This is a genomic window from Streptomyces chiangmaiensis, assembly GCF_036281785.1.
GTDB classification, from domain to species: Bacteria; Actinomycetota; Actinomycetes; order Streptomycetales; family Streptomycetaceae; genus Streptomyces; species Streptomyces chiangmaiensis.
The window spans coordinates 57672-109265 of sequence record NZ_JAYWVC010000006.1 but is presented as its reverse complement, the minus strand read 5'-3'; the positions used below and the strand labels follow the sequence as shown (position 1 = coordinate 109265).

The window sequence follows — 51594 nt, the reverse complement described above, 5'->3', positions numbered from 1 at the left end:
GTCATCCGATGCTCCCTGGGGGGCTCGATGTCGGCGAGTGGCTCACGGAATCCCGGTACGGTTCCGGCACCTGAGGACGGAGCGAGGGATCGGCCGCGACGGCGCTACGGAACGCATCCTTGGCCTCGCTGTCACGGCCCTTCGCCGCCAGGATCTGCCCGATTTGCATATGGATCGTGGCCGCCTTCGGTTGGGCGGCTACGGCACGCTTCAGGAGTCCCACGGCCCGGTCGGGATCGCTCGACTTCAGCATCATCGCCTCGCTGAAGAGAGCCGACATGAATGACGGATCGATCTTCAGAGCCTTGTCGTAGGCGGCACGGGCCTCGAATGTGTTGCCGCTCGTCTGCGCGATGATGCCCAGGCCGTACCACGCGAACTTGTTGTCGGGGTCCAGGTCCAGTACGCGCCTGTAGGTTCGGGCGGCGCCTTGGGAATCCCTTCCTTGCTGCTGCTTAAGGGCGGTCTGCAGGAGCACGCCCGTTTCCCGGGTCTTCTGGGTCACCGACATGGCCTTGGATTCCGGGGGTGCGGCCGAGTCGGACTGAATCGTCCAGATGGTCACGCCGGTGACAACCGCCGCAGCTCCCGTGAGCCCTGTCCACAATCTCGTACGTTTCACTTTGTCACTTTTCGTGGAATAGTGAGGGACGGATGGGTGTGGCTGATCTCGGATCGCCGACACCGAACAGACCGTGGCGGTGCCAGCGATACCGGAGTCCGAACCACCGTCATTTCCGCCGACGTTACGAGGCCGTGCTGAAGACGCCGCCATTCGGCAGGCACTTGGGGCACGCAGACCACCCGAATGTACGCACCAAGCATGTCTTCGCCGAAACGCTCGGTCGGTACCTGCGCTTGCTCGGCGCGCGGTGGAGTCGGAGCCGGGCAGACCCAAGATCGGGGAACTTTCTGTGGTCGGGACGTCAGATCGCATGCATCCGCTGAGGGGCCGGGGCTGACAAGTGCCTCGAGTACGGTCGCTCAGATCGATGGAAAGGGCTGCTTCCGTCCCGCCTCTTTGCGTCGCTTTGAGTTGCTGGATACCGTCACGTATCGGTCATTTGTCACCGTTGAGTTGGATGGGACCCGTGAAGCCAACGATCTGCCTGAACATGATCGTCAAGGACGAAGCCCCGGTGATCCGACGCTGTCTTGAATCCGTAAGGCCCTTGATCGATATCTGGGTCATCGTGGACACGGGCTCGACCGACGGTACTCAGGACGTCATTCGCGACGTCTACCGCGATCTGCCCGGTGAACTGTACGAACGGCCCTGGAAAGGGTTTGACAGGAGTCGCAGTGAAGCGATCGAACTCGCCCGCACCAGTGCGGATTACCTGCTCTTTATCGACGCCGACGACATCATGGAGGTGCAACCCGGCTTTCGCGTACCGGAGTTGACCCTCGACGCCTACCGGATCGCAATTCACCATGGCTCCCTCACCCACTGGCGCACCACACTGGTTTCGACACGGCTGCCCTGGCGCTACGTGGGTGTCCTGCACGAGTACCTTGACTGCGGCTCGCGGCAGTTCATCCAAGGGACCCTCGAAGGTTTCAATATGCTCATCGTGGGCGGCGGGGGCCGCCTCAGGGGTGAGGGACTGCGGGAAAAGTACCTGCGCGATGCGGAGACCCTTCAGCAAGGTCTGGCCCAAGAGCCCGGCAACGCACGTTACGTTTTCTACCTTGCCCAGAGCTGGCGCGACGCCGATGAGCCGGAGAAGGCCCTCGAAACCTATGACCGTCGGGCCGCCATGGGCGGCTGGGGCGAGGAGGTCTTCTGTTCCCACCTCTATGCCGCACGGCTCGCCGAGCAGCTCCAGCGGCCGCTGGGCGAGGTGATGAACCGCTATCTTCGCGCGCACGAGAGCCGTCCCACACGCGCCGAAGCCCTCGGCGATCTCGCGCGCCTGGCCCGCATCAATGGGCCGCGATGGGAGGTTGCGTACAAGTCTGCGCAGCGTGCGGTGGTGATCCCGCGTCCCGACGACATCCTGTTCGTCGAGTTCGCCTGGTACGACTGGCGCGCGCTCGACGAACTCGCGATCTCCGCCTACTGGGTCGGAGAGTACGAGAAGTCGAAGAGATGCTGCGAACGCCTGCTCCAGGGCGGGAAGTTGCCTGCTGAGCAGCGCGAGCGTGTGGCGGAGAACCTTGAGTTCGCTCGGAGCAAGCTGCGCTCGAAGGTGCTCACGCCGTAGTGCTGTGGCGCCCGGTCCGCGCGTCACTGCGGGTGCGCGCGGACCGGGGCCGAACGAGGGAGCCGTGCCGAGCGGTGCGGCGGGGTCAGCCGGCGGCGATCGGTTCCCGCGGCCCGCCCGGCGCGGCGGTGTGCGCGTCCATGCGTTCCGCCGACAGGATCGCCGCGGCCGTGTCCGCGCGGGACGCCGCCACCACCAGGGCACGGCCCGCCAGCATGTGGGCGCGCCGGTGGAGTGCCGCGACGTGTCGCTCGCCCCCGTGTGCACTCCGCGCCGCACGGACCGGCGACCCCCCGCGCAGCCGTGCCACCTGTTCGGTGAGCCGCTCGGCGGCCGTGTCCAGGTCCGCGGAGGGTTCCAGCGTGCGCAGCTCGTCCGTCACGGTGAGCAGGGCCGCCAGATGTCCCGCGAGCTGGATGTCCAGCTCCTCCTCGCGCGAACGGTGCGGGAAGTCGGGGGTGGTGTCGGCCATCGTGTGGACCGACTTGGTGCGGATCGGTTCGTACATGGGACGGCCTTCCTGTGCTTCGACAGGAAGCCATCCTAGCTTAGATTTCGTCTAAAGTTGAGCGGGATCGCAAAAACCGCCCGACGATCACGCAAGGTCGGCATCAGGGCTGGCTGTATCCGTCCAGGAAGTCGCCGATCCGGGTGATCGCCGACGTCAGATCTCCCAGGGCCGGCAGCGTCACCACACGGAAGTGGTCGGGCTCGGGCCAGTTGAAGCCCGTTCCCTGGACGACCATGATCTTCTCGCGGCGCAGCAGGTCCAGGACCATCTGCCGGTCGTCCTTGATCTTGAAGACCTTGGGGTCGAGGCGGGGGAAGAGATACAGCGCGCCCTTCGGCTTCACACACGTCACACCGGGGATCTGCGTCAGCAGGTCGAAGGCCGCGTCCCGCTGCTCCTTCAGCCGCCCGCCCGGGAGTACCAGATCGTCGATCGTCTGGCGGCCGCTGAGCGCCGCCACCACGCCGTGCTGGCCCGGCATGTTGGCGCACAGCCGCATGTTCGCGAGGATCGTCAGTCCCTCGATGTACGACGCCGCGTGCGCCCGGGGACCCGAGATCGACATCCAGCCCACCCGGTACCCCGCCACCCGGTACGCCTTCGACATGCCGTTGAAGGTGAGGGTCAGCAGGTCCGGGGCCACCGCCGCCGTCGGGACGTGCCGCGCGCCGTCGTAAAGGATCTTGTCGTAGATCTCGTCGGAGCAGACGAGGAGGTTGTGCCGGCGTGCGATGTCCGTCAGTCCGCGGAGCGTCGCCTCGTCGTAGACGGCGCCCGTGGGGTTGTTGGGGTTGATGATGGCGATCGCCTTGGTGCGGTCCGTGATCTTGCGCTCCACGTCCGCCAGGTCGGGCATCCAGTCGGACTGCTCGTCGCAGCGGTAGTGCACGGCCGTGCCGCCCGACAGGGACACCGCCGCCGTCCACAGCGGGTAGTCGGGTGCGGGCACGAGCACCTCGTCGCCGTCGTCCAGCAGGCCCTGCATCGCCATCACGATCAGTTCGGAGACGCCGTTGCCGATGAAGACGTGCTCGACGTCCGTCTCGATGCCGAGGGTCTGGTTGTGCATCACGACCGCCCGGCGGGCCGCGAGCAGTCCCTTGGCGTCGCCGTAGCCGTGCGCCGTCGACACATTGCGGAGGATGTCCTCGAGGATCTCGGGCGGGCACTCGAAGCCGAAGGCGGCCGGGTTGCCGGTGTTCAGCTTGAGGATGCGGTGCCCCGCCGCCTCGAGCCGCATCGCCTCCTCGAGAACCGGGCCCCGGATCTCGTAGCAGACGTTGGCGAGCTTCGTGGACTGGATCACCTGCATGTCCGTGAGCTTACGGCCGAAGAACGCCACGCGCCGCGTGTTGTCCGCCACGTGGGACGCGGGGATTTGATCTGTTATCGGCGGTAACTGCATCGTGCGCCCCTCGCGCCCCTAGAATTCGCACCCATGGCATGGCAGCAGAAGCCCGGCGACGGGGCGTACGGCGCGAATGCCGCGGACAACGCGACGAGCGCCGATTCCGCCATTGGAGTGCAGCAGGGGAACGGCGAGGCCCAGGGTCCCCCGAACGTGTACCACCCGTACGTTGACACGACACCGGAGTACGAGGCGTACGCCGACCCCGCGGCCGCCCACGGCTGGCAGAACGCCTACGACGAGACACGTGAACTGCCCACGATCCCCGACGCCCCCGACCCCGTGGTGCCGCGTTCGGGGACCGGTTCGCGGCGCCGGGGGCGGCCCGCGGCGCGCCGCCCCCGGCTGCCTCGCCGTGCGGCCGTCGCGCTCGGCGCCATCGGTGCGCTCGGCGCCGTAGGTGTCGCTGCGGCGCTCGCCGGGAGCTTCGGATCCGGCTCGTCCGGGGCGCCGGGGGACACCGGGCAGCCGGCGCGGCCGAAGGACGCGCCCTCCGCGTCGACCACGGACGGTCCCGCCTCCGGCGCCGAGCCGTCCGGCTCCGACGGCTCGGCCACCGGCCCGAAGGCGTCTCCCGCACGTAGCGCCCGGGCGAGCACCGCCCCCACGGAGAGCCGGGCCGGGACGCCGTCCTCCCCTGCCTCGAGCACACAGGCTCCGTCCGTGTCGCCCTCTGCCACCGTGACCGCGCCGGGCGACTCCGGCAGCGGGCCCGGCCATGGGCGCGGGGCCACCAAACACCCCAGGTAGGCGAGCCGCGACGAGTTCCAGAGGCCGGACGGCTTCGGCCCGGCCGAAAACCGCTCCTTGTCCGGGCATGCCCCTCCATTGAAGATGCGCATGACAAATGGGGTCGGTCGGAGGACCTCCGGCCGGCCCCGTCACCGCAATCTCCTCAAGAGGGGACCCCCACATGAGAAAGCCTCTCGTTGCCGCGTTCTTCGCTCTGGTGATCGCCGGAGCCGGTGCGGCACCGGCGGTCGCGGAACCCCGGCCCGGGACGACGGCCACGGCCTCCGGGACGGCCACGATCCGGGCCGTCGACTTCGCCGGCACCGTCTCGCTCAGCAACTGCTCCGGCTCCGTCGTCCGCTTCCCGCGCTCCGCGGACGGCGACCCGGCGCTCGTGCTCACCAACGGCCACTGCCTGGAGACGGGCTTCCCGGAGCCCGGTGAGGTGATCGTCGACCAGTCCTCCCGCCGCTCCTTCGGCCTGCTCGACTCGGCCGGCACCCGGGTCGCGACGCTCCGCGCGAGCAAGGTCGCCTACTCGACCATGACCGACACGGACGTCACGATCTACCAGCTCACCCGCACGTATGCGCAGATCCGGAGCTCGTACGGGATCAGCGCGCTCACCCTCGCCGACGCGCATCCGGTCGCCGGCACCGCCATCAAGGTCGTCTCCGGCTACTGGAAGCGGATCTACAGCTGCGCCATCGACGGGTTCGTGTACCGGCTGAAGGAGGGCGACTGGACCTGGAAGGACTCGGTCCGCTACACCTCCGCCTGCAACACCATCGGCGGCACATCGGGGTCCCCCGTGATCGACAACGCCACCGGAAAGGTCGTCGCCGTCAACAACACGGGCAACGAGGACGGCGAGACCTGCACCGTGAACAACCCCTGCGAGGTCGACCCGAACGGCGATGTGACCGTTCGTCAGGGCATCAACTACGCCGAGGAGACGTACCAGATCCCGGCGTGCTTCGGGACCGGCAACAAGCTCGATCTGAGCGCGAGCGGGTGCACCCTGCCCAGACCGTAGGACGCGCCGGGCGAGCGGTCATACGGCAGTCCGGCGGACCGCTCGCCCGGCGAGCACATCCGTCCTGCGTCCGTCCTCGATCACGAAACGGCCGTCGACCAGGACGTACGGGATGCCTGTGGGAAACGTGCGCGGCCGCTCGAACGTGGCGCCCGCGGCGACCGTGGCCGGGTCGAAGAGAACCAGGTCGGCACGGTAACCCTCGCGGACCAGACCGCGGTCCGGCAGCCGCAGCCGGGCCGCGGGGCGCGAGGTGAGGTGCGCGACGCACTCCTCCAGCGACAGCACCCCCAACTCCCTCACGTACCGGCCGAGATAGTGCGGGAAGGTGCCGTACGCGCGCGGGTGCGGTTTCGTGCCCTGCAGGATGCCGTCGGAGCCGCCGGTGTGGACCGGGTGCCGCATGATCGCCCGCACGTTCTCCTCGTGGCCCACGTGCTGCAGGATCGTGGAGCCCAGCCGGTCCTCGACCAGCAGGCGGCGGGCCGTCGTCCACGGGGCCTCCCGGCGCAGGTCCGCCGACTCCTGAACGGTCCTGCCGACGTACGACGCGAGCCCCGGGTCGCTCGCCCCCGAGATCTCGATCGTGTCCCACTCGATGGGCACGCCGTGGCAGCCGTCGGAGCCGACGACCTCCATGCCGTGCCGGATCCGCTCGGCCACCGCACCGTCGGCGAGCCGGCGGAGGATCTCCTCGGGACCACCCTCGCTCGCCCAGCTCGGCAGCATCGCCGCCAGCGTTGTCGAGCCCGGTGTGTAGGGGTAGGTGTCCAGCGTGATGTCCGCGCCCGCCGCCAGCGCCGCGTCGAGCAGGGCCAGCAGCTCGGGGGCGCGGTCCTTGTTCACACCGAAGTTCATGGTGGCGTGCGCGAGGTGCAGCGGGCAGCCGGCCTCACGGGCCAGGGTCACCATCTCCTCGTACGCCTCCAGGGCCCCCGCCCCGTAACTGCGGTGGTGCGGGCAGTAGTAGCCGCCGTACGAGGCCACCACCCGGCACAGTTCGGTGAGTTCGGCGTCCTTGGCGTACATGCCGGGGGTATAGGTGAGCCCGGACGACATACCGACCGCGCCCTGCTCCATCCCCTCCGTGACCAGCTGCCGCATCCGGTCCAGCTCCGGGGGTGTCGCCTCCCGGTCCTCCCAGCCGACGGCCAGCATCCGCACCGTGCCCTGCGGGATCAGATAGGCGGCGTTGACGGCGATGCCCTGGTCCAGCCGGTCCAGGTACTCGCCCACGGACCGCCAGGTGAAGTCGATGTCGTCGCCGTACCCGTTCCAGCCGGTGATCGCGCGGCGCACCTCGGCGAGCGTGCGGTCGTCGACCGGGGCGTAGGACAGCCCGTCCTGCCCGATGACCTCGAGCGTGACGCCCTGCGCTGCCTTGGCGCTGTGGTCCGGGTCGCGCAGCAGGGCGAGATCGCTGTGGGCGTGCATGTCGATGAAGCCGGGGCAGAGGACCAGGCCCTCGGCGTCCAGCTCTCGGCGGGCCTCGGGGCGCTGGCAGCCGGCCGCTGCGGCCTCCTTGACGACGGAGACGATCCTGCCGCCGTGGACGACCACGTCGGCGCGGTAGGAGGGCTCCCCGCTGCCGTCCACGACGTCCGCGTCCCGGATGACGAGCTCTTCCACGCCGGACCTCCTAGAAGAACGTGCGGATGTAGTCGACGACCGTGCCGTCCGCCTCGGCCACCGGGATCAGCTGCCACTTGTCGAAGGACGTGCACGGGTGGGACAGGCCCATGCCGAGCCAGTCGCCGACCTCGACGTCCGCCTCGGGGGCCGTACGGAGCCAGGCGTGCTGGTCGGAGAGGGCGGTCACCGAGACGCCGGTGGCCGGCCGCTCCTCGCCGTCCCGGCGCACCACCTGGGCGAAGGGCAGGTCCAGGTCGTATGCCGCGTCCCGCTTGCCCGCATTGGCGAAGGCCTGCTCCGGAGAGGGCCGCGACACCACCTGGGCCCACAGGCGGAACGCCGGCTCCAGCGCGCCCTCCTCGGAAACGCGCCCGAACGGAGTCAGCTTGCGGTAGTGGCCGTCGTCGTGTGAGACATAGGCACCCGAGCGCAGCAACTTCAGTACCGGAGCCGACAGTTCCGGGATCTCCGCGAAGACGTCCGCCACCGCGTCGAACCAGGCGCTGCCGCCCGCGCTCACCACGATCTCGTCGAGCCCCGCGAAGCGGCCCGCCTTGTCGAAGTCCGCCGCGAGTGCGGTCAGCCGGCGCAGCCAGGCGTGCACGCGGTCCGGGTCCGCCTGCGGCACCTCGCCCTCGTACCCGGCGACGCCCACCAGCCGCAGCGTCCGCGTGGCCGCCACCGCGTCCGCGACCGCCGCGCACTCCTCCTCCGTACGCACGCCGGTGCGCGCGCCCTCGCCGGCCGCCAGCTCCACCACGACGTCCACGGGGCGCCGGGTGCCCGTCAGCGCCGCGTCCATCAGCTCGACGCCGCGCACCGAGTCGACGTAGCAGATGAAGCGGACGTCGTCGTCCGCGGCGAGCTCGGCCGCGAGCCGGCGCAGGGCCGCGGCATCGACCAGTTCGTTCGCGAGGAAGATGCGCCGGATGCCGAAGTGCCGTGCGACCCACACCTGGTGAGGGACCGCGAGGGTGATGCCCCAGGCGCCGTTCTCGATCTGGCGGTGGAAGAGCTGGGGTGCCATGGACGTCTTGCCGTGCGGCGCGAACGCGAGTCCGTGACGGGTCGTGTACGTCTGCATCAGCCGGAGGTTGTGCCGGAGACGTTCGGCGGAGAGGGTGAGGAGCGGGGTGGTGAAGCCACCCGTGAAGAGGTTGCGGCGCTCGCCCGCCAGTTGGGCGAGTGTCAGGCCCTCCGCGTCCGGCGGAAGGCCCTTGAAGCGGTGGTCGACGCGTTCCGCCATGAGGGCGGCGAGGCGTTCTGCGGAGGTAGCGGCGTCCATGGGGCCTCCCTGACGAGGTTCGTTGCATCGGGTGCAACACCCGTTGCGTATCTCGCTTGATGCTGTCTAACATCCCGGCCAACGCGAGGTCAACGGAGCCGCCGTAAGCCTCCCCGTTCAAGACGAGGAGTCATCACCGTCGTGACCGCCATCGGCCCGCCCATCGCCCCGGACGTCGTGGACGTCGTCGCGCTCGGCGAGTCCATGGTCACGTTCCTGCCCTCCCGTCCGGGGCGCCTCGCCGACGTTCCCTCCTTCGAGCGCGCCATCGGGGGCGCGGAGTCCAACGTGGCGTGCATGCTGGCGGCCGCCGGCCACTCCGCGCGCTGGGTCGGCAGGCTCGGGGCGGACGGCTTCGGCGACCATCTGGTCGAGTCGATCGGGGCGTACGGGGTCGACGTCGGGTTCGTCCGGCGTGACCCTGGGCGTCCGACCGGGATCTACTTCCGCACGGCGGGGGACCGGGCCACCGACGCCCACGAGGTGGCGTACTACCGCGTGGGGTCGGCCGCCTCGGCGATGGCGGTGGGGAACACGGACCTGGAGGCGGTGTGGGCCGGCCGTGTGTTGCACCTGTCCGGGATCACGGCGGCGCTGTCGGGCGGCTGCCTCGACCTCGTGCGGGAGCTGACGGCACCCCGGCCCGGTCGTCCCCTCGTCTCCTTCGACGTCAACCACCGCCCCGGACTGTGGCGGAGCGCCGACGGGCCGCGGGTGCTGCTGGAGCTCGCGCGCGGTGCCGACATCGTGTTCGTCGGGGACGACGAGGCCCGTGAGGCATGGGGGCTGCACGGCGCCCGCGCGATCCGGGAGGCGCTGCCGGAGCCGGAGATCGTGGTCGTCAAGCAGGGCAGGGGCGGGGCGACGGCGCTCGACAAAGACACCGACGGCATGTGCGAGGACGCCACGGGCACCGCCACTTTCGTACCTGCTCTGCACGTCGACGTCATGGCCGCCGTCGGTGCCGGGGACGCCTTCGCCGCCGGTTTCCTCTCCGCCACGCTGCGCGGGCTCCCCGTCCGCGACCGCCTCCGCCACGGCCACCTCATGGCCGCCGCCGCCCTCACCGTCCCCGGCGACCTCGCCGCCCCTCCCGCGCGCGACCACGCCGACCGCCTGGCCGCACTGGACGACGCCGGGTGGGGGACACTTCGACTCGGCCCCGGTTGGACCGAAGCCGACACACGGGCCGTGGAGGAGGTACGTACGCCATGAGCCAGACCGTCGACCGGGCGCTGAGCATCCTGCCGCTGCTCGCCGAGGGGCCCGCCGATCTCGGACAGGTCGCCGAACGGCTCGGCGTGCACAAGTCCACCGCCCTGCGTCTGCTGCGCACCCTGCACGAACACGGCCTGGTCTACCGCCAGTCCGACCAGCGCTACCGCCTCGGTGCCCGGCTCTTCGCCCTGGCCCAGCAGGCCGTGGAGAACCTCGACATCCGCGAGATCGCCCACCCCCACCTCGTGCGCCTGAACGAGGAGTGCGGGCACACCGTCCACCTCGCGGTCCACGAGGAGAACGAAGTCCTCTACATCGACAAGGTGGAGAGCCGCTACCCGGTGCGGATGTACTCCCGGATCGGGAAGCCGGTGGCCATCACCGTCGCGGCCGTCGCCAAGCTCCTCCTCGCCGATCTGCCCGAGCCCGAGCGCCGCGCCGTCGTGGACAAGCTCGACTATCCGCTGTACACGGCCCGTTCGACGCCGAACGCCGCCGCCTTCCTGAAGGAGCTGGCGATCGTGCGCGAGCAGGGCTGGGCCACCGACCTCGGCGGTCACGAGGAGTCGATCAACTGCGTCGCCGCCCCCGTCCGCGGCGCCGACGGCCGGGCCGTGGCGGCGATGTCGGTCTCGGCGCCCAACGTCGTCGTCACCGCCGAGGAACTCCTCGGCCTGCTCCCGCTGGTGCGCCGTACCGCGGACGCCATCAGCCGGGAGTACTCCGGCAACACCGTTCCTAATCAGTGAGCAGGCTACGTGGGTCTTCCGGCCGGACTCCTCATCGAGATCGACGCGCTGGCCGTCCTCGGCTGACGCGGCGCCCGAACACCCACCCCCGCGTCCGTCACGGCACGGCGCCCCCACCCCACACCGGTGGCCTGCCAGCCTTCATCCACGGCGCTGCCGGCCTGCTCACCGTCGGGCATCGCGCTGCTGCTCGTCCTGATCACCACCTTCGGCATCAGTGAGCGCGACACGCTGAAGACCTGGACGGTACTGGAGTCGGTTCTTTCGGTGGCAGGCTTCGCGGTGGCCGCCGTGGTGAGCGTCTTCGTATAGCGCGGTTTCGTATAACGATGCAGGGGCCGGCTGTGTCGGACACAGCGTCTTGGACCATACTGCCCGCTGTGGAGCAGCGCATTGGTTCGAGCAGCCAGCCCCTGGACGGCGCCGGAATCGACCCGGCCTTCATCCCCGGGCTCACCTCCCCAGCGTCCACCGCCGAGTCGGAGGACAAGCCGGACGTCACCGTGCCCGAGGAGACGGCCCCGGTCGAGGACCGGGACTCCGAAGCGGTCCCCGCCGCGGTGGCGGACGCGGAGGATGAGCCGGACGCCGACGACGAGCCGGACGCGTACGACGCGCCGGAGGCGGAGCCCGAGGAGGGCTCCGCCTCCGACGGCCCGGTCTTCGAGGCGTCCGACCGCCGTGCCCGGATCGTCGCGGACCACAGCGGTGTCCGGCTCCGCCTGGACGACCAGGCGTGCGAGTTCCGCTGGGACGAGATCGGCGCCGTGGAGACGGAGACCGCCCGCTTCGGGAAGCGGTTCACGGTCACCGTGCACACGCCCGAACGCCGGTGGTACCCCATCGAGATCGAGGCCGACTCCCGCTCGCGCTTCCAGGAGTGGGAGAACCGGCTCGACGCGGTCCTGGACGCCTACTTCGAGGACGGCGCGGAGGAACCCGCCACCCTCGAGAAGGCCGACGACTGACACGGGCCGCCCGCAGCCGCGGTCTCGCGGTGCAGGACGCACCCCGACACGCCCAGGGCCCCGGCCGCACGCCTCGCGGCCGGGGCCCGTTTTCCCGTCTCCGGATCAGCGCAGTGTGCGCCACCTCGTGCTCGTGGCGACGGCCCTGGAGACGGAGCCGCCGGGTGCGCCCCGCGTGCTGCCGGCTCGACCGCCGCCGTCCGGGGGTCGACGGGGCCGGCGTCGGCGGCGCGCCGCTCGCGGGCGCCGACGAGCGCCTTCACCCGGGAGGGGCCGCGCGGACGGGGACGGCCGGTCCGTGACCGCCCGTCCCCGTGAGATGACCCCAGCCTGCCGTCACGGCAGTGCGTGTACGTGCGGGCCCACCGCGTTCGACCACGCGTTGCCCGACGCCGCGTCCCAGTTGGTCGACCACGTCATCGCGCCGCGCAGGTCCGGGTATGTCTTCGACGGCTTGAAGGAGCCGCAACCGGTGCCCTTGGCCAGGCAGTCCAGCGCGTTGTTCACCACCGTCGGCGACACATAGCCGCTGCCCGCCCCGCTGGGCGAGGCCGGGACGCCCAGGCCGACCTGGGACGGGGACAGGCCGCCCTCGAGCTGGATGCAGGCGAGGGCCGTCAGGAAGTCCACCGAACCCTGGCTGTAGACCCTGCCGTCGCAGCCCAGCATCGAGCCGCTGTTGTAGTACTGGGTGTTGACGACGGTCAGGATGTCCTTGATGTTCAGCGCCGTCTGGAAGTACCCGTTCGACGTCGACTGCATGTCTATCGTCTGCGGGGCCATCGTGATGATCAGCGACGAGCCGGCCCTGGACGACAGCTGCCTCAGCGCCTGCGACATGTACGTCGCGTTCAGGCCGTTCTCCAGGTCGATGTCCACGCCGTCGAAGCCGTACGTCTGCATCAGCGAGTAGAGCGAGTTGGCGAAGTTCGCCGCCGAGGCGGAGTCGTTCACCGACACCGTGCCGTTCTGGCCGCCCACCGAGACGACGACCTTCTTCCCGGCCGCCTGCTTCGCCCTGATGTCCGCCTTGAACTGGTCCACGGTGTAGCCGCCGAGACCGGACGAGTCCAGGTTGAAGGTCACCGCTCCCGGTGTGCCGGTCGCGTCCGCGAACGCCACCGCGACGATGTCGTACTGCGACGGGACGTCCGAGATCCTCTGGACCGTCGCGCCGTTGTCGAAGTTCTGCCAGTAGCCCGTCACCGCGTGCCTGGGGAGTCCTCCGTTTCCTCCTCCGCCGGTCGCGGCGGTGGTCGCCGTCACCGTCGCCGACTTCGCCGACTCGCCCGCCGTGTTCGTCGCCGTCACCTGGAAGGAGTACGACGTCGAGGGCGACAGGCCCGTCACGGTCGCCGACGTCCCGGTCACGGCGGCGACCTTGGTGCCGCTTCGGTACACGTTGTAGCCGGTCGCGCCCGAGACTGCGTTCCAGGCCAGGGAGACGGAGGAGGACGTGGTGGCGGACACCGCGAGGCCCGAGGGGGTCGCGGGCACGGTCGGGGACGGATCACCGCCTCCGCCACCGTCCGGGCCGAACACCGACACGTCGTCCGCGTAGTACGCCGCCTGCCCGTACCAGCCGTGCAGGTACACCGTCACCGACGTCGTCGAGGCACCGGTGGTGAACGTCGTCGACAACTGCTTCCAGCTCGCCGAGTCGGGAGTCCAGGTCGACACGTCCGTCGTGCCCGTGCCCGTCGCCCCCAGGAAGGTGTACCCGCCCTGCACCCAGGCGTCGAGCGTGTACGTCGAGTTGGGCTTCACCGCCACCGTCTGTGCGCACTGTGCGTAGTCCTGGCCGGCCGGTGTCGCCTTCAGTGCGGCCGCGCCGCCGTGCACCGGCGACGACACCGTCGTGCCGCTGCCGGCCGAACAGGTCCAGTTGCCCAGGCCCGACTCGAAGCCGGAGTTCCTGGCGTTGTTCACATCCGCGGCTGCCGCGTTACCGGCGCTCAGCAAGGAGAGGGCGAGCGCGGCGACGGCGGCTGCGGCGAAGGTCCGTCCGGGGCGGAGCATGCCTGTAGCGCGGTCCACTGGGGCCTCCGATGGGGGGATATGGGGGGTGATGGGGGGATAGGCAGGACGGGAGGGCATCGCGGAACGGTGGTCACCGCCTGACGAAAGAATTTGGTCCAGACCAATTGGGTTGTCAAGACCTCTGGAGGCACCAACACCCCTGTCATAGCCTCGAGTTGAGGCATATGCGCCTACTCTGTGTGGATCATGCTCGCACCATCCGTGAGATGATCTTCCGGATTCTGTGTTGAGCGGGGCATGCCGTGGATATGGTGCTGTTGCAGGACGATGCAATGGGATGTCACAGGGGCCAACTGAGGCGGGGGTGGACCAACCCGCCGCAGTGAACGGGGTGGTGTGCAGCCGTGCCGACCGCGATAGCAGTCACCAGTCCCGATCTGGTGCTCCCGCCGCTCGACCGGCAGACGCCGCCCGCAACCGTCCAGCCCGGGCCCACGCTCGAGCAGTCCCTGAACGCCATGCACACGCTCGTCGAACAGCACGGCTATGTGATCGCCCTCCATCCCGCCTCCGGCGCCGACCCGGCGGTCCAGCGGCTGCGCACCGTGCGCTCCGTCCTGGAGAGCGACCGCATCGCAGTGCTCGGTGTCGCCCTGCCCCCGCTCGGACTCGCCCTGCTCGCCCAGCAGTTGCGGCAGCTGTCCGTCTGTGACTTCAGTCCGGGAGTGCTGGCCTCGTCCGCACGGCTGCTCGCCCACTACATCTACGCCGGCGCCGTCCTCGGCTCGGTCGCGAAACTCGACCACGTCCCTGTGCCGCTCACGTCCCACGCCACGTCGTGGATGCCGGGCGCCCAGTTCGGCGTACTCGCCAATCCGCGGCCGCAGCTCGTGCGGATCGGGCAGGAGGGGTTGCCGGGCCCCGAGTTCGGCACCCGGATGCTCGTCGCCGCCGGGCAGCCGCCGTCGGACTGGGTCACCGCGCAGCTGGCGCCCGCCTGGCGCGTCCAGGGAGTCGCGACCGTGCCCCTGCCGGAGCAGTCCGCACGCTGGTGGGGGACCAACCGGCTCGTCGAGTTCGCGGCGGGGCTGCACGACGTGTCCGTGCTCTACCAGCTCGTCTCGTCCGTACGGCGCGAAATCTGCCACTGGTGCGGCCTCGAACTCATCGGAGACCGCTGCGGGTTCTGCGGCGCGCCCCTGCCACCGCCGTCCGCGCAGCAGCCGTCCACCCTCGCCCGCGCACTCCCCCGAGGCGCCACGTAACCCCGTACGTACAACTCCACAGCACGACCGCTCGACCCGTCGTCCCCCACCGCTCCGATCGAGGTTGTCCGCGTCATGAACTCACGCCAGCGCCGCGGCGTCATCCTGCTGATCCTCTCGGCCCTCGCCGCAGTCGGCGCCTTCGCCGGAGTGCTGTCGGTGATCCGCGACGTGAACTCGAAGGTGGGACCGGAGGCCACGGCGTACCGGCTCAAGGCCGACATCGCGCCGTACAAGGAACTCACGGCCGATCAGTTCCAGAAGATCTCCATGCCCCGGCGCTGGCTGTCCGCGACCGCCGTCACCGACCTCTCGCAGATCCGCGGAAAGATCGCCGTGACACAGCTGGAGAAGGGATCGCTGCTCCAGACCGACATGATCGTCGCCCGCCCCGAACTCCAGCCGGGACAGCAGGAGATCGCCATCATGATCGACGCGTCGACCGGTGTCGCCGGCAAGATCGACCCCGGGTCCCGGGTCAACATCTACGCCACCTTCAAGGCCGCGAACGACAAGAGCAAGGACGAGTCCAAGGTCATCGTGACCGACGCCCGCGTCCTCGACGTCGGCAGGCTCACCGCGCTGGACCCCGGCCAGTCCAGCGACGATCGGCGGCGCAACGCCACCGAGGCCGTCCCCATCACCTTCGCGCTCGACACGGCCGACGCCCAGCGCGTGGCGTACGCCGAGTCGTTCGCCGAACACGTCCGGCTCGCCCTGGTCGCGGGCGGTTCCGCGACCGCGGTCGCCCCGGGCGACCGCACCTACACCCTCGACCAGGACAAGTAGGAGGCCGCATGAGGTCCGTCCCGGTCCCCAGCGGGCCTGTCCCCACGAGGTGCCGCCGATGACCATCCGAATCCTCCCCGCCGTCGGGGACCCCGACGCGGCACGCGCGCTCACCACCCTGCTGAGCCAGGTCGCCGATGCCGAGCCCGCCGCGCCGGTCCACGACTCCACGGCCCTGCTCGACGCCCTCGCGCGCCTGGCCGGAGAGTCCCTCGACGAACTGCCCGAGGTCGTCCTCGTGCACGAGCGGATCGGACCGGTTCCCGCGCTCGACCTGATCCGCGACCTTGTGCTGCGGTTCCCGGCGGTCGGCGTCGTGCTCATCACCGCCGACACGAGCACGGGCGTCCTGACCGCCGCGATGGACTCCGGCGCCCGCGGCATCGTCACCCTGCCCCTCGGCTACGACGCCCTCGCCGAACGCATCCAGGCTGCGGCCGCCTGGTCCGCAGGCATGCGGCGCCACCTGGGCACCGGCACCCCCGAGCTGTACTCCGGGGCCGGCGGGACGGTGGTCACGGTGACCGGAGCCAAGGGGGGTGTCGGGGCGACGGTCGCGGCCGTCCAGCTGGCGCTCGCGGCCCGGACGTCGGGCCGTACCGTCGCGCTCGTCGACCTCGACCTGCAGTCCGGGGACGTCGCCTCCTACCTGGACGTGCAGTTCCGGCGTTCGGTGGCCGACCTCGCCGGGATCACGGACATCAACCCCCGCGTCCTCCAGGACGCCGTCTACACCCACGACAGCGGCATCGGACTCCTCCTCGCCCCCGCCGAGGGCGAACGCGGCGAGGAGGTCACGGATCGCGTGGCCCGCCAGGTCCTGGGTGCGCTCCGGGCCCGCCACGACGTGGTGATCGTCGACTGCGGCTCCCAGATGAACTCGGCCACCGCCGCCGCCGTCGAGGTCGCCGACCATGCGCTGCTGCTGGTCACCCCGGACGTGGTCGCGGTCCGCGCCGCCAAGCGGATGGTGCGCCTGTGGGACCGGCTCCAGATCCGCAAGGCCGAGGAGACCCTGACGGTCGTCAACCGCCACTCACGCGGTACGGAGATCCAGCCCGCCCTCGTCGAACGTGTCACCGGCACCCGGGTGGCCCGCGCCGTCGTCCCGGCCGCCTTCAGGGAGCTCCAGTCGGTCGTGGACACCGGACGCCTCCAGGACCTCGACGCCCGCTCCACGGTGAAGCAGGCGCTGTGGGCGCTGGCGGGGGAGCTGGACCTCGTGAGGGTGCAGGAGGGCGGAGGCGGGCGGCGCCGGAAGGCGTCGTCGGACCGGGGGGCGCTGAGCCTGTGGCGCAAGGGCGGTGACCGGGGATCGGTGACGCTGGAGTTCGCCGGGATGTTCCCGCTCGTCCTGGTCGTGATGGCCCTCCTGTGGGAGTGCGCCCTGTACGGCTACACGTACTCGCTGGCGGGCAACGCGGCGGACGAGGCGGCGCGGGCGGCGACGGCGGCGTACGCCGTGCAGGGGGACTGGTCGGGGGCGTGCCGGTCGGCGGGAGCCAGGCATCTTCCGGGCTCCTGGAGCGGCGCGGAGATCCGCTGTGCCCCGGACGGCTCGGTGATGAAGGCGACGGTGCGTGCACAGGTCCCGCTGTTCTTCCCGGGTGTCGACCCGGGCTGGCGGGTCGACGGGAGCGCGGGCGCGGCGCTGGAGGGGAACGACCGATGAGGGCGTTTCCGCGCAGCCGGGCGGCGGCCCCCTCAGGACCCCGGGCCCGCCGGTGGAACGACCGCGGCGTCTCCATGCTCGAGTTCGCCGGCTACCTCCCCGTCCTCCTCGTCATCGGCATGGCCGCCATCCAGCTGGGCCTGGTCGGCTACGGCATCAACCAGGCCGGCACCGCCGCCCGCGCGGCCGCCCGGGTCGCCTCCCAGGACGGCGACGGCTCGGCCGCGGGTGCCGCCGCCGTCAGCGGCTGGCTCTCCCCCGACGTACCGCAGCCGGCGAGGGGTGCCGACACCACCACCGCCACCGTCACCGTCCACGTCCCCGCCGTGATCCCGCTCTTCGGCGGCTGGGACGTCACCCGCCGCGCCACCATGCCCAACGACGACTGAACCGCCCCACGACAGAGAGGAGCTGACGACCGACATGAGCCTGCGCTCCCGTATCGCCGCCCCCGACAACGGGGGAGCCGCCCGCGAGGACGGACACCTCGTCGCGGTCTACCGCGCCAAGCTCCTCGAAGAGATCGACCTCGCCGAGATGTCCGGCCTCGCGGCCGCCGAACGCCGGGTCCGTCTGGAGCGCGTCCTCGGGCACATCATCAGCCGGGAGGGGCCGGTCCTCTCCTCCTCCGAACGCTCCCAGCTGATCCGGAGGGTCGTCGACGAGGCCCTCGGGCTCGGCGTCCTTGAGCCGCTCCTGGCCGACGCGTCGATCACCGAGATCATGGTCAACGGCCCCGACTCGGTCTTCGTGGAGCGAGCGGGCCGCGTGGAACAGCTTCCGCTCCGCTTCGCCTCCACCGAGCAGCTGATGCAGACCATCGAGCGGATCGTCTCGACGGTCAACCGCCGTGTCGACGAGTCCAACCCGATGGTCGACGCCCGACTGCCCACCGGCGAACGCGTCAACGTCATCATCCCGCCGCTCGCCCTGACCGGCCCCACCCTCACGATCCGCCGCTTCCCGCGCGCGTACACCCTCCCCGAGCTCATCGGCCTCGGCTCGCTCGACGAGCAGATGCTGATGCTGCTCGCGGCCTTCGTCCGGGCCCGCTTCAACCTCATCGTCAGTGGCGGTACGGGCACCGGGAAGACGACCCTGCTCAACGCCCTGTCGGGACTCATCCCGTCCCACGAGCGCATCATCACCATCGAGGACTCCGCCGAACTCCAGCTCCAGCAGGAGCACGTGATCCGTCTGGAGTCCCGCCCGCCGAACGTCGAGGGAAAGGGCCGGATCACCATCCGCGACCTGGTCCGCAACAGCCTGCGGATGCGTCCCGACCGCATCATCGTCGGAGAGGTCCGCGGCGGTGAGACCCTCGACATGCTCCAGGCGATGTCGACGGGCCACGACGGCTCCCTCGCCACCGTCCACGCCAACTCGGCGGAGGACGCGCTGATGCGACTGCAGACCCTCGGGTCGATGTCCGAGGTGCTGATCCCCTTCGAGGCCCTCAAGGACCAGATCAACTCGGCGGTGGACGTCGTCGTCCAGCTCGCCCGGTACGCCGACGGCTCGCGCAAGGTCGTGGAGATCGCGCTCGTGGTGTCGCACGGACGCGAACAGTTCCGCGTCGCCACCGTGTCCCGTTTCGTTCCCCGGCCGCCGGCCGCCGACCGGATCGTCCGCGGCCGCTTCGAGCACCTTCCGCTGCCGCGGACCGTCGCGGAGAAGCTCTACGTCGCCGACGAGCCGCTGCCGCCGGCCTTCCGTGTCGCCGAGGCCATCGACGCGCTCCACACGAGGCAGGCCATCGGATGACCCCCGCCCACGTCAGGAGCGAGCCATGAACGACCCCGCCCTCCTCGCCCTCGGCGCCACCGTCCTCACCGGCACGCTCGCCGTGGCCGGCGTCCATACGTACGCCTCCGGCCGCGCCCAGCGCCAGGCCCTCGTCGACAGGCTCTCCGGCGCCGCGGCGGGGCGGCCCCGTACGGCGGGCGGCCGCGTACGGCGCTTCACGGGCATCGACCGCCGGCTGCGCCGCACCCGCCTCGGGCGAACCGTCCAGCTGCGCCTGTCGGCGACCGGACTCGACCTGACGGCGGGGGAGTTCTGCACCTACGTCACCGCCGTCGTCGTCGCGCTCTGGCTGATCGCCGCGACGGCCCTCGCCCCCTTCTTCGGGCCGGTCGCCGGGTTGATCGGGGTGTGGAGCGCGGCGATCTTCCTCAACTGGCAACGGCAGAAACGCATCGAGGCCTTCATCAACCAACTGCCGGACGTGGCCCGCCTCCTGGCCAATGCCACGGCCGCCGGTCTCGCCCTGCGCACCGCCCTCGCCATGGCGGCGGAGGAGCTGGAAGCCCCGGCCGGGGAGGAACTGGCCCGGGTCGCCGATCAGCTGACGCTGGGCCGTTCGGTCGACGACGCCCTCGACGAACTGGCCGAGCGCCTCCCGTCCCGCGAGCTGATCGTCCTGGTCACCACGCTCGTCCTGGCCAACAAAGCGGGCGGCTCGGTGGTGAACTCGCTGCGCAACCTCACCCAGACCCTGGAGGACCGCAAGGAGACCCGGCGCGAGGTCCGCACGATGCTCTCCGAGGTCAATGCCACGGCCTTCACGGTCCCGCTGCTGGGCCTCGGCTCCCTCGTCCTGGTCAACTCCTCGAACGAAGGCGCCCTGGCCCGCGTCACCGGTTCCCCGCTCGGCCAGGGGCTGGTGCTGCTGGCGCTCGGCCTCTACACCGTCGGCTTCTTCGTCATCCGCCGCCTCGGCAAGATCGAAGTGTGAGGGGGAGGTCGCGATGCTGCCGTTGTTCCTGGCCCTGCTGATGGCGGTCTCGGTCGCGGGGATCCTCCTCGGCGTCCGGATGATCCGCGCGGACGCCAAACTGCCGAGCGATCTGGTGCTCGCCCTGGAGGTGGGGGCCACCCGCGTCTCCAAGGCCGGATCGGCGGTCGATCGGATCGGGATGCGCTTCGCCCCCTCCGTCCTGCGCCTGATGGGTCCGCGCCGAATCGACGGCAAGCGCCGCCGCATCGACATGGCAGGCAACCCGGGCGGTCTCACCCTCCACCGCTATGCCGCACGCCGGGCGGTGTACGGCCTCTTCGGCTGCGTGATGGGCCTGATCTTCCTCTCGGGCGGCCATCCGCTGCTGGCGGTGGGCACGTTCGCCTTCGGCCTGCTGGCGGCCGACGCGTTGATCTGGCAGGCCATCCGCGAGCGCAAGGAGGCCATCGACCGCACCCTGCCGGACTTCCTGGACGTGCTCGCGGTCGTCGTATCGGCAGGGCTCGGCTTCCGCCAGGCCCTCGACCGGGTCGCGGAGAAGTACGAGGGCCCCTGGGCGGACGAACTGCGCATCACCCTGCGCCAGATGGACATGGGGGTCAGCCGCCGCCAGGCCTTCGACGAGCTGCGCAGGCGAAACTCCTCCGAACAGGTGGCCCAGTTCGTCTCGGCCCTGCAGCAGGGCGAGGAGCTCGGTTCCCCCATCGCCGAGACCTTGATCCAGCTGGCCACGGACATGCGGCGCACCGACGCGCAGAACGCCCGCCGCCGTGCGGCGAAGACGATCCCCAAGGCCACACTGGTCACCCTGGTCTTCATGCTCCCGGCGACGATGATCCTCATCGCCACGGGCATGTTCCTGGGCTCGGGGACGGACTTCGGATCGATCCTGGGCCGATGATGAGCAGCCGTACCCCGCGCCCCGCACCCGGGTACCTGGAGGACGACGCCCCGCCGCCGGCCGGCGTCCGCCTCCAGTTGAGCGCGCTCCAGGCGCTGTGCCGCCAGACCGTCGCCGTACGCCTCGCGCTGGTCCTGATCGGCGCGCCCTTCGCCCTGGCCAACACGCCGGGCGGTGCCCTGCGCTACGCCGTCCTCACGGCCGCCGTCCTCGGCGTCATGACGTCGTACGCCCTGCTCCGCGACTGGGACCGGGTCGGCCCGCGTCTGCTCGCCCACCCGTCACTGATGGCCCTCGACCTTCTCTTCGTCGCCACGCTGCTGCTCACCGCGTCCCCTGCCTCCCCCCTCGCGTACGCCACCGTCTGCGCCCCTCTGCTGTCCGGTCTGCTCTACGGCTGGCGGGGGGCGGGTGTCATCACCGGTCTGCAACTGGCCGTCGTCGTCACGGTGTTCCGGGCCTGGGAGCACCGCCCGGGCGCCGGCATCAGCACCCTTCTGATCGCCGGCTTCTGTCTCGCCGCGGGCATCATCGGAGTGACCCTGCGCAATCTGCTGTTCCGGTTCGGCGCGGCCGGCGAGGCGCTGTCCGAGGCGAACGCGCGCCTGGCCGCGGCGGAGGCCGTCGAGTCCGAACGCGCCCGGCTGGCCCGGGAGATGCATGACTCGGTGGCGAAGACCCTGCACGGTCTGGCCCTGGCTGCGGAGGCGCTCGCCGTCTCGGCCGACCGATGCGACCCCGAGACGCTCAAACGCCAGGCGAACCAGGTGGCCGGCGCGGCGCGCAGGGCGGCGGCGGAGTCCCGGGACCTGCTGTCGGACCTGCGGCGCCGTACGGACTTCACGACGGCGCGGGTGGACGTCTCGGCGGAACTGGCAGTCCGCGTCCGCCAGTTCGCCGCGCGTGCAGGACTGGAGGCCGAGCTGGACAAGCCGGAGGCACCGTTGCTCCTGTCGTACGCGACGGCACACCACATCCTGGCGATCGTCTCGGAGGCGCTGGAGAACGCGCATCGCCACGCCCGTGCGAGCCGAGTCCGGATCACACTCCACACCGTCGGCGACACCGCCTTCGATCTGCGGATCGCGGACGACGGTGTCGGCCTGCCGCCGGCCACGGCGCCCGCGGACCTGGCGAGAACCGGCCACTTCGGTCTGCTGGGTATGGCGGAACGCGCCGCGACTCTGGGCGGCCGCCTCCGGCCGGGCCGTTCACCGCTCGGCGGTGCCGAGATCCATCTGCACGTGCCCCTCACCGCGACCGCTCCCCCCACCCCCCAAGAGGAGGCCGCACATGCCTGACCAGGCACTTCCCGGCCCGCCCCTGCGCGTCCTCGTGGCCGACGACAATCCGGTCGTACGGGCGGGACTTGCCGCCCTGTTGTCCGCCCATCCCGACATCGACGTGGTTGCGGAGGCGGCGGACGGCGCGCAGGCACTCGCCCTGAGCGCCCGGCACCGCCCCGACGTCGTCCTCCTCGACGTCCGTATGCCGGGCACGGACGGTTTGACCGCACTGCCCGAACTCGCCCGCGCGGCGCTTGTGATGATGCTGACCTACAGCAGGGAACCCGAGGTCGTGGCCGAGGCGCTGCGCCGCGGGGCCTGCGGCTACCTGGTGCACGGCGAGTTCACGGCAGCCGAACTGATCACGGCGGTACGGGGCCTGAGACAGGGGCGGCCGACGGTCTCCCCGGGGGCCGCGTCGCCGTCCCGCCCTGTCTCGTCCTCGCTCGGCGTTTCCTACGAAGGGAATGAAAGACCTTCGCATCTGCAACCAGTTGTGTCACAGTCGTCGATGGCTGCGGCCGCCCGTACGGAGAGCCTGCGGCGTCGTGCCGCGGGGTGGCTGGACTTCGGTCTGAGTTCGAGGGAGGTGGAGGTCATGGATCTCATCGCGGCCGGGATGAACAACCGGCAGATCGCCGCCGCCTGCTTCATCAGCGAGAAGACGGTCAAGAATCACATCAATCGCATCTTCGCGAAGCTGCACAGCTCTTCGCGCAGCGAAGCGATCGCCCACTGGCTCGGGACGGCACGAGAGGGGTGGAGCGGGTGACCCTTGACGCGGGGGGAAGTTGGGTCCCTGGGCCCACTCGGAGTGAGGAGCCTTTCACGTACGGTGCGTGGACCGGCGGTGTCCGCGGCGGGCGGGAGGGCAGGGACCGTGATGACCAGGGCGAGACGCAGGATCGGTGTGTGGGGGCGGACCGTGGCGTCCCGGATGCGAGGGGATGCCGGGGCGGGGTTCGTCGAGTACGCCGGATTGATGATCATCATTGCCGGGATCTTCACTTTGATCGACCAACTGGGCCTGGACGGCTTGATTTCGGGAGCCATAGGCGATGCCGTCGACCGGGTGATCGGTGGCGGTGGCTGATTGCCCGGCCTTCTTACGGTGACCGAGGGCAGACTCTCCCCCTGTACATCTGGCTGACGGGGATTCTGCTTTTCATCGCCTTTGCGTTCTTCGTCTTCGCTCAAGCGGCGTCCGCGCGGAATGGAGCTCAATCCGCGGCGGACGCCGCTGCGTTGGCGGCGGCCCAGGACTCTCGTGACGAGTTGATGGCCGGCTTGGAGGCAGCGGTCGGCCATGACGACAACTGGCTGGACTGGCTCAGGGGCGATCTCTTCAAGGGCACGGGAGCAACTGCCGCGGCGGAACGACTTGCCGACGAGAACGACGCCACGGTGCAAGGCGGGGCCGTACCCACCGCCGTGAACGGACTTCCCGGATACCGAGTGGCGGTCGAAACGCGCTACACGGTGGGGAAGTCCATCATCCCGGGAACGGAGACGCAGCACGCCATGGCTCAGGCCACTGCGGTCATCGAACCCCGCTGCATCGTTCCCGGGGACGCCGACGCAAAAAAGCCCGTAGAACTGGACTGCGGGGGCGAGAGCGTCGACATCGATCCCGGAGATTTCGATCCGGACGACCTTCCGGACGCGTCCGTGCTGTTCTCTGTGCGTCTGGCCGAGTGAAAGGAAGCCGTACCGATGAATCTCCGGTGCGCCATGAAGGGCCGCAGAGCGCTCACTGCTGTCGCCATCGCGGCTGGTCTGCTCCTCACGGTGACCGGCTGCGGTGGGGGAGGAGACCAGGGTGAGTCCAAGGCGAGTTCCTCGGCGGCCCCGCAGGGCAAGGACGACAGTGCCGACCAGCAGGGACCGCCGACGGGCTCCGTGGACAAGGTGCTCGCCACGGCCAAGGACGGCGACATCACGATAACGGTCACTTCCGCACAACGGGACCAGGGCGGCTTCGTCACGGTGGCGGGCCAGGTGACGAACGGTGGCAGCAGCTCGTGGCTCGGCGCCGACTGGCAGAGCAACGAGACCGAGTTGGCTGTCAACGGGGGGTCACTCTCCGGCGCAAGCCTGGTCGACGAGAAGGGCAAGAAGAAGTACCTCGTCCTGCGGGACACCACAGGTCGCTGCCTGTGCACCAAGTTCTCCCGGCTGAGGCCGGGCGACTCGGCGAGCTGGTTCGCCCAGTTTCCCGCCCCACCCGAGGGCACAACCCAGGTGAACTTTCAGGTCGGTGGCTTGCCTCCCACTCCTATTCAGATCGCCCAGAGGTGACCGACCATGGCCCCCGCTCCTCGCGCCGCCCTTGTCGCCGCCCTCACTCTCCTCACCCTGACCGCCGCCCCCCAGGCCGTCGCCGACGACGGCCCCAGCGCGCCTCCCGGGACCGTCTCCACCTCCCCGCCCCCGTCCGTCGACCCCACCAGTCCTGGGCTCAAGCTCGCCGACGGGGCCACGCTCGCGCCCGCCAAGGTGCTGGACATCAAGTCCGTCGTGGAGGACCTCGGGGGCGAGGAGCGACGTGAGGACACCAACGAGAGCGTCACCTTCGCGCTCCAGGCGGAGGTGCTGTTCCCCAAGGACAGCGCCAAACTGAACCCGCAGGCCCGCTCCCGCATCGACGCCATCGCTGAGGAGATCGAGAAGCAGAACGCGACGAGCGTCCGCGTCTTCGGCTTCACCGACGACCTCGGCAGCTACGCACACGGCCTGGTCCTCTCCCGACAGCGCGCGGAGGCGGTGCACGACCGGCTGGCCTCGACCCTCGGCGGGAACGTCACCTTCGAGGTGCGCGGCTACAGCGAGGACTACCCGATCGCCGACAACTCCACGAAGGAGGGCCGGCGCAAGAACCGCCGCGTGGAGGTGTCGTTCCCGAGAGGAGACTTGTCTTCGTAGGAGTGCGCGAATTCGCCGGAGCCGCCTCCGCCCGCGCGCGGCACGGCTGCGCGATGCTCGTGCCGTCCAGTCGGTCGACGTCGGAACCGGGAGCTGCCATGAGAAAGATCGTCCTGATGATGTCCATGTCCCTGGACGGCTACATCGAGGGCCCGAACCGCGAGATCGACTGGCACCTCGTGGACGACGAACTGCACCAGCACTTCAACGACGTGCTCAAGGAGATGGGCGCCTTTCTCAACGGACGCGTGACCTACGAGCTCATGGCCCGCTTCTGGCCCACCGCAGACGCCGACCCTCACCGCTCGGGACCTATGGTCGAGTACGCCCGGATCTGGCGGAACATGCCCAAGGTGGTGTTCTCCCGGACCCTGGAGCACGCCGACTGGCACACCACCATTGTCCGGGACGTCGTCGTCGACGACATCCTCGCGCTCAAGGCCCAGGAGGGCGGCGACCTGGCGCTCGGCGGCGCGGCCCTGGCTGCCGAGTTCCTGCGGCTCGACCTCGTCGACGAGTTCCGGGTGTACGTCCATCCGATCCTCGTCGGCCGGGGACAGCGTCTCTTCCCCGATACCGACGCCCTGACCGCGCTCCGTCTGATCGACTTGCGCCGGTTCGGCAACGGTGTGGTGCTGCTGCACTACGAGCGCCCCGGCGCGGGCGAACGGTAAAGGTGTTGTCCTGCCCGGGCCCGCTCGATAGGAAGACCGCATGACTGGACTCGGTGCTGTGTTCCGGCCCCAACTGCCTCCCGAGCGACTGCGCGCGATGGCGCGGCTCGCGGACGAGTCGGGCCTCGAGGAGCTGTGGCTGTGGGAGGACTGCTTTCTGGAAGGAGGGATCTCCGCCGCGTCCGCCGCGCTCGCCTGGACCGAGCGGTTGCGGGTCGGGATCGGACTGCTGCCGGTTCCCCTGCGGAACGTCGCGGTCACCGCGATGGAGGCCGCGACGCTGGAGCGGATGTTCCCGGGGCGGGCGATCCTCGGCGTCGGGCACGGTGTGCAGAGCTGGATGGCCCAGGTCGGGGCCCGCGCGGAGTCGCCCCTGACGCTGCTGCGCGAGCATCTCGACGCCCTGCGGGCCCTGCTGCGCGGTGAGCGCGTCACCACGGACGGGCGGTACGTGCGACTGGACGGCGTCGCGCTGGACTGGCCGCCCGCGGAGGCGGTCCGCATCCTCGCGGGGGCCACGGGACCGCGCACGCTGCGGCTGTCCGGCGAGGCGGCCGACGGGACCGTCCTCACCTCGGCCACGACGCCAGAAGGAGTACGAAAGGCCCGTCAGCTCATCGACACCGGCCGGGAGTCGGCCGGGCGTACCGATCCTCATCACGTCGTCGTCTATCTGCGCACCGCCACCGGCCCGGACTGTGCCGCGCGGCTGAGCGCGGACATGGCGGCGGGCGGGAAGGACCCGATGGCGGAGCACGGGGTGGCCGGGGATGCGGGCGCGGTCGCCAAAGCCGTGCGGAGCCTGGCCGACGCGGGCGCGGACACGGTGATCCTCGAGCCGACGGCGGACGAGCCGGACCCGGAGGCGTTCCTGCGGTTCGTGGCCCACGAGGTGCGGCCCCTGCTGCCGTAGCGCCGGGGCAGATCGTGGTGGAGGCCGGTCGTTCGTCCGGTCGTGCGGGCGACCGGCCCTCGCGTGGAAAATTCGTTCGCGATCCCTCCCGGGCACGGGGACGATCGCCCCATGAGCCTGGGCCGTACCTTCGAAGAACTCGTCAAGGAAGCCGTCGACGCCTCCGTCGACGGCTGGGACTTCTCCTGGTTCGAGGGCCGGGCCACGGAAGAGCGGCCCCCCTGGGGGTACGCGCGTTCGATGGCCGAGCGCCTCGCGCAGGTGTCGGCCGCGCTCGACATCCAGACCGGGGGAGGGGAGGTCCTGGCCTCCGCGGCGACGCTGCCGCCCCTCACCGCTGCCACCGAGGGCTGGCCGCCGAACGTCGCGCGGGCCACCGTCCTGCTCCACCCGCGCGGTGTCGTGGTCGTCGCCTCGCCGGAGGATGCGCCGCTGCCCTTCGGGGACGCCGCCTTCGACCTCGTCACCAGCCGGCATCCGGTGCGCACCTACTGGCACGAGATCGCCCGTGTCCTGCGCCCCGGCGGCACGTACTTCTCCCAGCAGGTCGGCCCGGCGAGCGCCTTCGAAGTGGTCGAGTACTTCCTCGGGCCGCAGCCGGAAGCAGTCCGCTCCGCCCGCGACCCTGAGCGTGCGCGGGCCGAGGCCGAAGCCGTGGGTCTCGAGGTGACCGGCCTTCAGCAGGCCCGGCTGCGCATGGAGTTCCATGACATCGGTGCCGTCGTCCACTTCCTGCGCAAGGTGATCTGGATGGTCCCCGATTTCACCGTGGAGCGGTACGAGTCCCGGCTTCGGTCCCTGCACGAACGGATCGAGTCGGAGGGGCCTTTCGTCGCCCACAGCTCCCGCTTCCTGATCGAGGCGCGCAAGCCGCGCGACTGACCGTGCGCGGCCCGGCCCATATCGAACAGTGAGACTGGCGTCCACATGTCGAGACGTTGGCTCGAGGTTTTCATATCGTTATCGAGCGCCGCTCGCCCCCCGGCCTTCGCCTCACGTAAGTTCAGACCAAGGTAAATCGCGTGAGCAAAGCTGCGCGGATGGCATCGCGCAGTGGAGGGGGCTGCGCGGCGCCGTGCCCGGCCGGACGCACCGTCAGACGTCCCGCACGATCACCTGCACCCCGCGCCGTATCCCCCATCGCTCCATCGCGCCGGCCTCGGCCTCCAGAACGTGGCGCGCACGCAGCCGGGGCAGGCCGAGCCGCCCCGGTCGCATCGTCCGCACCGCCACCACCCGCAATGCCGCGTCCAGATAGGCGATGTCGATCGCGAATCGCATGCCCAGGGTGTGCACGGCGCTCGCCGGACTCAGCAGCAGCGCGCCCTCGATCCCCGCGCGCCCGAGCAGTCCACGCCGCCGGGCGCCCGCCGACCGGGCGATCTCCAGTGGCACCGGGGCGGACATCCCCGCCGTGGTGAGCATGGCCATGGCTGCGAAGTTAGCGACGGCGTCAAGTGGCCGTTCCCGGCGCTCGTCACCCGCCGGGAGTACGTACGGACATGTCGCCGTGCGCCCCACAAGGCCGCGCACGCCCCTTGCATACCTCAGGATTCAGCCGGATTCCCTTTGGATCCGCTGTGTTCCGGCCATGAACACGCCCTGAATGAACGATTCCGGGGCCACCGCGGCGTCGCCGGACGATTTCGGAGAGTAGTTGTGGCACGCCGATGCACGCAGCATCACTTACGAAGGGTTATGGTGGAAACCCCCCCTCGGGCCGGTCCGTCTCCCCCCCACGGACCGGCCCGTTTTCCTTTCCCCGCGGCTGAGCCCCGGGTCCGATCCGGCTCGTCCGCCGAGCCCGCCGCCCCGCGGGCCGAGTCCCCGCACCCGACCCGAAACCCGGAATACCCAGCCATGCGGCCCCCGTTCACGGGTACGAAGCTGATACAGACCACTGACACCCCTTGGCGGGGCCCGGGTTTCCCGGGGGTAGGCTTCGCCTCCGGGGACCGCCATCTGACGGGGATCGCGCACGCCCGCACCTGTCTGATCCGCACGGAGGGGCTGACAATCACGTGAACCTGCGCGACAAGCTGCGCGGCATGCTCGTCAGGCTGTACGCGCGCCGGGTGGAGGGTCACCTGGACCACGCTCAGGTGCCCAAGCACATCGGCGTCATCATGGACGGCAACCGGCGCTGGGCGAAGGCCGCGGGTTCCACCACCGCACAGGGCCACCGGGCCGGGGCCGACAAGATCGAGGAGTTCCTCGGCTGGTGCGCCGAGACGGACGTCGAGGTCGTCACGCTCTGGCTGCTGTCGACGGACAACTTCGACCGGCCGAAGGAGGAGCTGGTCCCGCTCCTCGGGATCATCGAGGACGTCGTCCGTTCCCTCGCCGCCGACGGCCGCTGGCGGGTGCACCACGTGGGCGCCCTCGACCTGCTGCCCCCGCAGATGCAGACCGTCCTCAAGGAGGCCGAGGAGGCCACCGCGCGCATCGACGGGATACTCGTCAACGTCGCCATCGGCTACGGCGGCCGGCAGGAGATCGCCGACGCCGTCCGCTCGATGCTCCTCGACGCCCATGACAAGGGCGCGTCGGTGGAGGACCTGGCCGAGTCCGTCGACATCGATCTGATCGGCAGACACCTCTATACGAGTGACCAGCCCGATCCCGATCTGGTGATTCGCACGAGCGGCGAACAGCGGCTGTCCGGGTTCATGCTCTGGCAGACCGCCCATTCGGAGTACTACTTCTGCGAGGTCTTCTGGCCGGCCTTCCGCAAGGTCGACTTCCTGCGCGCCCTGCGCGACTACGCGGCGCGACACCGTCGCTACGGCGGCTGAAGAATCCTTCGCCGCGGCGGCCGGGAGCCCGGCGCGCCGGGACGTGCATTCACCCGCTCGGGTGCAAAAGTCACACGGAGTTCATCGGGGCGCCGTCATATGCCGTGGCATGGCAGCGCATGTTCGAGGGCATAAGCCAGACAGGTCGACACCCGAACCACGGGTGTCGTATCTCAGCGGACGGCTCGGGGTCGTCCGCCCGGGAGGCCCTTTGCACCAGCCCGACCGTGCGGTCTCGGCACGGAAGAAGCAGTGGGGGGCCGGTTCTCGGCCCGTGCATCGCGGCCGTCGACCGGTCCAGCTCCACTCCGTCGCTCCCCGACCTCATCCGAGGGGGTACGTCCTTCCGTGGTGACCAGCACAAAGCGCCACAAGCCAGACCGGCGCACCTATGTTCTCGACACCAGCGTCCTGCTGGCCGACCCGAACGCCATGACGCGCTTCGACGAGCACGAGGTCGTGCTCCCGGTCGTCGTGGTCACGGAGCTGGAGGCCAAGCGGCACCATCCCGAACTCGGCTACTTCGCCCGGCAGGCCCTTCGCCTGCTCGACGACTACCGTGTGCGGTACGGCCGCCTCGACGCCCCCATTCCGACCGGGGACCTCGGCGGGACCCTCCGGGTCGAGCTCAACCACTCGGACCCCAGCGTGCTGCCCACCGGCTACCGCCTGGGGGACAACGACTCCCGCATCCTCGCGGTCGCCCGCAACCTGCAGGCGGAGGGGTTCGACGTCACCGTCGTGTCGAAGGACCTGCCCCTGCGGATCAAGGCGTCGTCCGTCGGGCTCCAGGCCGAGGAGTACCGCGCGGAACTGGCCATCACGGACTCCTCCGGCTGGACCGGAATGTCCGAACTGACCCTGTCCGGCGAGCAGGTGGACGTCCTCTTCGAAGAGGGGCATGTATACGTTCCCGAGGCCGCCGATCTGCCCGTGCACACCGGCCTGACGATCCAGTCGGAGCGAGGCAAGGCGCTGGGTCGCGTCACGGCCGAGGGCAACATCCGTCTGGTGCGCGGCGACCGGGAGGCGTTCGGCATCAAGGGCCGCAGCGCGGAGCAGCGGATCGCTCTCGACCTGCTGCTCGACCCGGACGTGGGGATCATGTCGATGGGCGGCCGGGCCGGCACCGGCAAGTCGGCGCTGGCGCTGTGCGCGGGCCTCGAGGCGGTGCTGGAGCGCAGGCAGCATCAGAAGGTGATGGTCTTCCGGCCGCTGTACGCGGTCGGCGGCCAGGAGCTCGGTTATCTGCCCGGCACCGAGGCCGAGAAGATGAGCCCCTGGGCCCAGGCGGTCTTCGACACGCTGTCCGCGGTCACCACGCGCGAGGTCATCGAAGAGGTCACCGCACGAGGGATGCTGGAAGTCCTTCCGCTCACCCACATCCGCGGTCGCTCGCTCCACGACGCCTTCGTCATCGTGGATGAGGCGCAGTCGCTCGAACGGAATGTGCTGCTGACCGTTCTGTCCCGGATCGGCGCGAATTCGCGGGTGGTTCTCACCCATGACGTCGCCCAGCGGGACAACCTGCGGGTGGGCCGGTACGACGGAGTGGTCGCCGTCGTTGAGAAACTGAAGGGGCATCGGCTCTTCGCCCACGTCACGCTGACGCGGTCCGAGAGGTCCCAGATCGCAGCCCTTGTGACCGAAATGCTCGAAGACGGGCAGATCTGACCCGAGTGTTCAATGCGAGGTGGTTACCCGCGGGTTGGCGTCGTCCGGCAAAGGCCTAGAGCCTAGTCGGGCGGCGCCTTCGCGTGCGGTTGTTTTCGCGAATCCACTGGGCCAAACGGGATGTGAGCTTTCACACTCGACACAGAATTGCCACCCGGCGTCCGGTTGCGGCAGAGTCTCACTCCTGTCAGGCCTCGCATACGACACAGCCATACCCCCAGCGGTACGGCACCCCAGAAGCACCACAGCCAACTTCACAGCGCCGTCGTATGTCGCCCGAGCACCACGCGGCCGCCCCTGTCACGGGGTTGCCCACCGGGCCCGTGCCTCCCGTGACCCCGCAGTTGGGAGGCCAGCGTCAGGGGCACGATTGCGTCCGCCAGGGTCACCGAAGCGGGCGATGCTGGAAGGAAACCGTGTGAGCCGGATTTCGGTCCGGGGATTCGCAGTGGCCTCGGCCACGGCGGTCACCGCTGTCGGCGCCGTCACTGGTGTTGCCTCGGGCAGCGTCGGGCAGCCCTCGAGCGACGCTGAGGCAACGGCAGGCGACTCGATGCTGCTCGCCGACCTGCCTACGGGTCAGCAGGCGCAGGTGCAGACCGCGTCCCTGACACAGCAGGCCGACGCACAGGCCATCGCCGCGGACGTGGGCGCCAAGAAGGACGCCGAGGAGTCGGCCCGCAAGCAGGCGGCCGCGGACGCGATCGCCAAGCAGAAGGCCGCGCAGAAGGCCGAAGAGGCAGCCAAGGCGCGCAAGGAGGCGGAGGCGGCGGCCAGCCGCTCGAGCCGTGACGCGTCCAGCTTCCCGGTCCAGAGCTCCTACACCGTCTCGCAGATCCAGGCGATGGCGCGTCAGATCGTCGCGGCCGGCCAGTTCCAGTGCTTCAGCAACATCGTGGACCACGAGTCCAGCTGGAACTACCGCGCGGTCAACCCGTCCTCCGGTGCCTACGGCCTCTTCCAGGCCCTGCCCGGCTCCAAGATGTCGTCGGTCGCCGCCGACTGGCAGACGAACCCGGCCACGCAGATCAAGTGGGGCCTCAACTACATGAACAGCCGGTACGGCAGCCCGTGTGAGGCCTGGTCGTTCTGGCAGGCCAACCACTGGTACTGAGCCGTCGTTCCGCTTGCGGGCGGACGCTCAACCTCAAGAAGCCCCTCACCGTCTATGGGTGAGGGGCTTCGGCCGTTTACGCCCGCGGGGGCCTGCCGTGTACGGTCGGAGCCGACGACTCCAGGGGGGAGTGGTGGGGAGCACTCAGGGACGCGGGGGAAGAGGACGGATCATGTCGCAACTGCCAGGGTGGCTCTCCCGGCTCGGCGCCGGACTGAGCCAGGTGGGCGAGCGGCTGGACGAGCGCCGTGCCGAGGTCGAGAAGGAGCATGCCGAGCCGGCGCCCGCCCCGGTGCCGGACGGTGTTCCGCCGCCTCCGGCGTACCCCCCGGATGTACAGGCGCGTCCGCATCCCGTCGAAGCGGTCCCGTGGGGAGTACGGGTGGCGGCCGAGGCCGGCTGGCGGGTGCTCGTCCTCGCGGGCACGGTCTGGGTGCTGATGCGGGTCATCAGTGCCGTCCAGTTGGTGGTGCTGGCGTTCGTGTGCGCGCTGCTCATCACGGCACTGCTGCAGCCGACCGTGGCGCGGCTGACCCGTCACGGTGTGCCGCGGGGACCGGCGACCGCGCTGACCGCGATCCTGGGCTTCGTCATCATGGGGCTCATCGGCTGGTTCGTGACGTGGCAGGTCATGGAGAACATCGACTCGCTCTCCAACCAGATCCAGGACGGCATCGACGAGTTGCGCAAGTGGCTGCTCAACAGCCCCTTCCACGTCACGGACAAGCAGATCAACCAGATCGCCAAGAACCTGCGCGAGGCGATCGGCGCGAACGCCGACCAGATCACCTCGACCGGCCTGGAGGGCGTGCAGGTCATCGTCGAGGCCCTGACCGGAATCCTTCTGACGGTCTTTTCGACACTTTTCCTGCTGTACGACGGCCGGCGCATCTGGGAGTGGACGCTGAAGCTGGTGCCCGCCGCGGCGCGGCCGGGTGTGGCGGGCGCGGGGCCGAGGGCCTGGCGCACGCTGACGGCCTATGTCCGCGGCACGGTGATCGTGGCCCTGATCGACGCCATCTTCATCGGCCTCGGCATCTACTTCCTGAACGTGCCCATGGCCGTGCCGCTCGCCGTCTTCATCTTCCTGTTCTCCTTCATCCCCCTGGTGGGCGCCGTGGCGTCGGGAGCGCTGGCGGTGGTGGTGGCGCTGGTGACACAGGGTGTCTTCACCGCGATCATGACGCTCGCCGTGGTCCTGACCGTCCAGCAGGTCGAGGGCCACATCCTGCAGCCGTTCATCCTGGGCCGGGCCGTGCGGGTGCACCCGCTGGCGGTGGTGCTCTCCGTGACGGCCGGGGGCATGGTCGCGGGCATCGGCGGCGCGGTGGTGGCGGTACCGCTGGTGGCGGTGACGAACACGGTGGTGGGCTATCTGCGGTCGTACGCGGCCTCGAGAGCCCCGCGCCAGGTTCCCCAGCCGGCATCCGTACCGCAGTCGGAGACGCCACCACCGCAGGACAGCCCGTCGGGCGTCTGAGCGCGCGCCCGGCGTTCGGGTACGAGGCCGCCCGGGCCCGCAGCGGCGTCGGAGCGAACGACCGCGAGGCCCCGCCCACCGTGAAGGCGAGCAGGGCCAGGAAGCGGAGCGCCGTCGCGCGCTACTCGGAGAGGACCGCCTCCGCGTCCAGCGTCACGCCGACCGCCTGGATCACCGACGCGATCTTGAAGGCCTCCTGGACGACCTCACGGTCGACTCCGGCCTTGCGCAGCACCTGCTCGTGCGAGTCCAGGCACGCACCGCAGCCGTTGATCGCCGACACCGCGAACGACCACAGTTCGAAGTCGACCTTCTCGACCCCGGGATTGCCGATGATGTTCATCCGCAGGCCCGCGCGCAGGGTGCCGTACTCCTGGTCCGAGAGCAGATGGCGGGTGCGGTAGAAGACGTTGTTCATCGCCATGACGGCGGCCGCGGACTTCGCCGCGGTGTACGCCTCCGGCGTGAGGTTCGCCTTCGCCTCCGGCTCCAACTCGCGCAGCACGATCGCCGAGCGGGACGCGATCGCCGTGACCAGGACCGTGCCCCACAGCTGCTGGGCCGGGAGGCCGGAGTTGCCGATGACCGAACTCAGGTTGAGCTTCAGGTCCTTGGCGTAGTCCGGAAGGGAGGACTTCAGGGAGTCGAGGGACATCGTTCACTCACCGGCCAGCAGTTTGACCGGGTCGAGGGTGTCCTCGCCCTTGTTCCAGTTGCAGGGGCACAGCTCGTCGGTCTGCAGGGCGTCCAGGACCCGCAGGACCTCCTTCGGGTTTCGGCCGACGGATCCCGCGGTCACCATGGTGAACTGGATCTCGTTGTTCTGGTCCACGATGAAGACGGCGCGCTGCGCGAAGCCGTCCTCGCCCTCGATACCCAGGGCACGCATCAGCTCGTGCTTCGAGTCGGCCATCATCGGGAACGGCAGGTCGCGCAGGTCGGGGTGGTCCTTGCGCCAGGCGTGGTGGACGAACTCGGAGTCGCCGGAGAAGCCGAGGATCTGGGCGTCACGGTCGGCGAACTCGTCGTTCAGCTTGCCGAAGGCCGCGATCTCGGTGGGGCACACGAAGGTGAAGTCCTTGGGCCACGCAAAGACGATCTTCCACTGACCCTCGTAGGTCTTGTGGTTGATCTGTTCGAACTCCTTGCCCTTCTCCAGCGAGACGCAGGCGGTCAGTTCGAACTCGGGGAACTTGTCACCGACAGTGAGCACATGCTCTCCTTGCAGCAAAGAAACACCGCGAACACAAGGTGCTTCTCATGGGTTGGACGCCCGTGATCCTGTCACAGGGTGCATTGATTCAGGAAATAGCTACAGTCGGTCCGGTTGATCGGTGTCTGCTATCAGTCACTATCGGTAGGGAGTTCACGGGGATGGGTGGCACCAGGACAAACGGACGCCGGCAGCCCAGTCTCGCCCAGCTGCGCGCCTTCGCCGCAGTCGCCGAGCACCTCCACTTCCGCGACGCGGCCGCCGCGATCGGCATGAGTCAGCCCGCGTTGTCCGGCGCGGTCTCCGCTCTGGAGGAGGTCCTCGGCGTCACCCTGCTGGAGCGCACCACCCGCAAGGTCCTCCTCTCGCCGGCCGGTGAGCGGCTCGCCGTACGGGCCAAGGCGGTGCTGGCGGAGGTCGGCGCCCTCATGGAGGAGGCCGAGGCCGCCCGGGCGCCCTTCACCGGGGCGCTGCGGCTCGGTGTGATCCCGACCGTCGCGCCGTATCTGCTGCCGACCGTCCTCGATCTCGTCCACGACCGCTATCCGCACCTCGACCTGCAGGTCCACGAGGAGCAGACGGCCGGCCTGCTCGACGGGCTCACCACCGGCCGCCTCGACCTGCTGCTGCTCGCCGTCCCCCTCGGTGTGCCGGGCGTCGCGGAACTCCCGCTCTTCGACGAGGACTTCGTGCTCGTCACCCCGCTGGACCACTGGCTCGGAGGCCGGGAGGGCATCCCTCGGCAGGCCCTGCGCGAGCTGAACCTGCTGCTGCTCGATGAGGGGCACTGCCTGCGCGACCAGGCCCTCGACATCTGCCGGGAGGCCGGACGCGGTATCAGCGGGGCAGGGCGGGGCTCCTCGGCGGCCGGTGGGGGACGGCAGGGCACGCCGGTGACCACGACCGCCGCCGGGCTGTCCACCCTCGTGCAGCTCGTTGCCGGGGGGCTGGGGGTGACCCTGCTGCCGCGTACCGCCGTCAGAGTGGAGACCTCCCGCAGCAACCAGCTGCTCACCGGCTACTTCGCCGACCCGGCCCCGACCCGGCGCATCGCCTTCGCGATGCGGGCCGGCGCCGCGCGGGGTACCGAGTACGAGGAGCTGGCGGAGGCGCTCCGTGAAGCACTGCGGCCGCTGCCCGTACGGGTGTTGGGGCCCGACGACTGAGAACCCCCGGGAATCCCCGCACCCATACCAAGGAGTACGCCCTGTGAACGCGTGCGGGCCCCTCCCGGTCAGGGGGAGGCCCGCACGGCAGGGGCGGCGGTCACTCCGTACGCAGCCCGTCCGGCCGCATCAGCCGCAGCAGCGGTGGCAGGCTGAGCAGCGTCACGACGAGGACGACCGCGGCGCCGATGCCCGCCATCGACAGCACGCCGGCCCAGTCCACGCGGATGCTCTGGGCGGTCATCTTCAGCAGAACCGCCCCCAGGGCCAGGCCGACCGCCGACGCCAGCACCAGTCCGAGCGCGATCGGGATGGCCGTCTGCCACAGCACCGACAGGCTCAGCGTGCGGCGCCGGGTGCCGAAGGCGACCAGCGACGACAGCAGCTTCTTGCGCTCCCGCAGCTGCTCCAGCTGCGACACCAGGAGGCTCGCGCCGATCAGCGCCAGCACACAGGCGGCGCCGACGAACAGCCCCGTGCGGATGGAGGTGAACCTTCGGGACTGCTCGGAGGCCGACCACACCATCGCGTCCGCCCGGACATCGACTCGCGCCGCCGTGTTCCGTACGTACTCGCGCACATCCGGCACGGACGAGTCGAGCGACAGGTAGATGTCCCCGGTGACCCACGCGTTGGCCCCCTCGGGCAGCGCGCGCGGCGTCATCATGATGCCGCCGCGCCGCACCCCCGTCGGGTCCTTGATCGACTGAGCCTGCTTCAGTTCCGGCGGCACCCTCCAGGCGACCTCGCCGCTGTGCTCGCTTCCATAGGACGGATCGAGGTACAGCGTCCGGCCCGGCCTGGCGAGCTTCGGTGTGTCGCTGTCGTACTCCGCGCCCCGCAGCACGAACACGTCACCGTCGTGGCACGAGGGCAGCGTGGCCAGTTCGCGGAGGGCGGCACAGTCGCCGATGCTGAGTTCGATGGACGAGGCGGGGTCCTTGCGGGTGTCGCCGAGAGTGCCGCCGGACAGCGCCGTGACCTTCCGCACGCCCTGTGTGGCGGCGAACTCCCCGGCGGCCGCGCCGACCGGCACCCCGCCCGGAAGGCTCACCTGCATCTGCGCCCGCGAGAGGTCGTTCTGCGACTGCTTGGTGTAATCGCTGTCGACCCCGGCGAACAGCATCTGCAGCGCGATCGCCCCGGCCACCGCCACCGCGATGCCGTTGACCATGCGGGCCGCCGTGCCGCTGCTCAGCTGCAGCCTGCGCACGGCCAGTTGCCAGGCCACGCCGCCCCGGCCGAGCCGGGCGACGACCGTCTCGACGATCCACGGCAGCAGCGCGGTCACGCCCACCAGGAGCAGGACGACGCCGCCGGTGACCAGGTACTGGTTGAAGTCTCCGTGGGTCCGGCCCTTGCCGATCATCGGGTAGAGCATGGCGAGTCCGGCCAGCGGCAGCAGCAGCCGCCACCACAGCCGGCGTCGTGCGGGCCGCGCCGAGCGTACGACGCCGAGCGGTTCGATGACGACCCCGCGCAGTGCGAACAGCGTCACCAGCACCGCGGCCGCCGGCACCGCGACCGCGACGAGCACGGCGAGGAGCGGCGAGGGATTCAGATAGCTGGGGAACACGCTGACGTCGAGAACCTCCAGGGAGCCCGCCACCTGACGGCCCACCAGGAAGAATCCGGCACCGAGGACCAGCCCGAGCAGGGCCCCCGCGAGCGCCTCGCCCGCGGCGATCCTCCGGGTCATCCCGCCGTCGGAGCCGATCAGCCGCAGCGCCGCGAGCCGGCGGTCGCGCCGCTCGCCGCCGAACCGCACGGCCGCGGCGATGAACACGGCGACCGGCGTCAGCAGCACCACGAAGACGACGAGGGACAGCAGGACCAGCACCGGGTCCGACCGCTCGGGCGTCGGGTGCGGATCGCCGAAGCGGTCGATCCGGGCCACCGACGAGCCGTTGATCTTCGTGGCGAGGCCGTCCGCCCCCGCGTAGTAGGCGAGTTCGGCCGAGCCGATGAGCCCGCTCTCCCCGATGGTCTCGACGATCCGGTACGGCAGCCTCTCCCGCAGTAGCTTCCCGCTGTCGGAGGCGAGGAGTTCCTTCAGCGCAGGCGAGACGACCATCTCGCCCACCGCTGGGAACTCGTCCACCCCCGGCGGAAGCGGCGCCCGTGCCCCCTCGGGCTCCATCAGCCGCCCGCGCACGTCCTTCTCGCGGTACGTCGTGTCGATGTCCGCGATCACGAGGGTGTTGTCGGCCCTCGGCATGACCGTCTGGCTGTACGTGTAGTCCAGGCGCGCCTCCTCGCGATCGCGCCGGACCGTCAGCGCGTTCGGCAGCGCGGTGGTGAGCAGAAGCAGGGCCACCCCCAGTCCGACGCCTACGGCCGTCAGCAGGAGCCGGACCCACCCTTCGCGTCCACCGGTGAAGGCGAACCGAAGCCCCATGGCCAGATCCCGGCCCATCCCCCGGGTTCTCGACTTCGCTCGAGCGGGGGGACCCTCATGAGCAGGGAGGTGCCTCGATCGTGTGCTCATACGACGCGCTCCATGTCCCGCGACTTGCCGTCCCGTACGACGATCTCGCGGTCGGAGTACGCGGCCACCCGCGCCTCGTGCGTGACCAGCACGACGGCCGCGTTGGTGGACCGGGCGGCCTCGGTCAGCAACTCCATCACCCGCTCGCCGTTGAGCGAGTCCAGCGCACCGGTCGGCTCGTCGGCGAACAGTACGCGCGGGTTCGTGACCAGGGCGCGTGCGACGGCCACGCGCTGTCCCTGACCGCCCGATATCTCACCGGGGCGCTTCCCGGCGAGGTCGTCGACCTCGAGCCGCTCCATCCAGGCCAGGGCGGTCCGCTCGGACTCCTTGCGGGCCGTGCCGCTCAGCCGCATCGGGAGGGCCACGTTCTCGACGCAGGTCAGTTCGGGAACGAGCTGCCCGAACTGGAACACGAACCCGAACTCCGAGCGCCTGAGCAGGCTGCGTTCGGCGTCGCTCATACCGGCCATCTCGCGGCCGTTGTAGACGATCGAGCCCGAGTCGGGGGGCACGATCCCGGCGAGACAGTGCAGCAGGGTCGACTTGCCGGAACCGGACGGACCCATCACGGCGACGATCTCGCCCGGGTGGATGGAGAATTCGGCGCCGTCGAGGGCGACGGTCGGACCGTACGCCTTGCGCAGGTCCTGGGCGGTCAGCAGAGAACCGGGGGGAGGAGTCACTTGGCCACCGCCGCTGCGAGCTTGTCGAGGCGTGCTGCGGTCAGCTCCAGCCAGCGCAGATCGGCCTCGAGATGGAACAGGGCGTGGTCGCAGATCAGCTGGTCGGCCAGGTCGCCCTTGCGTTTGCGGTCGGTCAGGATCCGCATCATGCGCAGGTGCTCGGCACGCTGCGCGTCGAGGATGTCGGCCGCGTCGCGGTGCGTGAGCAGCGCGAGGACGACCTTGGTGTAGAGGGTCGACTGCAGATACGGCTCGGGCTTCTCCGGGGTCGCGAGCCACCGCTGTACGTCGGTGACCCCGGCGTCGGTGATGGCGTACCGCTTGCGCTCGGGCCCGCCGCCGGCCTCGATGCCGTCGACCTCGACGAGCCCGTTCTTCAGCAACCGGGACATCGTCGAGTAGACCTGGCCGTAGTGCAGCGGCCGGTCGTGACCGAATTTCTCGTCGAAGGCCCGCTTCAGGTCGTAACCGTGACGGGGCCCGGACTCCAGGAGTCCGAGAAGAGTGTGACCGATGGACATGGGAAGCACTGTACACATGGCGTATACACACCGCGTATACATGATGTTTATAGATCGTGGTCCGGAGCACGTCCTCCCAGGTGGAAGGCGTCTGTCACGGTTCTGCTACACGGTTCCGGCGCCCTGTCTACGACTCCGGATCACCCGAAGCCGGCGGACGTCCACGACGGGGGACGGGCTTCGTCCCGCGGGGGAGCCGGCCCGCTTCCGCGAGAGCGCGCCGGAGCAGGAACTCGATCTGGGCGTTGGCCGAGCGCAGTTCGTCCGACGCCCAGCGGGCGAGTGCCTCGTAGACCAACGGATCCAGCCGCAGCCGCACCTGCTTGCGCTGCTGCGGCCGACGCTCGGGGGTCGAACCTCCGGAGGGAGCCGTCACTGGTGGAGCGACCCGGTGTTGAGCACGGGCTGAGGCGCACGGTCCCCGCACAGCACCACCAGCGCCAGTCCGGCAAGCCCGAGAAGCAGTGCGAACCCGCCGCCGATGCTGTGCGCGGTGAACTCACGGACCCGCGGTGCGGGCACCTCCGGTACGTCGCCGGTGGCGGAAGCGTCGTGTGGGGACATGGGCGGTATCCCCCGTTTCGTGCAATAGCTCGGCTCTAGCAAAGTGATAACACTTACCCGTCATGACAACCTTCCGTGCCTTCCGATCGTCGGTTCCGATGGGACAGGTGCTGATTGTCACGTCCGTAAAAGGCGTGATCGGTGGGCCTTTGTCAGATCGCGCGGTGTTAGTTTTCTGAGCTGACCCGAGCCACGCCCCTGTGTGACACACGAGAACGAAGCGGAGCGGATCGACCCATGGGACGAGCGGAAGAGAGACGAGCGCGGCAGCGCGGTGGCCGCCGCGCGGCGCCCAAGCGCTCGTCCGGGGCCGAGCGGACGGTCGGCTCCCCGTCGGTCGGCGGCCGGGCCGCCGCGCGCGGCAGGGCCGCCAAGAACAGAAAGAGCGGCATACGCAGGTTCTTCACCTGGAAGTCGGTGCTCGGCACGCTGTTCGGCTTCGTGCTGCTGGGCATGGGCGCGTTCGTCCTGCTGTATCTGACGACCCCTATCCCCGCGGGGAACGCCGCCGCCACGCTGCAGTCCAACGTCTACAAGTACAGCGACGGCAGCATTCTCGCCCGCACCGGTGAGGTCAACCGCGAGAACGTCGACCTCGCCGAGGTGCCCAAGGAGGTCCAGCACACCTTCGTCGCCGCCGAGAACAAGACCTTCTACCAGGACGCGGGCGTCGACCTGAAGGGCACGGCCCGCGGTCTGCTCAACACCGTCTCGGGCAAGGGCGCGCAGGGTGGTTCGACGATCACCCAGCAGTATGTCAAGAACTACTACCTGAACCAGAACCAGACCGTCACGCGCAAGCTGAAGGAACTGGTCATCTCGCTGAAGCTGGACCGCCAGAAGTCCAAGGAGTACATCCTGGCGGGCTACATCAACACCAGCTACTACGGTCGTGGCGCCTACGGCATCCAGGCCGCCGCGCAGGCCTACTACCGCAAGGACGCCAAGGACCTCACGGTGGAGGAGGGCGCGTATCTGGCGGCGCTGCTCCAGGCGCCGAGCCAGTACGACTGGGCCGTCGCCACCGGCACCGGCAAAAAGCTGGTGCAGAATCGCTGGAACTACGTGCTCGACAACATGGTGGGCCAGCACTGGCTGGACGCGGGCAAGCGCACGGCCATGAAGTTCCCGGTGCCGAAGGCGCCCAAGGGGGCGCCGGGCATGGAGGGGCAGACCGGCTATCTGGTGGACGCGGCCAACGCGTCCCTGGAGCGGCAGCTCGTCTCCCAGGGCACCGCGGCCTCGATCGGTGACGCCGAGGCGCTCGTGAAGTCGGGCGGCTGGACCATCACCGTGAATATCGACAAGAAGAAGCAGGCCGAGCTGGAGCAGGCCGTCAAGGACAGGCTGACCAGCAAGCTGAACCCGAAGAAGCGCTCGGTCGACGGCGACGTCCAGCCCGGTGCCGTGTCCGTCGACCCGAAGACGGGCCGCGTGCTCGCCATGTACGGCGGCGTGGACTACCTCAAGCACTTCACCAACAACGCCACGCGCCGCGACTACCAGCCCGCCTCCACCTTCAAGCCGCTGATACTCGCCGCCGCCGTGGACGAGCAGGCCAAGACCCAGGACGACCGGGCGATCACCGCCAACACGATCTACGACGGAACCAGCGGCCGTCCGGTCAAGGGCAGCGCGATCGCCTTCGCCCCGCCGAACGAGGACGACCAGGACTACGGCGACATCACGGTGCAGAAGGCGATGAACCAGTCCGTGAACTCGGTCTTCGCGCAGATGGGCGTGGACGTCGGCATGGACAACGTGATGAAGGTCGCCAAGGATCTGGGCATGGACACCAAGGGCATGCAGGCCGTGCCCGCGCAGACCCTGGGCTCCATGGGCGCGAGCCCGCTGGAGATGGCCGGTGTCTACGCGACCCTCGACAACCACGGCAGGAAGGTCACCCCGGCGATCATCAAGTCGGCGGAGCACAAGGACCGCACGGTCACCATGCCGGACCCGATCGGCGACCAGGTGATCAGCCGCGAGGCCGCCGACACGGTGACCTCGGTGCTCACCGGCGTGGTCGACGACGGTACGGCCAAGGTGTCGGTGCGGGACAACCCCTCGCGCGACGGCCAGCAGGTGGCGGGCAAGACGGGGACGTCCGACAACAACAAGTCGGCCTGGTTCACCGGCTTCACGCCGGACCTGGTCACCTCGGTCGGCCTCTTCGGGGAGAACGCCAAGACCCACGCCCAGGTCACCCTCCAGGGCGCCACGGGCCTCCTCCCGGCCCCCGGCCGCATCAACGGCGGTGGCTACCCGGCGCAGATCTGGGCGGCCTACACCTTCGAGGCGATGGGCGAGGTCACCAAGTTCGACCTGGAGACCACGCAGGGCGCCGCGGTCCAGCCGACCGTGTCGCCGACCGTCACGCAGTCGCCGACCACGAGCCCGTCGACGACGCCGACCACCCAGCCGCCGACGACCAAGCCGCCGACGTCCGCGCCCGCGACGACGCCGGGCACTCAGCCGCCGACGACCAAGCCGCCGACGTCCGCGCCCGCGACGACGGCTCCGGTGACGACGCCTCCGATCACGCCGAGGAACCCGCTCGATCCCAACCAGGGGCAGTAGCGCGAGGGCGCTCGGTGGCCTGCCCGCCGGGCGCCCTTCTTGTGGTGTGCGTCAGCCGCCGTTGACGTTGTGGGCGATGCGGTCGCCGATCTCCTTGTCGATGTTGCGCCAGTACTGCAGCGCGCGGTCCAGGACCGGGCGGCTCACGCCCTGCAGCAGATGCCCGGTGACGTTGGAGACCAGCCGGTCGCGAGCCGCCTCGTCCAGGACCTGGCGGACCATCGTGTGGGCCTGGCCGAAGTCGTCGTCCTCGCGGTGCAGCCGATAGGCCTCCCGCACCATCTCGCCCGCCGTGTGCCAGCCGGCGGGGTCGCCGAACTGCTCGACGGATGCCGGCAACTTTTGGACGGAGTCCAAGGTCGGCACGAGTCTGACCGAGGCTCCATCCCTCGTCGCTCAGCCCCTGCTCAACTCGAACCAGACCACCTTTCCGGTGCTCAGCCGGGTCGCGCCCCAGCGCCGGGCCAGCCGGTTCACCAGGTACAGACCCCGGCCACCCTCGTCCGTCGCCCGCGCCTGCCGCAGCCGCGGCAGCTGGGGCACATCGTCGCCCACCTCGCAGCGCAGGACGTCGGTGCGCAGCAGGCGCAGCGTGACCGGCCGTGACGCATAGCGCACGGCATTGGTCACGACCTCGCTGACCAGCAGCTCCACCGAGTCTGTCAGCTCCTCCATGCCCCAGCGGGCGAGCGCCCGGCGGGCGAGTCGCCGGGCCCGGCTCGGGGCAGCGTCCTCGGGCTCCAGGAACCAGTACGCGACGTCACTCGGCGCGATCCCGTCGAAGCGGGCGGCGAGCAGCGCGATGTCGTCGTCGCGGTCGCCGGGGCCGAGCATGTCGAGCACCTCGTCGCACAGCGCCTCGAGCGGCGGCGGATGATCGGCGCCCGTGAGCTGGGCGGTGGCGGCGAGCTTCTCCCGCAGCTGTTCTATACCGGTCCACACGTCCCGCAACCGCGACTCGACGAGGCCGTCGGTGTACAGCAGCAGGGTCGCGCCGGCCGGCGCGTCCAGTTCCACGGCCTCGAAGTCGACCCCGCCCACGCCGATGGGCGCACCCGCGGGTACCCGCAGCACCTCGGCCCGGCCGCCCAGATGCAGCAGGACCGGCGGAGGATGGCCGGCGTTGGCGATGGTGATCCGGTGCGCGACCGGGTCGTACACCGCGTACAGGCATGTGGCCATGCGGTCGGTGCCGAGCCGCTGGGCCTGCTCGTCCAGGTGGTGCAGCACCTCCTGCGGCGGCAGGTCGAGCCCGGCCAGCGTCTGGGCCGTCGTCCGCAGCTGACCCATGATCGCCGCCGACGTCATGGAGTGGCCCATGACATCGCCGACCACGAGCGCCACCCGGCTGCCCGGCAGCGGAATGGCGTCGTACCAGTCGCCGCCGACGCGCGCGGTCTCGGCGGCCGGCAGATAGCGCGACGCCAGCCGTACCCCCGTCGGGTTCGGGAGGGTCTCCGGCAGCATCGTCCGCTGCAGCTCGTCGGCGATGTACGCCTCACGGCCGTACAGCACCGCCTTGTCGATGCCGAGCGCGCTGTGCGTGGCGAGCTGGGCGGCGACCAGCAGGTCGTCCGCCTCGAACGCCAGGCGCTCCGGACGGCGCAGGAACAGCACGGCGCCGATGACCCTGCGGCGGCCGCGCAGCGGTGCGAGAATCGCCCGCTGGCCCGGGGGGATCGTGGTGTCGTCCCCGAGCAGCTCGGGCAGCGCGGCACGGGCGGCGGGCGCGTCCGCGAACACCGGCCGGACCCCGCGCAGCACCTCGGCCAGCGCACCGCCGGGTCGCACCTCGCAGAGGTCGTAGTTCAGGGCCACCAGGCCGGAGTTCTCCGGTACCGGCACCGGGAGGATCCCGTCCTCCAGGTCCCGCTCCCGCGGTATCCGGTCGGTGCGCCGCAGCCGCAGCACGAGCGGCCCGGTGGGCCGCTCGTCCCCCACGGGCAGCGGATCGCGCAGATAGACGAGGATCGCGTCCGAGAAGGTGGGCACGGTGGCCCGGCACAGTCCCATCACGATCTCGTCGAGGTCGATGCCGCGGGCGATCCGACGGGTGGCGGCGCCCACGAAACGCAGCCGGTCCCCGTCGCGCCGCATGGGCATGGGGCCGTGCAGCGGCGGGGTCTGGCCGGTGCGCCGCTCCTTGCCGCCGGGCAGCGCGGAGGCGCGGTCCTGCTCGCCGCCGGGCTGAGCCGGAATGCCCTCCGGAGCCGGGCGCGGCCGGTGCGTGCCGGACTCCTGCGCGGCCGGCTGGGAGTGCTCGGAGCCGCCCGTCGCGGGCAGCGAGGACGAGGGACCGCCCGGATTGCCGGACGGTCCTTGCTTCGCGCAGGACAGCGGCCCGGCCGGGGATGCCTGCCCCTCGCCCCCTCGGGTCTGCGCCGGTAAAGCGGTGGCGGGCGGCGTGGGCAGCGGCTCCGGGGTACGCAGGAGCGCCCCGCGGGGGTCCGTGGGGCCGACGCCCGGCTGCGGGCGCTTGTGGGAGGTCGGGTGCTCCGTCACGCGTGTCGAGTCCATCCGTCCGGGGCTGCGCGCCGTGCGTGCAGTTCGTCCCACCGAGAAGCCGATACCCGGAATACGTGTCCCAGGAACGGAATTCCCGCGCGGTCACACGCGATACATGATCCACGGGTCGGACGAGCCGACCCGGTGTGGCCCTCGTACCCCTCGCTCACGTCCTGCCGCCCCTCGATGACGTTTGGTCAAGCTCAGCACATTCTGCGGGAGTTGCCGTTGTGTGCCCTTGCGGAGGACGATCCTACGGTTGTACCGCGGGAGCGCAACAAGGGTCGCATGAGGTCATGTACACAGGCGTACGATCCCAGTCCCCCGGAAGGGGTGGCACGGACCAGGACGGATCGGGTCGCCAGTGCTGCCAGCCGTCCGAGAACGGCGTCCCCCAGGCGTCGATCACCTCCACCGCGGACCGCCCCGCCGCCCGTACGCGTTCGGCGAGCCGGGAGTCCATCAGACCGTCCCGCTGGGCCTGCGCGAACTCGTCCTCGTCGCGCCAGCCCCAACTGCGATCGGGGTAGACGCAGATGTCGAGGAAGTGGTCCTCGGAGTCCACGCCGCCGGCCCACCGGACGAGCGGCTCTTCCAGGTTGACGTACCAATTCTTGAACCGCCAGCCCGGCTCCCAGAACAGCCAGACCGACCAGGGTCGGCCGGGGCGCGCCAGTTTGAGCACGCCCGTGCCGAACCAACGGTCGAGCTGCACGGTCCGCTGCTTGGTGTAGCGGGACTCCAGCGGCTCGGCGTGCAGCGACGTGCCGTCGGTGAAGACGGGCTTCACGCACTCGGTGCCGGGCGCCATCCACACCGCGAGCAACTCTTCGTCGTCCCTGACGACGGTGACGGGGCGTGCGATGTGGAAGCGCTCGCCGGCGTTCTCCCGGTACCGCCAGAGGATCTGTTCCCCCGGCGCCCAGTGCGTCGTCGATCCGCCCGCTTCCATTCGTCTCACCGCTCCACCGTCTGCCATGCACAGATATTAGGTGCCCCGGCATACGACGCTGCGGTCCCCGTCACGGTTCGCGTCAGGGGCGGGTGAGATGACGGGAGACCTTACGGGTGCGTCATGCGCAGGACGTCGAGTGCCTCGTCGAGTTGCTCCAACGTCAGGTCTCCGCGCTCCACGTACCCGGATTCCAGGACGACCTGACGGATCGTCTTGCGCTCCGCGAGCGCCTTCTTGGCGACCTTCGCAGCCTCCTCGTACCCGATGTACTTGTTGAGCGGGGTGACGACGGAAGGCGACGACTCGGCGTACTCGCGGGCCCGTTCCCGGTGGGCGACGATCCCGTCGACGGTGCGGTCGGCGAGCAGTCGCGAGACGTTCGCGAGCAGCCGGATCGACTCCAGCACGTTCTTCGCGATGACCGGCATCATGACGTTGAGCTCGAAGTTGCCGGAGGCGCCCGCCGTGGCGATGGTCGCATCGTTCCCGATGACCTGCGCGGCGACCATGAGGACGGCCTCGGGGATGACCGGGTTGACCTTGCCGGGCATGATCGAGGACCCGGGCTGCAGGTCGGGGAGGGCGATCTCGGCGAGCCCGGTCCTGGGTCCGGAGGACATCCACCGCAGATCGTTGGCGATCTTGGTCAGTCCGACTGCGATGGTCCTGAGCTGCCCGCTGGTCTCGACGATGCCGTCCCGGGCGCCCTGGGCCTCGAAGTGGTTGCGGGCCTCGGTGAGCGGCAGCCCGGTGACCCGGGCGACCTCAGCGATGACCGCGGTGGAGAAGCCGGGCGGGGTGTTGATGCCGGTGCCGACCGCGGTGCCGCCCAGCGGGAGCTCGGCGAGCCTCGGCAGTGAGGCGTTCAGCCGCTCGACGCCGTACCGCACCTGGGCGGCGTATCCGCCGAACTCCTGTCCGAGCGTCACCGGTGTGGCGTCCATGAGGTGGGTGCGCCCCGCCTTCACGACATCCCCGAACTCGTCGGCCTTGCGTTCCAGGGAAGCCGCCAGATGTTCGAGGGCGGGGACGAGGTCGCGGGCGACGGCGGCGGTGGCGGCGATGTGGAGGGAGGAGGGGAAGACGTCGTTGGACGACTGGGAGGCGTTCACATGGTCGTTGGGGTGCACGTCCCGGCCTAGCCGCTCAGTGGCCAGAGTGGCGATCACCTCGTTGGTGTTCATGTTGGACGAGGTGCCCGAACCGGTCTGGAAGACGTCGACGGGGAAGTGCTCGTCCCACCTGCCCTCGGCGACCTCGGCGGCGGCCTCCTGGATCGCCTCGGCGATGTCCTTGTCCAGCACGCCGAGCCCCGCGTTCACCTTGGCGGCGGCGCCCTTGATCCGCGCGAGCGCCTCGATGTGTGCGCGCTCGATCCGCTGTCCGGACACCGGGAAGTTCTCCACGGCCCGCTGAGTCTGCGCCCGCCACTTGGCGTCGACGGGGACCTGTACTTCACCCATGGAGTCGTGCTCGATGCGGTATTCGCTCATGTCCCGTACAGCACGGGACCGGGTCGGGTTGTTCCGTGGTGCGGCCGAATGTGAGTGACGGAGCGCGATCGCGGCCGAGCAGCGCCGCACGCCCCGGGGCGGCCCTCGGAAGGGGCCGGAGCCCCGTCAGGAGCGCAGGGGAGACCCCCGTCACGGCCGGGGACCAGTGCCCCTGGCCGCGACGGGGTGGAGGGGCCGTCGGCCCTGGAGAGGGCGGTGCGGCGGGGCCGGAACCGATTCCCGCCGCGAGCCGGTGTGCTACGCCAGCCCGGGACCCCGGACCGGGATCGAGGTGAAGGTGGGCGGCTCGGCGGGGGCCTGGAAGAAGTCGTTGCCCTTGTCGTCAACCACGATGAACGCGGGGAAGTCCTCGACCTCGATCTTCCAGACCGCCTCCATGCCGAGCTCCTCGTACTCGACGACCTCGACCTTCTTGATGCAGTCCTGCGCCAGACGCGCGGCCGGACCGCCGATGGAGCCGAGGTAGAAGCCGCCGTGGGCGTCGCACGCGTCCGTGACCTGCTTGCTCCGGTTGCCCTTGGCCAGCATCACCTTGGAGCCGCCCGCGGCCTGGAACTGCTCGACGTAGGAGTCCATGCGCCCGGCGGTGGTCGGCCCGAAGGAGCCCGAGGCGTAGCCCTCGGGGGTCTTGGCCGGACCCGCGTAGTACACCGGGTGGTCCTTGAGGTACTGCGGCATCTCCTCGCCCGCGTCCAGCCGCTCCTTGATCTTGGCGTGCGCGATGTCACGCGCCACGACCAGCGGACCGGTGAGGGACAGCCGGGTCTTGACCGGGTACTTGGACAGCTCGGCGAGGATGTCGTCCATCGGCTGGTTCAGGTCGACCTTGACGACGTCGCCGTCCTGCTCCAGGTGCTCGTCCGTGGTCTCCGGCAGGAAACGCGCCGGGTCCGTCTCGAGCTGCTCGAGGAAGACGCCCTCGGCCGTGATCTTGGCGACCGCCTGACGGTCCGCCGAGCAGGAGACCGCGATGGCCACCGGGCAGGACGCGCCGTGCCGCGGCAGCCGGACGACGCGGACGTCGTGGCAGAAGTACTTGCCGCCGAACTGCGCCCCGATCCCGATCTTCTGCGTGAGCTCGAAGACCTTCTCCTCCAGCTCCTTGTCCCGGAAACCGTGACCCAGCTCGGAGCCCTCGGCCGGCAGCTCGTCCAGGTAGTGCGCGGAGGCGTACTTGGCGGTCTTCAGCGCGTACTCCGCGCTGGTGCCGCCGACGACGATCGCCAGGTGGTACGGCGGGCAGGCGGCGGTCCCCAGCGAGCGGATCTTCTCCTCCAGGAACTTCATCATGGAGGCCTCGTTCAGGACGGCCTTCGTCTCCTGGTAGAGGAAGGACTTGTTGGCGCTGCCGCCGCCCTTCGCCATGAACAGGAACTTGTAGGCGCCGCCGTCCGTGGCGTAGAGCTCGATCTGCGCCGGGAGGTTGGAGCCGGTGTTCTTCTCCTCCCACATGGTGAGCGGAGCCATCTGCGAGTACCGCAGGTTCAGCTTGGTGTACGCGTCGTAGATGCCGCGGGAGAGCGCCTTCTCGTCCTCGCCCTCGGTGAGGACGTGCTGTCCGCGCTTGCCCATCACGATCGCCGTGCCGGTGTCCTGGCACATCGGGAGCACGCCCGCCGCCGCGATGTTCGCGTTCTTCAGCAGGTCCAGCGCCACGAACTTGTCGTTCGCGGACGCCTCCGGGTCGTCGACGATGCGCTTCAGCTGGGCGAGGTGCCCGGGCCGCAGGTAGTGCTGGATGTCGTGGATCGCCTCTTCGGCGAGCTTGCGCAGCGCCTCCGGCTCGACGTTGAGGAAGGTACGCCCGTCGGCCTCGAAGGTGGAGACACCCTCGGAGGTCACCAGGCGGTACGGCGTGGTGTCCTCTCCTGTCGGGAGCAGATCGGTGTACGCGAAATCAGGCATCTCGCCCATTCCTCACTAGACGGACAGCGGCTGGCCTCCATGGGCAGCGTTCACCAGCGTAGAACCTGGCACTCGCCGTGAACCTGTGAGGTAAGGCTCAGTCGGGCGGGCGACGTCGGCCCCCTGGGCGGGCCTTCCGCAGGCCGTGTCGAGGGGTAGTCGCGATCTATCGCGTTTCGGTACGCTGCTGCCGTGGACCTTCACAAGAGCCCTGCCCCGACCGCCCGCGGGCCCGTGCCCGTGACCGAGCTGCGTTGCTCGGACGCCGACCGTGACCGCATCACCGACCTCCTGCGCGACGCCCTCGCCGAGGGCCGTCTCACGGCGGAGGAGCACGCCGAACGCGTCGAGGGCGTGCTGAACGCCAAGACGGTCGGGGAGCTGGACCTGTTCGTCCGCGATCTGCCCGCGGCACAGGCGCGCCGCACCGCCCCGATGTACACCCCGGCGCCGGGTCGCCCCACCCCGGGCACGGTGCCGGCCGAGCCCGACGCGAACGTGGTGGCGGTCTTCAGCAGCGCCATACGCAAGGGCCGCTGGCGCCCCGGCCGCCGTCTGCACGCCTACGCGATCTTCGGCAGTGTCGAGATCGACCTGAGCGAGGCGATTTTCGAGTACCAGCAGGTCGTGATCAAGGCGATCTCGGTCTTCGGTGACGTGACGATCCGCGTCCCGGAAAACATCACGCTGCGTGGCACCGGCGGCGCCGTCCTCGGCAACTTCGAGGTGAGCCCGCTGGATTCGGGTGAGCAGAACGCACCCGTCATCCATGTGGACGGATTTGCCGTGCTCGGGAACGTCGAGGCGCGACCCAGGCGGGGCAAGCTGGTCGCGGACATCCTCGACCGCGTGTCGAACAAGGTGGACAAGGCTTTGCGCAAACACCTCGACCGTTGATGTCTGTGAATGCGGTCGCGTCCCAGAGCGGCCGTTCGCTTCCCGGAATGGCGAACACCCCCTGCAACAGCAGCCGTAGTGAACTCAGTGCATAGGCACGCGCACAGCGGGTAGGCCTTGCTGCATCGTCTCTCGCTCGCGAAGCCGTCGTCAGGAGTAGACCGTGCTGCAACCGCCGCATTCGTCCCTGCAGGTCGCTGACGTTCCGCACCAACGGGTGCCAGTGCGCGACAGGAACCAGGACGCCCCGTGGCACACGGAGGCGGTGTGCCGGCGGGACGAGGCCGGCCTGTTCTTCGCCCCTTCCAAGGAACCCACCGCGGCCCGGTTGTCCCGCGAGGAGACGGCCAAGCGGGTCTGTGCGCGCTGCCCGGTGATGGTGGAGTGCCGGGAACACGCGCTGGTCCAGCCCGAGCCGTACGGGGTCTGGGGCGGTCTCACGGCGGCCGAACGCCGAGTGGTGCTGGCCCGGCGTCGACGCCGGGACATGGAGCTCAAGAAGGCCGCACGGGGGACGATAGCCGCGGCCGGTTAGGGGACCCACGGGAAGAGTGGCCCCGCCGGCCGGCGAGTGGGCAGACGGGGCGCGCCTGCGCCGGAGCCGTGCGGGTCCCCCCTTGCGCGAGCGAAGCCGAGAGCTCGGGGAGCG

The 51594-nt window shown here is 70.1% G+C and carries 48 protein-coding genes and 2 pseudogenes; 31 read left to right on the top strand and 19 right to left on the bottom strand.

Going from position 1 to position 51594, the window contains the following annotated elements:
* Window position 1: 1 nt before the first annotated feature.
* Complete coding sequence (locus VXC91_RS03955) at window positions 2-565, bottom strand: tetratricopeptide repeat protein (protein WP_329505103.1); 564 nt, start codon at window positions 563-565, stop codon at window positions 2-4.
* 526 nt (window positions 566-1091) lie between these two features.
* On the opposite strand from VXC91_RS03955, the gene VXC91_RS03950 reads away from it, so the two are divergent.
* Window positions 1092-2207 (top strand): tetratricopeptide repeat-containing glycosyltransferase, encoded by a 1116-nt coding sequence (locus VXC91_RS03950; protein WP_329505102.1) that lies wholly within the window; start codon window positions 1092-1094, stop codon window positions 2205-2207.
* An 85-nt stretch (window positions 2208-2292) separates the two neighbouring features.
* Here VXC91_RS03950 and VXC91_RS03945 read toward each other — a convergent pair whose 3' ends face one another.
* Window positions 2293-2715: an SCO4983 family protein gene (locus VXC91_RS03945; RefSeq protein WP_329505100.1), complete on the bottom strand. Its 423-nt coding sequence runs from the start codon at window positions 2713-2715 to the stop codon at window positions 2293-2295.
* Window positions 2716-2818: 103 nt separating this feature from the next.
* Window positions 2819-4030 (bottom strand): pyridoxal phosphate-dependent aminotransferase, encoded by a 1212-nt coding sequence (locus VXC91_RS03940; RefSeq protein ID WP_329505110.1) that lies wholly within the window; start codon window positions 4028-4030, stop codon window positions 2819-2821.
* Window positions 4031-4156: 126 nt separating this feature from the next.
* On the opposite strand from VXC91_RS03940, the gene VXC91_RS03935 reads away from it, so the two are divergent.
* Entirely contained in the window at window positions 4157-4876 is a 720-nt protein-coding gene (locus VXC91_RS03935; RefSeq protein ID WP_329505099.1) for a hypothetical protein, read from the top strand.
* Window positions 4877-5039: 163 nt separating this feature from the next.
* Entirely contained in the window at window positions 5040-5894 is an 855-nt protein-coding gene (locus VXC91_RS03930) for a S1 family peptidase (protein ID WP_329505097.1), read from the top strand.
* Between the two features lie 18 nt (window positions 5895-5912).
* On the opposite strand, the gene VXC91_RS03925 is transcribed toward VXC91_RS03930, so the two are convergent.
* Window positions 5913-7523 (bottom strand): N-acyl-D-amino-acid deacylase family protein, encoded by a 1611-nt coding sequence (locus VXC91_RS03925; RefSeq protein WP_329505095.1) that lies wholly within the window; start codon window positions 7521-7523, stop codon window positions 5913-5915.
* 10 nt (window positions 7524-7533) lie between these two features.
* The gene (locus VXC91_RS03920; protein ID WP_329505094.1) at window positions 7534-8811 is read right to left on the bottom strand and encodes an amino acid deaminase; all 1278 of its coding nucleotides are present in this window, start codon (window positions 8809-8811) and stop codon (window positions 7534-7536) included.
* A 132-nt stretch (window positions 8812-8943) separates the two neighbouring features.
* Between VXC91_RS03920 and VXC91_RS03915 the strand changes: the two genes are divergently transcribed.
* The 4 genes from VXC91_RS03915 to VXC91_RS03900 all read left to right on the top strand — a co-directional run bounded on the left by VXC91_RS03915 (window position 8944) and on the right by VXC91_RS03900 (window position 11746).
* A complete protein-coding gene (locus tag VXC91_RS03915) occupies window positions 8944-10026 on the top strand; it encodes a sugar kinase (RefSeq protein ID WP_408057327.1) in 1083 nt (360 codons plus the stop codon).
* Window positions 10023-10778, top strand: a complete 756-nt coding sequence (locus tag VXC91_RS03910) for an IclR family transcriptional regulator (RefSeq protein WP_329505092.1) — start codon at window positions 10023-10025, stop codon at window positions 10776-10778. The genes VXC91_RS03915 and VXC91_RS03910 overlap by 4 nt, the downstream gene beginning before the upstream one ends.
* Before the next feature lie 126 nt (window positions 10779-10904).
* Window positions 10905-11090 (top strand): hypothetical protein, encoded by a 186-nt coding sequence (locus VXC91_RS03905; RefSeq protein ID WP_329505111.1) that lies wholly within the window; start codon window positions 10905-10907, stop codon window positions 11088-11090.
* Between the two features lie 68 nt (window positions 11091-11158).
* A complete protein-coding gene (locus VXC91_RS03900; RefSeq protein ID WP_329505091.1) occupies window positions 11159-11746 on the top strand; it encodes a hypothetical protein in 588 nt (195 codons plus the stop codon).
* 336 nt (window positions 11747-12082) lie between these two features.
* Here VXC91_RS03900 and VXC91_RS03895 read toward each other — a convergent pair whose 3' ends face one another.
* Window positions 12083-13765 (bottom strand): chitinase, encoded by a 1683-nt coding sequence (locus VXC91_RS03895; protein WP_329505089.1) that lies wholly within the window; start codon window positions 13763-13765, stop codon window positions 12083-12085.
* 365 nt (window positions 13766-14130) lie between these two features.
* On the opposite strand from VXC91_RS03895, the gene VXC91_RS03890 reads away from it, so the two are divergent.
* From VXC91_RS03890 to VXC91_RS03815, 16 genes are all read left to right on the top strand, one after another.
* Window positions 14131-14991 carry a zinc ribbon domain-containing protein gene (locus tag VXC91_RS03890; protein WP_329505088.1) on the top strand — a complete coding sequence of 287 codons (861 nt, stop codon included), beginning with the start codon at window positions 14131-14133 and terminating at the stop codon, window positions 14989-14991.
* 75 nt (window positions 14992-15066) lie between these two features.
* On the top strand, window positions 15067-15780 hold the full coding sequence (gene cpaB / locus VXC91_RS03885; RefSeq protein ID WP_329505086.1) for a Flp pilus assembly protein CpaB: 714 nt from the start codon (window positions 15067-15069) through the stop codon (window positions 15778-15780).
* A gap of 58 nt (window positions 15781-15838) precedes the next feature.
* Entirely contained in the window at window positions 15839-17452 is a 1614-nt protein-coding gene (locus VXC91_RS03880; RefSeq protein ID WP_329505085.1) for an AAA family ATPase, read from the top strand.
* Complete coding sequence (locus tag VXC91_RS03875; protein WP_329505083.1) at window positions 17449-17841, top strand: TadE family protein; 393 nt, start codon at window positions 17449-17451, stop codon at window positions 17839-17841. Before VXC91_RS03880 ends, VXC91_RS03875 begins: the two co-directional genes overlap by 4 nt.
* 34 nt (window positions 17842-17875) lie before the next feature.
* Window positions 17876-19216 (top strand): CpaF family protein, encoded by a 1341-nt coding sequence (locus VXC91_RS03870; RefSeq protein WP_329505081.1) that lies wholly within the window; start codon window positions 17876-17878, stop codon window positions 19214-19216.
* 25 nt (window positions 19217-19241) lie between these two features.
* On the top strand, window positions 19242-20189 hold the full coding sequence (locus VXC91_RS03865) for a type II secretion system F family protein (protein WP_329505080.1): 948 nt from the start codon (window positions 19242-19244) through the stop codon (window positions 20187-20189).
* A 13-nt stretch (window positions 20190-20202) separates the two neighbouring features.
* Window positions 20203-21093 carry a DUF5936 domain-containing protein gene (locus tag VXC91_RS03860; RefSeq protein WP_329505079.1) on the top strand — a complete coding sequence of 297 codons (891 nt, stop codon included), beginning with the start codon at window positions 20203-20205 and terminating at the stop codon, window positions 21091-21093.
* Entirely contained in the window at window positions 21090-22394 is a 1305-nt protein-coding gene (locus VXC91_RS03855) for a sensor histidine kinase (RefSeq protein WP_329505077.1), read from the top strand. The genes VXC91_RS03860 and VXC91_RS03855 overlap by 4 nt, the downstream gene beginning before the upstream one ends.
* The gene (locus VXC91_RS03850) at window positions 22387-23151 is read left to right on the top strand and encodes a response regulator transcription factor (protein ID WP_329505076.1); all 765 of its coding nucleotides are present in this window, start codon (window positions 22387-22389) and stop codon (window positions 23149-23151) included. Before VXC91_RS03855 ends, VXC91_RS03850 begins: the two co-directional genes overlap by 8 nt.
* Before the next feature lie 111 nt (window positions 23152-23262).
* A complete protein-coding gene (locus VXC91_RS03845) occupies window positions 23263-23472 on the top strand; it encodes a hypothetical protein (RefSeq protein ID WP_329505109.1) in 210 nt (69 codons plus the stop codon).
* Window positions 23469-24077, top strand: coding sequence for a pilus assembly protein TadG-related protein (locus tag VXC91_RS03840; protein WP_329505107.1), 609 nt, complete (start codon window positions 23469-23471; stop codon window positions 24075-24077). Before VXC91_RS03845 ends, VXC91_RS03840 begins: the two co-directional genes overlap by 4 nt.
* 15 nt (window positions 24078-24092) lie before the next feature.
* Window positions 24093-24677, top strand: a complete 585-nt coding sequence (locus VXC91_RS03835; protein WP_329505075.1) for a hypothetical protein — start codon at window positions 24093-24095, stop codon at window positions 24675-24677.
* Window positions 24678-24683: 6 nt separating this feature from the next.
* Window positions 24684-25301 carry an OmpA family protein gene (locus VXC91_RS03830; protein ID WP_329505074.1) on the top strand — a complete coding sequence of 206 codons (618 nt, stop codon included), beginning with the start codon at window positions 24684-24686 and terminating at the stop codon, window positions 25299-25301.
* Between the two features lie 98 nt (window positions 25302-25399).
* Entirely contained in the window at window positions 25400-25975 is a 576-nt protein-coding gene (locus VXC91_RS03825) for a dihydrofolate reductase family protein (RefSeq protein WP_329505073.1), read from the top strand.
* Between the two features lie 40 nt (window positions 25976-26015).
* Window positions 26016-26888: an LLM class flavin-dependent oxidoreductase gene (locus tag VXC91_RS03820; protein WP_329505072.1), complete on the top strand. Its 873-nt coding sequence runs from the start codon at window positions 26016-26018 to the stop codon at window positions 26886-26888.
* A 111-nt stretch (window positions 26889-26999) separates the two neighbouring features.
* A complete protein-coding gene (locus VXC91_RS03815) occupies window positions 27000-27770 on the top strand; it encodes a class I SAM-dependent methyltransferase (protein ID WP_329505071.1) in 771 nt (256 codons plus the stop codon).
* 213 nt (window positions 27771-27983) lie between these two features.
* On the opposite strand, the gene VXC91_RS03810 is transcribed toward VXC91_RS03815, so the two are convergent.
* The gene (locus VXC91_RS03810; RefSeq protein ID WP_329505070.1) at window positions 27984-28319 is read right to left on the bottom strand and encodes a DUF192 domain-containing protein; all 336 of its coding nucleotides are present in this window, start codon (window positions 28317-28319) and stop codon (window positions 27984-27986) included.
* Between the two features lie 590 nt (window positions 28320-28909).
* On the opposite strand from VXC91_RS03810, the gene VXC91_RS03805 reads away from it, so the two are divergent.
* The 4 genes from VXC91_RS03805 (at window position 28910) to VXC91_RS03790 (ending at window position 33951) form a co-directional block, all read left to right on the top strand.
* Window positions 28910-29683, top strand: coding sequence for an isoprenyl transferase (locus tag VXC91_RS03805; protein ID WP_329505068.1), 774 nt, complete (start codon window positions 28910-28912; stop codon window positions 29681-29683).
* 348 nt (window positions 29684-30031) lie between these two features.
* Window positions 30032-31357 (top strand): PhoH family protein, encoded by a 1326-nt coding sequence (locus tag VXC91_RS03800; protein WP_329505066.1) that lies wholly within the window; start codon window positions 30032-30034, stop codon window positions 31355-31357.
* Between the two features lie 400 nt (window positions 31358-31757).
* Window positions 31758-32471: an aggregation-promoting factor C-terminal-like domain-containing protein gene (locus VXC91_RS03795; RefSeq protein ID WP_329505064.1), complete on the top strand. Its 714-nt coding sequence runs from the start codon at window positions 31758-31760 to the stop codon at window positions 32469-32471.
* Between the two features lie 172 nt (window positions 32472-32643).
* Window positions 32644-33951, top strand: coding sequence for an AI-2E family transporter (locus tag VXC91_RS03790; RefSeq protein ID WP_329505063.1), 1308 nt, complete (start codon window positions 32644-32646; stop codon window positions 33949-33951).
* A 121-nt stretch (window positions 33952-34072) separates the two neighbouring features.
* On the opposite strand, the gene VXC91_RS03785 is transcribed toward VXC91_RS03790, so the two are convergent.
* Window positions 34073-34606 carry an alkyl hydroperoxide reductase gene (locus tag VXC91_RS03785; protein ID WP_329505062.1) on the bottom strand — a complete coding sequence of 178 codons (534 nt, stop codon included), beginning with the start codon at window positions 34604-34606 and terminating at the stop codon, window positions 34073-34075.
* A gap of 3 nt (window positions 34607-34609) precedes the next feature.
* Window positions 34610-35164, bottom strand: a complete 555-nt coding sequence (locus VXC91_RS03780) for a peroxiredoxin (RefSeq protein ID WP_329505061.1) — start codon at window positions 35162-35164, stop codon at window positions 34610-34612.
* Between the two features lie 161 nt (window positions 35165-35325).
* Here VXC91_RS03780 and VXC91_RS03775 point away from each other — a divergent pair, with 161 nt between their 5' ends.
* Window positions 35326-36330, top strand: a complete 1005-nt coding sequence (locus tag VXC91_RS03775; RefSeq protein WP_329505059.1) for a LysR substrate-binding domain-containing protein — start codon at window positions 35326-35328, stop codon at window positions 36328-36330.
* Between the two features lie 100 nt (window positions 36331-36430).
* On the opposite strand, the gene VXC91_RS03770 is transcribed toward VXC91_RS03775, so the two are convergent.
* From VXC91_RS03770 to VXC91_RS03750, 5 genes and pseudogenes are all read right to left on the bottom strand, one after another.
* Window positions 36431-38728, bottom strand: coding sequence for an ABC transporter permease (locus VXC91_RS03770; RefSeq protein WP_329505058.1), 2298 nt, complete (start codon window positions 38726-38728; stop codon window positions 36431-36433).
* An 86-nt stretch (window positions 38729-38814) separates the two neighbouring features.
* Entirely contained in the window at window positions 38815-39504 is a 690-nt protein-coding gene (locus VXC91_RS03765) for an ABC transporter ATP-binding protein (protein WP_329505057.1), read from the bottom strand.
* On the bottom strand, window positions 39501-40025 hold the full coding sequence (locus VXC91_RS03760; RefSeq protein WP_329505056.1) for a PadR family transcriptional regulator: 525 nt from the start codon (window positions 40023-40025) through the stop codon (window positions 39501-39503). The genes VXC91_RS03765 and VXC91_RS03760 overlap by 4 nt, the downstream gene beginning before the upstream one ends.
* A gap of 127 nt (window positions 40026-40152) precedes the next feature.
* Entirely contained in the window at window positions 40153-40401 is a 249-nt protein-coding gene (locus VXC91_RS03755; RefSeq protein WP_329505106.1) for a hypothetical protein, read from the bottom strand.
* A gap of 65 nt (window positions 40402-40466) precedes the next feature.
* Window positions 40467-40589, bottom strand: a pseudogene (locus VXC91_RS03750) (SPFH domain-containing protein); the annotation flags it as partial.
* Between the two features lie 237 nt (window positions 40590-40826).
* Between VXC91_RS03750 and VXC91_RS03745 the strand changes: the two are divergent.
* Window positions 40827-43169, top strand: coding sequence for a transglycosylase domain-containing protein (locus tag VXC91_RS03745; RefSeq protein ID WP_329505054.1), 2343 nt, complete (start codon window positions 40827-40829; stop codon window positions 43167-43169).
* A 51-nt stretch (window positions 43170-43220) separates the two neighbouring features.
* On the opposite strand, the pseudogene VXC91_RS03740 reads toward VXC91_RS03745, so the two are convergent.
* The 5 genes and pseudogenes from VXC91_RS03740 to VXC91_RS03720 all read right to left on the bottom strand — a co-directional run.
* Window positions 43221-43502 (bottom strand): annotated as a pseudogene (locus tag VXC91_RS03740) (catalase-related domain-containing protein); the annotation flags it as partial.
* A 63-nt stretch (window positions 43503-43565) separates the two neighbouring features.
* Window positions 43566-45686, bottom strand: coding sequence for a SpoIIE family protein phosphatase (locus VXC91_RS03735; RefSeq protein ID WP_329505053.1), 2121 nt, complete (start codon window positions 45684-45686; stop codon window positions 43566-43568).
* A gap of 241 nt (window positions 45687-45927) precedes the next feature.
* Window positions 45928-46626 (bottom strand): cytidylyl-2-hydroxypropylphosphonate hydrolase, encoded by a 699-nt coding sequence (gene fomD, locus VXC91_RS03730; RefSeq protein WP_329505105.1) that lies wholly within the window; start codon window positions 46624-46626, stop codon window positions 45928-45930.
* A gap of 110 nt (window positions 46627-46736) precedes the next feature.
* Entirely contained in the window at window positions 46737-48122 is a 1386-nt protein-coding gene (locus tag VXC91_RS03725) for a class II fumarate hydratase (RefSeq protein WP_329505052.1), read from the bottom strand.
* Window positions 48123-48380: 258 nt separating this feature from the next.
* Window positions 48381-50048: a fumarate hydratase gene (locus tag VXC91_RS03720; protein WP_329505051.1), complete on the bottom strand. Its 1668-nt coding sequence runs from the start codon at window positions 50046-50048 to the stop codon at window positions 48381-48383.
* Between the two features lie 192 nt (window positions 50049-50240).
* Here VXC91_RS03720 and VXC91_RS03715 point away from each other — a divergent pair, with 192 nt between their 5' ends.
* Together VXC91_RS03715 and VXC91_RS03710 are read left to right on the top strand one after the other, a co-directional pair.
* A complete protein-coding gene (locus tag VXC91_RS03715) occupies window positions 50241-50945 on the top strand; it encodes a DUF1707 SHOCT-like domain-containing protein (RefSeq protein WP_329505049.1) in 705 nt (234 codons plus the stop codon).
* A gap of 163 nt (window positions 50946-51108) precedes the next feature.
* Window positions 51109-51480, top strand: a complete 372-nt coding sequence (locus VXC91_RS03710) for a WhiB family transcriptional regulator (protein ID WP_329505047.1) — start codon at window positions 51109-51111, stop codon at window positions 51478-51480.
* Window positions 51481-51594 lie beyond the last annotated feature (114 nt).

Coding starts and splice junctions, on each gene's coding strand:
- VXC91_RS03945 (WP_329505100.1), bottom strand. CDS start 2,715: ATGTACGAACCGATCCGCACCAAGTCGGTCCACACGATGGCCGACACC.
- VXC91_RS03940 (WP_329505110.1), bottom strand. CDS start 4,030: ATGCAGGTGATCCAGTCCACGAAGCTCGCCAACGTCTGCTACGAGATC.
- VXC91_RS03935 (WP_329505099.1), top strand. CDS start 4,157: ATGGCATGGCAGCAGAAGCCCGGCGACGGGGCGTACGGCGCGAATGCC.
- VXC91_RS03930 (WP_329505097.1), top strand. CDS start 5,040: ATGAGAAAGCCTCTCGTTGCCGCGTTCTTCGCTCTGGTGATCGCCGGA.
- VXC91_RS03920 (WP_329505094.1), bottom strand. CDS start 8,811: ATGGACGCCGCTACCTCCGCAGAACGCCTCGCCGCCCTCATGGCGGAA.
- VXC91_RS03910 (WP_329505092.1), top strand. CDS start 10,023: ATGAGCCAGACCGTCGACCGGGCGCTGAGCATCCTGCCGCTGCTCGCC.
- VXC91_RS03895 (WP_329505089.1), bottom strand. CDS start 13,765: ATGCTCCGCCCCGGACGGACCTTCGCCGCAGCCGCCGTCGCCGCGCTC.
- cpaB (WP_329505086.1), top strand. CDS start 15,067: ATGAACTCACGCCAGCGCCGCGGCGTCATCCTGCTGATCCTCTCGGCC.
- VXC91_RS03880 (WP_329505085.1), top strand. CDS start 15,839: ATGACCATCCGAATCCTCCCCGCCGTCGGGGACCCCGACGCGGCACGC.
- VXC91_RS03875 (WP_329505083.1), top strand. CDS start 17,449: ATGAGGGCGTTTCCGCGCAGCCGGGCGGCGGCCCCCTCAGGACCCCGG.
- VXC91_RS03870 (WP_329505081.1), top strand. CDS start 17,876: ATGAGCCTGCGCTCCCGTATCGCCGCCCCCGACAACGGGGGAGCCGCC.
- VXC91_RS03865 (WP_329505080.1), top strand. CDS start 19,242: ATGAACGACCCCGCCCTCCTCGCCCTCGGCGCCACCGTCCTCACCGGC.
- VXC91_RS03860 (WP_329505079.1), top strand. CDS start 20,203: ATGCTGCCGTTGTTCCTGGCCCTGCTGATGGCGGTCTCGGTCGCGGGG.
- VXC91_RS03855 (WP_329505077.1), top strand. CDS start 21,090: ATGATGAGCAGCCGTACCCCGCGCCCCGCACCCGGGTACCTGGAGGAC.
- VXC91_RS03850 (WP_329505076.1), top strand. CDS start 22,387: ATGCCTGACCAGGCACTTCCCGGCCCGCCCCTGCGCGTCCTCGTGGCC.
- VXC91_RS03845 (WP_329505109.1), top strand. CDS start 23,263: ATGACCAGGGCGAGACGCAGGATCGGTGTGTGGGGGCGGACCGTGGCG.
- VXC91_RS03835 (WP_329505075.1), top strand. CDS start 24,093: ATGAATCTCCGGTGCGCCATGAAGGGCCGCAGAGCGCTCACTGCTGTC.
- VXC91_RS03830 (WP_329505074.1), top strand. CDS start 24,684: ATGGCCCCCGCTCCTCGCGCCGCCCTTGTCGCCGCCCTCACTCTCCTC.
- VXC91_RS03825 (WP_329505073.1), top strand. CDS start 25,400: ATGAGAAAGATCGTCCTGATGATGTCCATGTCCCTGGACGGCTACATC.
- VXC91_RS03820 (WP_329505072.1), top strand. CDS start 26,016: ATGACTGGACTCGGTGCTGTGTTCCGGCCCCAACTGCCTCCCGAGCGA.
- VXC91_RS03815 (WP_329505071.1), top strand. CDS start 27,000: ATGAGCCTGGGCCGTACCTTCGAAGAACTCGTCAAGGAAGCCGTCGAC.
- VXC91_RS03810 (WP_329505070.1), bottom strand. CDS start 28,319: ATGGCCATGCTCACCACGGCGGGGATGTCCGCCCCGGTGCCACTGGAG.
- VXC91_RS03795 (WP_329505064.1), top strand. CDS start 31,758: ATGCTGGAAGGAAACCGTGTGAGCCGGATTTCGGTCCGGGGATTCGCA.
- VXC91_RS03790 (WP_329505063.1), top strand. CDS start 32,644: ATGTCGCAACTGCCAGGGTGGCTCTCCCGGCTCGGCGCCGGACTGAGC.
- VXC91_RS03785 (WP_329505062.1), bottom strand. CDS start 34,606: ATGTCCCTCGACTCCCTGAAGTCCTCCCTTCCGGACTACGCCAAGGAC.
- VXC91_RS03775 (WP_329505059.1), top strand. CDS start 35,326: ATGGGTGGCACCAGGACAAACGGACGCCGGCAGCCCAGTCTCGCCCAG.
- VXC91_RS03770 (WP_329505058.1), bottom strand. CDS start 38,728: ATGGGGCTTCGGTTCGCCTTCACCGGTGGACGCGAAGGGTGGGTCCGG.
- VXC91_RS03760 (WP_329505056.1), bottom strand. CDS start 40,025: ATGTCCATCGGTCACACTCTTCTCGGACTCCTGGAGTCCGGGCCCCGT.
- VXC91_RS03745 (WP_329505054.1), top strand. CDS start 40,827: ATGGGACGAGCGGAAGAGAGACGAGCGCGGCAGCGCGGTGGCCGCCGC.
- VXC91_RS03735 (WP_329505053.1), bottom strand. CDS start 45,686: ATGGACTCGACACGCGTGACGGAGCACCCGACCTCCCACAAGCGCCCG.
- fomD (WP_329505105.1), bottom strand. CDS start 46,626: ATGGAAGCGGGCGGATCGACGACGCACTGGGCGCCGGGGGAACAGATC.
- VXC91_RS03725 (WP_329505052.1), bottom strand. CDS start 48,122: ATGAGCGAATACCGCATCGAGCACGACTCCATGGGTGAAGTACAGGTC.
- VXC91_RS03720 (WP_329505051.1), bottom strand. CDS start 50,048: ATGCCTGATTTCGCGTACACCGATCTGCTCCCGACAGGAGAGGACACC.